This window comes from Egicoccus sp. AB-alg2 (assembly GCF_041821065.1).
Classification (GTDB): Bacteria; Actinomycetota; Nitriliruptoria; order Nitriliruptorales; family Nitriliruptoraceae; genus Egicoccus.
In genome coordinates, this window is record NZ_JBGUAX010000007.1 from 1 (window position 1) to 57671 (window position 57671).

Annotated in this window: 45 protein-coding genes and 3 tRNA genes (1 of these 48 running past the window's edge); 12 read left to right on the plus strand and 36 right to left on the minus strand. The window is 72.1% G+C overall.

Translation table 11 applies throughout. From position 1 onward, the window contains the following. Window positions 1-107: 107 nt before the first annotated feature. The 4 genes from ACERM0_RS14210 to nirK all read right to left on the minus strand — a co-directional run bounded on the left by ACERM0_RS14210 (window position 108) and on the right by nirK (window position 3761). A complete protein-coding gene (locus ACERM0_RS14210; RefSeq protein ID WP_373679272.1) occupies window positions 108-569 on the minus strand; it encodes an Rrf2 family transcriptional regulator in 462 nt (153 codons plus the stop codon). Window positions 570-630: 61 nt separating this feature from the next. Beyond that, entirely contained in the window at window positions 631-1902 is a 1272-nt protein-coding gene (locus tag ACERM0_RS14215) for a hypothetical protein (RefSeq protein ID WP_373679273.1), read from the minus strand. 195 nt (window positions 1903-2097) lie between these two features. Then, the gene (locus ACERM0_RS14220) at window positions 2098-2478 is read right to left on the minus strand and encodes a cupredoxin domain-containing protein (RefSeq protein ID WP_373679274.1); all 381 of its coding nucleotides are present in this window, start codon (window positions 2476-2478) and stop codon (window positions 2098-2100) included. A gap of 125 nt (window positions 2479-2603) precedes the next feature. Next, entirely contained in the window at window positions 2604-3761 is a 1158-nt protein-coding gene (nirK, locus tag ACERM0_RS14225; protein WP_373679275.1) for a copper-containing nitrite reductase, read from the minus strand. 224 nt (window positions 3762-3985) lie between these two features. Between nirK and ACERM0_RS14230 the strand changes: the two genes are divergently transcribed. Then, the gene (locus ACERM0_RS14230; protein WP_373679276.1) at window positions 3986-5188 is read left to right on the plus strand and encodes a cysteine desulfurase-like protein; all 1203 of its coding nucleotides are present in this window, start codon (window positions 3986-3988) and stop codon (window positions 5186-5188) included. On the opposite strand, the gene ACERM0_RS14235 is transcribed toward ACERM0_RS14230, so the two are convergent. Genes ACERM0_RS14235 through ACERM0_RS14245 form a run of 3 tightly spaced genes read right to left on the minus strand, consistent with a single transcriptional unit; the run spans window position 5178 to window position 8369 of the window. After that, window positions 5178-6380, minus strand: a complete 1203-nt coding sequence (locus tag ACERM0_RS14235; RefSeq protein WP_373679277.1) for a hypothetical protein — start codon at window positions 6378-6380, stop codon at window positions 5178-5180. The genes ACERM0_RS14230 and ACERM0_RS14235 overlap by 11 nt on opposite strands. Beyond that, complete coding sequence (locus ACERM0_RS14240; protein ID WP_373679278.1) at window positions 6377-7081, minus strand: hypothetical protein; 705 nt, start codon at window positions 7079-7081, stop codon at window positions 6377-6379. The genes ACERM0_RS14235 and ACERM0_RS14240 overlap by 4 nt, the downstream gene beginning before the upstream one ends. Window positions 7082-7106: 25 nt before the next feature. After that, window positions 7107-8369 carry a carboxylate--amine ligase gene (locus tag ACERM0_RS14245; RefSeq protein ID WP_373679279.1) on the minus strand — a complete coding sequence of 421 codons (1263 nt, stop codon included), beginning with the start codon at window positions 8367-8369 and terminating at the stop codon, window positions 7107-7109. Between the two features lie 310 nt (window positions 8370-8679). Here ACERM0_RS14245 and ACERM0_RS14250 point away from each other — a divergent pair, with 310 nt between their 5' ends. Further along, a complete protein-coding gene (locus ACERM0_RS14250; protein ID WP_373679280.1) occupies window positions 8680-9681 on the plus strand; it encodes a PAS domain-containing protein in 1002 nt (333 codons plus the stop codon). Window positions 9682-9707: 26 nt separating this feature from the next. Here ACERM0_RS14250 and ACERM0_RS14255 read toward each other — a convergent pair whose 3' ends face one another. From ACERM0_RS14255 to ACERM0_RS14290, 8 genes are all read right to left on the minus strand, one after another. After that, the gene (locus tag ACERM0_RS14255) at window positions 9708-13724 is read right to left on the minus strand and encodes a putative Ig domain-containing protein (RefSeq protein ID WP_373679281.1); all 4017 of its coding nucleotides are present in this window, start codon (window positions 13722-13724) and stop codon (window positions 9708-9710) included. A gap of 333 nt (window positions 13725-14057) precedes the next feature. Then, a complete protein-coding gene (gene mmsB / locus ACERM0_RS14260) occupies window positions 14058-15239 on the minus strand; it encodes a multiple monosaccharide ABC transporter permease (RefSeq protein ID WP_373679282.1) in 1182 nt (393 codons plus the stop codon). After that, window positions 15236-16774 carry a multiple monosaccharide ABC transporter ATP-binding protein gene (gene mmsA, locus ACERM0_RS14265; protein WP_373679283.1) on the minus strand — a complete coding sequence of 513 codons (1539 nt, stop codon included), beginning with the start codon at window positions 16772-16774 and terminating at the stop codon, window positions 15236-15238. Before mmsA ends, mmsB begins: the two co-directional genes overlap by 4 nt. A 76-nt stretch (window positions 16775-16850) precedes the next feature. Beyond that, a complete protein-coding gene (gene chvE / locus ACERM0_RS14270) occupies window positions 16851-18029 on the minus strand; it encodes a multiple monosaccharide ABC transporter substrate-binding protein (protein WP_373679284.1) in 1179 nt (392 codons plus the stop codon). Window positions 18030-18152: 123 nt separating this feature from the next. Continuing rightward, window positions 18153-19661, minus strand: coding sequence for an L-arabinose isomerase (gene araA, locus ACERM0_RS14275; protein WP_373679285.1), 1509 nt, complete (start codon window positions 19659-19661; stop codon window positions 18153-18155). Continuing rightward, a complete protein-coding gene (locus ACERM0_RS14280) occupies window positions 19658-20389 on the minus strand; it encodes an L-ribulose-5-phosphate 4-epimerase (RefSeq protein WP_373679286.1) in 732 nt (243 codons plus the stop codon). The genes araA and ACERM0_RS14280 overlap by 4 nt, the downstream gene beginning before the upstream one ends. Continuing rightward, entirely contained in the window at window positions 20386-22086 is a 1701-nt protein-coding gene (gene araB, locus ACERM0_RS14285) for a ribulokinase (RefSeq protein WP_373679287.1), read from the minus strand. Before araB ends, ACERM0_RS14280 begins: the two co-directional genes overlap by 4 nt. Window positions 22087-22270: 184 nt before the next feature. Then, a complete protein-coding gene (locus ACERM0_RS14290; protein ID WP_373679288.1) occupies window positions 22271-23302 on the minus strand; it encodes a LacI family DNA-binding transcriptional regulator in 1032 nt (343 codons plus the stop codon). Window positions 23303-23428: 126 nt separating this feature from the next. Between ACERM0_RS14290 and ACERM0_RS14295 the strand changes: the two genes are divergently transcribed. After that, a complete protein-coding gene (locus tag ACERM0_RS14295) occupies window positions 23429-24085 on the plus strand; it encodes an HAD-IA family hydrolase (protein ID WP_373679289.1) in 657 nt (218 codons plus the stop codon). Between the two features lie 104 nt (window positions 24086-24189). Here ACERM0_RS14295 and ACERM0_RS14300 read toward each other — a convergent pair whose 3' ends face one another. The 3 genes from ACERM0_RS14300 to ACERM0_RS14310 form a co-directional block, all read right to left on the minus strand. Beyond that, window positions 24190-25938, minus strand: a complete 1749-nt coding sequence (locus ACERM0_RS14300) for an LVIVD repeat-containing protein (RefSeq protein WP_373679290.1) — start codon at window positions 25936-25938, stop codon at window positions 24190-24192. Window positions 25939-26265: 327 nt separating this feature from the next. Next, window positions 26266-26340, minus strand: a tRNA-Arg gene (locus ACERM0_RS14305). A 1-nt stretch (window position 26341) separates the two neighbouring features. Beyond that, window positions 26342-26435 (minus strand) — tRNA-Ser (locus tag ACERM0_RS14310). Window positions 26436-26657: 222 nt separating this feature from the next. On the opposite strand from ACERM0_RS14310, the gene ACERM0_RS14315 reads away from it, so the two are divergent. After that, a complete protein-coding gene (locus ACERM0_RS14315) occupies window positions 26658-27734 on the plus strand; it encodes a YihY/virulence factor BrkB family protein (RefSeq protein WP_373679291.1) in 1077 nt (358 codons plus the stop codon). Window positions 27735-27788: 54 nt separating this feature from the next. Here ACERM0_RS14315 and ACERM0_RS14320 read toward each other — a convergent pair. Then, window positions 27789-27876, minus strand: a tRNA-Ser gene (locus tag ACERM0_RS14320). Window positions 27877-28080: 204 nt separating this feature from the next. Between ACERM0_RS14320 and ACERM0_RS14325 the strand changes: the two genes are divergently transcribed. Next, on the plus strand, window positions 28081-29292 hold the full coding sequence (locus ACERM0_RS14325; RefSeq protein WP_373679292.1) for an S-layer homology domain-containing protein: 1212 nt from the start codon (window positions 28081-28083) through the stop codon (window positions 29290-29292). A gap of 54 nt (window positions 29293-29346) precedes the next feature. On the opposite strand, the gene ACERM0_RS14330 is transcribed toward ACERM0_RS14325, so the two are convergent. The 11 genes from ACERM0_RS14330 to ACERM0_RS14380 all read right to left on the minus strand — a co-directional run bounded on the left by ACERM0_RS14330 (window position 29347) and on the right by ACERM0_RS14380 (window position 41811). Continuing rightward, the gene (locus ACERM0_RS14330) at window positions 29347-30399 is read right to left on the minus strand and encodes an LLM class flavin-dependent oxidoreductase (RefSeq protein ID WP_373679293.1); all 1053 of its coding nucleotides are present in this window, start codon (window positions 30397-30399) and stop codon (window positions 29347-29349) included. 66 nt (window positions 30400-30465) lie between these two features. Then, complete coding sequence (locus tag ACERM0_RS14335; RefSeq protein WP_373679294.1) at window positions 30466-31926, minus strand: cytosine permease; 1461 nt, start codon at window positions 31924-31926, stop codon at window positions 30466-30468. A 3-nt stretch (window positions 31927-31929) separates the two neighbouring features. After that, window positions 31930-32151 (minus strand): hypothetical protein, encoded by a 222-nt coding sequence (locus tag ACERM0_RS14340; RefSeq protein WP_373679295.1) that lies wholly within the window; start codon window positions 32149-32151, stop codon window positions 31930-31932. Between the two features lie 117 nt (window positions 32152-32268). Continuing rightward, the gene (locus ACERM0_RS14345; RefSeq protein ID WP_373679296.1) at window positions 32269-32562 is read right to left on the minus strand and encodes a hypothetical protein; all 294 of its coding nucleotides are present in this window, start codon (window positions 32560-32562) and stop codon (window positions 32269-32271) included. 14 nt (window positions 32563-32576) lie between these two features. Continuing rightward, window positions 32577-34112 (minus strand): FAD-binding oxidoreductase, encoded by a 1536-nt coding sequence (locus tag ACERM0_RS14350; RefSeq protein ID WP_373679297.1) that lies wholly within the window; start codon window positions 34110-34112, stop codon window positions 32577-32579. Beyond that, window positions 34109-35386, minus strand: coding sequence for a (Fe-S)-binding protein (locus tag ACERM0_RS14355; RefSeq protein WP_373679298.1), 1278 nt, complete (start codon window positions 35384-35386; stop codon window positions 34109-34111). The genes ACERM0_RS14350 and ACERM0_RS14355 overlap by 4 nt, the downstream gene beginning before the upstream one ends. Before the next feature lie 337 nt (window positions 35387-35723). Beyond that, window positions 35724-37568 (minus strand): S-layer homology domain-containing protein, encoded by a 1845-nt coding sequence (locus ACERM0_RS14360; RefSeq protein ID WP_373679299.1) that lies wholly within the window; start codon window positions 37566-37568, stop codon window positions 35724-35726. Between the two features lie 80 nt (window positions 37569-37648). Further along, window positions 37649-39004 carry a right-handed parallel beta-helix repeat-containing protein gene (locus ACERM0_RS14365; RefSeq protein WP_373679300.1) on the minus strand — a complete coding sequence of 452 codons (1356 nt, stop codon included), beginning with the start codon at window positions 39002-39004 and terminating at the stop codon, window positions 37649-37651. A gap of 468 nt (window positions 39005-39472) precedes the next feature. Then, window positions 39473-40675, minus strand: coding sequence for a right-handed parallel beta-helix repeat-containing protein (locus tag ACERM0_RS14370; RefSeq protein WP_373679301.1), 1203 nt, complete (start codon window positions 40673-40675; stop codon window positions 39473-39475). Window positions 40676-40701: 26 nt separating this feature from the next. Further along, window positions 40702-41373, minus strand: coding sequence for a phosphoribosyltransferase (locus tag ACERM0_RS14375; protein WP_373679302.1), 672 nt, complete (start codon window positions 41371-41373; stop codon window positions 40702-40704). A 75-nt stretch (window positions 41374-41448) separates the two neighbouring features. Further along, a complete protein-coding gene (locus tag ACERM0_RS14380) occupies window positions 41449-41811 on the minus strand; it encodes a hypothetical protein (RefSeq protein WP_373679303.1) in 363 nt (120 codons plus the stop codon). Window positions 41812-42006: 195 nt separating this feature from the next. Here ACERM0_RS14380 and ACERM0_RS14385 point away from each other — a divergent pair, with 195 nt between their 5' ends. Together ACERM0_RS14385 and ACERM0_RS14390 are read left to right on the plus strand one after the other, a co-directional pair. After that, the gene (locus tag ACERM0_RS14385) at window positions 42007-42762 is read left to right on the plus strand and encodes an ABC transporter ATP-binding protein (RefSeq protein WP_373679304.1); all 756 of its coding nucleotides are present in this window, start codon (window positions 42007-42009) and stop codon (window positions 42760-42762) included. Then, complete coding sequence (locus ACERM0_RS14390; protein ID WP_373679305.1) at window positions 42759-45620, plus strand: ABC transporter permease; 2862 nt, start codon at window positions 42759-42761, stop codon at window positions 45618-45620. The genes ACERM0_RS14385 and ACERM0_RS14390 overlap by 4 nt, the downstream gene beginning before the upstream one ends. Before the next feature lie 58 nt (window positions 45621-45678). Here the strand turns inward: ACERM0_RS14390 and ACERM0_RS14395 are convergent, their stop codons facing one another. The 6 genes from ACERM0_RS14395 to ACERM0_RS14420 form a co-directional block, all read right to left on the minus strand. After that, on the minus strand, window positions 45679-46944 hold the full coding sequence (locus ACERM0_RS14395; RefSeq protein ID WP_373679306.1) for a Gfo/Idh/MocA family protein: 1266 nt from the start codon (window positions 46942-46944) through the stop codon (window positions 45679-45681). 23 nt (window positions 46945-46967) lie between these two features. Further along, a complete protein-coding gene (locus tag ACERM0_RS14400; RefSeq protein WP_373679307.1) occupies window positions 46968-47957 on the minus strand; it encodes an ABC transporter permease in 990 nt (329 codons plus the stop codon). Next, the gene (locus ACERM0_RS14405) at window positions 47954-48970 is read right to left on the minus strand and encodes an ABC transporter permease (RefSeq protein WP_373679308.1); all 1017 of its coding nucleotides are present in this window, start codon (window positions 48968-48970) and stop codon (window positions 47954-47956) included. The genes ACERM0_RS14400 and ACERM0_RS14405 overlap by 4 nt, the downstream gene beginning before the upstream one ends. Continuing rightward, complete coding sequence (locus tag ACERM0_RS14410; RefSeq protein ID WP_373679309.1) at window positions 48967-50484, minus strand: sugar ABC transporter ATP-binding protein; 1518 nt, start codon at window positions 50482-50484, stop codon at window positions 48967-48969. The genes ACERM0_RS14405 and ACERM0_RS14410 overlap by 4 nt, the downstream gene beginning before the upstream one ends. Before the next feature lie 105 nt (window positions 50485-50589). After that, a complete protein-coding gene (locus ACERM0_RS14415; protein WP_373679310.1) occupies window positions 50590-51696 on the minus strand; it encodes a substrate-binding domain-containing protein in 1107 nt (368 codons plus the stop codon). Window positions 51697-51787: 91 nt separating this feature from the next. Beyond that, the gene (locus tag ACERM0_RS14420) at window positions 51788-52993 is read right to left on the minus strand and encodes an ROK family protein (RefSeq protein WP_373679311.1); all 1206 of its coding nucleotides are present in this window, start codon (window positions 52991-52993) and stop codon (window positions 51788-51790) included. Between the two features lie 340 nt (window positions 52994-53333). Between ACERM0_RS14420 and ACERM0_RS14425 the strand changes: the two genes are divergently transcribed. From ACERM0_RS14425 to ACERM0_RS14445, 5 genes are all read left to right on the plus strand, one after another. Further along, a complete protein-coding gene (locus tag ACERM0_RS14425) occupies window positions 53334-54281 on the plus strand; it encodes a sugar phosphate isomerase/epimerase family protein (protein ID WP_373679312.1) in 948 nt (315 codons plus the stop codon). A gap of 94 nt (window positions 54282-54375) precedes the next feature. After that, on the plus strand, window positions 54376-55515 hold the full coding sequence (locus ACERM0_RS14430) for an inositol-3-phosphate synthase (RefSeq protein ID WP_373679313.1): 1140 nt from the start codon (window positions 54376-54378) through the stop codon (window positions 55513-55515). Continuing rightward, on the plus strand, window positions 55512-56396 hold the full coding sequence (locus ACERM0_RS14435) for an SCO3242 family prenyltransferase (RefSeq protein ID WP_373679314.1): 885 nt from the start codon (window positions 55512-55514) through the stop codon (window positions 56394-56396). Before ACERM0_RS14430 ends, ACERM0_RS14435 begins: the two co-directional genes overlap by 4 nt. Before the next feature lie 5 nt (window positions 56397-56401). Next, entirely contained in the window at window positions 56402-57244 is an 843-nt protein-coding gene (locus ACERM0_RS14440) for a sugar phosphate isomerase/epimerase family protein (RefSeq protein ID WP_373679650.1), read from the plus strand. Then, window positions 57241-57671 carry the 5' portion of an EboA domain-containing protein gene (locus ACERM0_RS14445; RefSeq protein WP_373679315.1) on the plus strand. Its footprint extends 313 nt past the window's final position, so only the first 431 of its 744 coding nucleotides appear in the window; it begins with the start codon at window positions 57241-57243; its stop codon lies off the right edge, out of view. Before ACERM0_RS14440 ends, ACERM0_RS14445 begins: the two co-directional genes overlap by 4 nt.

A 57671-nucleotide genomic window follows, 5' to 3' on the forward strand; every position in this document is an offset into this window, starting at 1 on the left:
TTGCGCTGACCGTTCCACCGTCCACGTCGATCGGCCCCCGCTGCGGCGGGGGTCGATGCCTGTCCGTCGCACATCGAGTCCGCCGCACCGCCGAGGCGGCCCAACCGTCACGTGGCGTGGTGCTCGTGGTGCGGTCGGGCGGCGTCCGCGACCTCCAGCGCCGCGTCACGCGCCACCAACTGCGCGAAGTCGGTCATGGCGAGTGAGGCACGCAACGACTCGCGTGCGGTGGCCAGCGGCTCGTGGACGACGCAGGCGTCCTGCCAGCGGCAGGGGCCACCCCGCAGCACGCACTCGCGGGCCGGCTCCTCCTCGGCGGCCTCGATCACTTCGAGCAGCGAGATCTCTCCGGGGGCGCGGGCCAGTGCGTAGCCGCCGCTGCGGCCCGCCACCGACACGACCAGGCCGGCGCGGACCAGTTCGGCCAGCAGCGCGGGAAGGAAGTTGACCGGGATGGCCATCGCCTCGGCGATCGCCCGGGTCGTACGTCGCCCGTTGCCGTGATGACGCGCGAGGTCCAGCACGGCACGCACGCTGTAGTCGGCCCGCTTGCCGAGGGTCAGCTTCATCCGACCTCCGCGGTCTCGCCGGGGCAGCGTATCCGTCGGCCCGTCGGGGCCTCCGGCGTCGTCACGCGTCGTCGGGGTGGGGCACGGGCCACAGGGCCGTCAGCAACGTGACGAGCGATACGACCGCCAGCAGCGTCCAGCCAGCGGCGGCCAGCGGCAGTCCGTCGCCGAGACGCGCAGCCCCCAGCGTGCAGGCCAGCACACCGGCCAGGACGAGCCCCGCCCGCGTCCGCGCGCCGACCTCGAGCCGGGCGATCAGCCGGTCGCGGGCGGCCGTGGTCCGACCGCGCAGCATCGGTGCGAGGTAGACGAGCGTGGCGAGGATCGCCTGGGCGAGCACGCCCGTGAGGACGGCGATCCCCAGGGCGTCGAGCCACCGCCAGGCACCGGCGGCCACCACCACGACGTCGGCGGCGACGACCACGGGGAACAGTCCCACCACGCCGAGCACCAGTGGCTGGGCCGCCGTCCGGTGCGGTGCCGCGGCGACGGCACGCGCCACCGGCACGCACACGATCGTGGCCCCGACCGCGTAGACACCGAGCGCGGCGGCGGCGACGACCCGGGCCGAGGCACCGGCCGAGCCCGGCAGACCGGTGGCCAGCAACACGAGGACGGCCACACTCAGGCCGGTGGCCCCGCGGCGCAGCCAGCGGGCGGCGCGCGCGTCCGCGCCCGGCTCGATGCGGGTACGGGCCATGGTCGGTCCGAAGAACACGAGGGTGGCCAGCAGCGTCAGTCCGCCCCAGCCGAGGACGTTGGCGTGCAGGTGGGCGATGCGGGCGCCGCCGTACCAGCTTCCGGCCAGCACACCGCTGCCGAGGAGCGCGCCGAGCACCGCGCCGTGGATGAAGGCACCGTGGGCGCGCTCGTAGATGCGCGCGATCCACCCGAAGCGGGCACCGACGGCGGCCCGCCGCATGGCGCGGATACGCCGGTAGGCGAGGAACACCGAGGTGGTGACCACCGTCGCGCCGGCGACCAGCAACCATCGGTGGCCGCCCGGCAGCCCGATCAGCACGCCGAGGACGCCGGTATTGGTGACCAGCGGCCACCACGCGGACCGCTCCCCCGTCGTGCGCGTGACCGTCCGACCGAAGTGTTCGCTGAAGGTCAGCACGAGGTTGGTCAGCACGCCCAGGGTGAACAGGTGCACCGCGAACCAACGCCCACCCGGCAGTACCTCGCCGGCGGCCAGCCAGACCAACAGCGCGAGCAGGTAGGCGAGTGCGAACAGGATGCTGGGTGCGGCCAGCCCGAAAGGCGAGCGGCCGCGGGGTCGGCCGCCGTGGCCGGGGGGCACGGTGGGAAGCGGCGTCTGCGGGCGGTTCACGGGGTTGCTCCGACTGGGCGAGCGATGGCCCACGGGGTCACGTCGACGGACAGACTGGTCGGGCACGGCGACGCCCGTCGTCGGGCCGGCCGGTTGGCGACCGGCCCGGACGACGGGCCGCGCGAGGGCGGACGGCGGCTCCATGACGTCTCCTCGCGGGTCGTGACATCGACGGGTGGGCCCAGCCGAGCAGGCTCAGCCGACGTCCAGGACCCCCTCCATCGTGGTGCGGTGCCCGGGGATGCTGCAGTAGAAGGTGTAGGTGCCGGACTCGAGGGTCACGGTGCCGCTCGCCGTCTCGCCGGGTGCGGCGTGGACCACCTCGGCATCGTCGAGCTCCTCGATCACGAAGTCGTGCTCGGCGGCCCCCACGTTGTCCAGGACGACGGTGATCTCACCGGCGCTCGCGCTCAGTTGCTCGGGCGTGAAGTACAGGTCGCCGGCTTCCACCTCGAGGGTCGCGCCGGTCGCGCCGCTGGCCGCGGGCGCCGCCGCCGGGGAACCGTCGTCGCCGCTGCAGGCGACCGCCAGGAGGGCGGCCGCGGTCAGGGCGGTGAGGGTGGTCCGTCTGCGCATCGGGTCGTGCCTTTCGTGGTCGGGATCGGACGGGCGGGATCGGAGGAGCGCGTGCCGGCAGCGAGTACGGGGCGAACCGCGGTCCGGGGGCAGTGCCGCCCCCGGACCGGGTCGTCGCGAGGAACTCAGTGGCCGGAACCGGCGCCCTCGGGGGCGTCGAAGACGGCCGGATCGGCGTCGCCGGTCACGTGGAGGATCCCGACCGCCCCGCCGTCGAGGGCGCGGGTCAGGGCGTGGTCGACCAAGACGTAGTCACCCGGCACGTCGAGCTCGAACTCGACGTAGGTCGCCCCACCGGCCGGGACGAGGGTGGTCTGCACGTTCTCGTTGATCAGCGAGCCGCCCTCGATGCTGGCGCGGTCGAAGACCTCGCCGATCACGTGGAAGCTCGACGTCAGGTTGGGGCCGCCGTTGCCGATGTAGATCCGCACGGTCTCGCCGACCTCGGCCTGCATGGCGTTGTCGCCGGCGAGCGCGCCCACGGCCCCGTTGAACACCACGTGCGTGGGGGCCTCGGCCATCATCTTGTCGACGTCGTAGGACAGCAGCCCGGCGGTGCCACGCGCCTGGGCGGTGTAGATCTCGCCCTGCATGACGTAGAACTCACGGTCGACCGCCGGCAGACCGCCTTCGGGCTCGACGACGATCAGGCCGTACATGCCCATGGCGACGTGCGTGGGGATGTGCGGGGTGGCGCAGTGGTAGACGTACACGCCGGGGTTCAGGGCCTGGAAGGTGAACGTTCCCACCTCCCCGGGGGCGAGCTGGGTGGCGCCCGCGCCGCCGCCGGGACCGTTGACCGCGTGCAGGTCGATCGAGTGCGGGTTCTTGCTGCCGTCGTCGTTTCGAAGGGTGAACTCCACCGTGTCGCCTTCGCGGACGCGCACCAGCGGGCCCGGCACCGAGCCGTCGAAGGTCCAGTAGGTGGTGGTCGAGCCGTCGGCCAGTTGGCCTTCGACCTCGACGGTGGTCAGTTCGACCTCGAGGGTGGTCGCCGCGCGGTCGCGGACGGGCTCGGGGATCGTGATTCCGTCGTGCGAGATCCGGTCCGCCGTGCGCGGGCCGGGTTCGAGCGCTTCGACCTCGGCCGCACCGACGGCGCTCGCGTCGGCGACCACGACGCCACCGGAGCCGGTGTCGCCGATGGCCAGGGTGACGGCGATGGAGGCCAGCACGGCCGTCACGATCAGCAGGAGCGCCCGGCCGCTGCCGAGCGTGGGTCCGGAGGGCGGGATCGGGGGAGCTTGGGACGGCTTCTCGCGAACTGGAGCCTGGCCGGTCATGGCGGTCTCTCTTGGTTCCGGCGATGACGCCAACCGTCATCACTTAGTAATTCAGTAAACGTTTATCGCGAGGCAACTCGATAGGGCCCTCCGGCCCTTTTCGGGGGACCGAAGGCGTGGCGCCGACTGGTGCGCCGACGGGCCGGCGGGCATCTGCCCGGCGACCGCGCTGCCCGCATCGCGGATGGGCGTCGCCATCGCCCCGGCTGCTTGACTGCCCCGGCATGGGATACGACGTCGCCACCATCCGTGCCAGCTTCCCCTCGCTCGCCGAGGGCGCCGCCCACTTCGACGGCCCCGGTGGGTCGCAGGTGCCCCGGCAGGTCGGGGAAGCGGTCGCCGGCACGCTGGTCGCCGCGATCGCCAACCGCGGCCGGCTCACCCCGGCGGAGCGGCGCGCCGACGGGGTGGTCGTCGAGGCACGCCGCGCCGTCGCGGACCTCGTCGGCGGGGAGTCCCGCGGGGTGGTCTTCGGCCGCTCGATGACCGCGCTGGCGTTCCAGTTCGCGCGCACGCTCGCGCAGGACTGGGGACCCGGCGACGAGGTCCTCGTCACCCGCCTCGACCACGACGCCAACATCCGGCCGTGGGTGCTGGCCGCTGAGGCGGCCGGGGCCACCGTCCGGTGGGCCGCGTTCGACCGCGACACCGCCGCACTGCCGGTGGAGGCCGTCACCTCGCTGCTGTCCGAGCGCACCCGCCTGGTGGCCGTGACGGGTGCGTCCAACCTCCTCGGCACCCGCCCAGACGTGGCGACCATGGCCGCCGCCGCGCACGAGGTGGGCGCGCTGGTGCACGTCGACGGCGTCCACCTGACGCCCCACGCGCCCGTCGACATGGTGGCGATGGGCGCCGACCTGTTCAGCTGCTCGCCCTACAAGTTCCTCGGCCCGCACCTGGGGGCCATGATCGGGGCGCCGGAGCTGCTGGAGACGCTGCGGCCGGAGAAGCTGTTGCCGTCCACGGACGCCGTGCCGGAGCGCTTCGAGCTGGGCACGCTGCCGTACGAACTGCTGGCCGGGACCACCGCGGCGGTCGACTTCCTCGCCGCGATCGCGGGCGAGAGCGGGCAGCGGCGCACCCGCCTGCTGGCCGCGATGGAGCTGCTGGAGGCCCACGAGACCGCGCTGGCGGAGCGGCTGGAGGCCGGCCTGGGCGCGCTCGAGCGGGTGCGGCTGCTCGGCCGTGCGCCCCGGCGCACGCCCACGGTGGCCTTCCTCGTCGACGGGATGGAACCCGGTGACGTGGCGCAGCACCTCGCGGACGCCGGGGTCAACGCGCCGGCGAGCCACTTCTACGCCATCGAGGCATCACGCTGGCTGGGGCTCGGCGACACCGGAGCCGTGCGCGCCGGGATCGCGCCGTACACCGACGACAGCGACGTCGACCGGCTGCTCGAGGCGATGCAGGACCTCGTCAGCCGCTGACGCGGCCGACGCCGTCGGCAGACGACCCCGACACGTACGGCGCGATCGCGGCGTACAGCACGTCGAGCGATCCGCCGTACGGGTGGCGCACCCGGTAGGCCGGGGTGCCGGCCATCGCCGCCGCCATCGGCGGACCGAGCCGTGCCTCCAGGTCGTCGAGCAGCGCGTTGCGGCGGTCGGGGTGGGCGAACCGGAATGCCCGGTAACGGTCGAGCAGTGGCCGCCACTCGTAGGCGTTGGCGTGAACCATTCGGCGCGCGAGCCGTGCGGGCGGCTCGCGCTCCACCCGGACGTCCGGCGCGGCGTGGCCCTCGACGAGGAACAGCACGTCGACCGGTGCCGTGACCGGACCGATCCGGTCCGGGAACCACGCCGCCGGCGGGCGGCTCACCCGGAGCTGGCGGCGCAGGGTCGGGAGCGCCTTGTGCAGCAGCGTGACCGGCTCACTGCGTGCCAGGCGACCTCTTGCCGTCGCCCTCGCGACCCACTCCAGGCCTGCGACGGCGCGGAAGAGTCGCCGCTTGCCGCCCGGCAGCGTGGCAGGGGCGATGCCGAGGTAGGGCAGCTGCCACGCGGAGACGCTCAATGACAGCGGGAGCCCCAGTACGGCGCTCCCGTCCGGGCTGAGCAGCACCCATTCGTCCCCCACGAAGCGGGCCCCGTGACCGACGAAGCCGAGCAGCGCCCCGGTCTTGCCACCCTTCGGCCAGCCCATGAACACGACGCCGCGCCCCTCGTGGACGACGGCGGAGCCGTGCAGCGGCACGTAGCCGCGCGCGAGGAAGGCGAGGCAGATCGCCTCGACCAGGAACGGCACCGCGGTCACGTCGCGGCGGCATCGGATCTCGGCCGTGCTGCCGAACTCGTCCAACGGCAGCCGGGCGAGCGCCCTGCCGTCCACCTCGTCGAGCACGAACAAGCCGGACTCGTCGACCGCGCACCAGCGTTGTCCGACGAAGCTCGGTGACGGCGGCGCGACGTCCGCGAACCGGACGACCAGGTCCGGATCGGCACCCGCGGCCGGCAGCAGGTAGCGCTGCCACCGTGTCGTGAAGCGATCCGCGAACCGCCACGGGGCGTCGACGAACCGGAGTGTGACGACGCCGTGGACCGACACGTCGAAGGTGCGCGTCCCCGGGACGGCGGCCGCCGTCTCGTCGTCGACCACGACGCCGGACACGGCCGGCGTCACGCCCGCGCCCCTGCCGGCACCGCCGAGGCCCGGCCGCCCACCGCGGCGACGTGGGTGCGCACCTCGGCGACGACCTCCTCCAGTGGCCGGGTGGCGTCGACGGTCACCACCCGAGCGAACTTGGGGGCTTCGGTCCGCAGCAACGTGCGCGCTCGTCGCAGCGAGTCCAGCGTGCCTTCGCCCTTGCGGGCGAGCAGCACCTCGGGCGGGGCGTCCAGGACGACGACGAGGTCGGGCGCCGGGAAGAGCGTCGCCAGGACCCAGTGGTAGATGCGGTCGGTCAGGCGCCGGTGCCGTCGGCCGGACGACGTCAGCGACTCCAGGAGGAAGTGCCGGTCGTAGAGGACGACGACCCCGCGCCGCTGGTGGACGGTCGCCACGGCCTGACGGAACGAGGCCTCCAACAGACGGTTCACCATGCGCAGGGTGGCTCCGAGCCGACCACGTCGGACCTTGCGGTGGGCGTTGTGGTGCGTGGAGACGAAGCCAGGGTCGGTGATCCCCTCGCGCTTCGCGACCTGGCGGTACGTGTGCAGTTTGAGGCGTAGGAAGAGGCGCGACCACGGCAGCGCCACGTTGCTGGACTCGATGTTGGGGCCCATGTAGAGATAGGCCATGGGGATCGGCGACGTGGCCACCAGTCGCCGAGCCACCGTGGTCTTGCCGGAGCCGTCCGCACCCGCCAACGCGATCGTCACCATGCCGTCTCCTTCGTCCTGCAGCGGCTTATCCGGGCCCGGCAGCCGGCGTCGCGACCGGCGGGACCGGCGGGACCGGCGGGACCGGCGGTTCCGGCGGGACCGCGCCGGTTGCCGGCGCGTCGCGCACCGCACCGCGCTCCCGCAGGGCGGTGAGGACCGCGCGCAGGAACGGACGCGGGTCGTCACGCGACGCGATGGCATGGGCCCGCGGGCCCTGGACGGAACGCCACCAGTCCATGACGTCGAGCTCCCCACGGCGCCAGTGATGGGCGGCAGCCTGCAGGTCCCGGACCGTGTGCACCCAGATCGTCGGCCCGAACCGCTGCACGCGTCCCGACGGCAGCGGGAGGCCGACGGCGTCGCAGTACATTGTGTAGAGCAGCGGTACGCCGGCTGCCTCCGCAGACGCCGAGCGGCCCGTCGGCCGGCCGACGTTCGCCTCGATGATCGCGTACTCGCCGGTCACCTCGTCGCGCTTGGTCTCGAGGTACGCCAGGCCGTGGTAGCCGATGCCGCCGAACACCCGCATGGTGAGGTCGACGGCGGCGTCGTCGCGCACTTCCTCGCTGGCGCAGGCCTGCCCGGTCCGCGGCGGCCACTGGCGGACCTTGCGCGTGGTGAAGACCACGGCGGCCTCGCCGTCACGGTCGAAGTAGGCGTTGCAGGTGACGTGGTTGCGGTCGCCTCCACGGATCAGCTGCTGGGCGAGCAGCACCTCCGCCCACGGCGCGAAGCGGTCGTAGTGGGCCAGCAGCTCGTCCGGACCGTCCGCGATCAGCGCCTTCGTCCTGGTGTGCCTCGACCATTCGCGCAGACGTACGGACGGCTTCAGGATGGCCGGATAGGTCAGCGCCTGCGCCGCGGCCTCCGCGTCGGCACGGTCGCCGAGCACGTGCGTGTCCGGGACCGGGAGTCCGGCCGCGAGGGCATACGCATGGAACGAAGCCTTGTCCAGCAGCGTCTCGACGGTCTCGTGCGGGGCGAGCGCGAGGCGGTACCAACGCGCGAGACGCTCGCGCTCGCGCGACACGATCAGCACGTTCTTGTCCTGGCACGGGAGCAGCACCGGTGGGTCGGCGAAGCCGGGCCCGAGCTCCTCCAGGCGGTCCACCAGCCCGGGACCGCCCGTGTCCGCGACGACGATCCGATGGCACACGCGCGTCGCGGCCGCGTAATGAGCGGCGTCCTTCATGATGCCGACGACGGCCAGGCCCGCCGCGGCGAGGACGCGCGCGGACTGCAGGCCCTGGAGACAGTCCAGCCCGACGACGACGACAGCCGGGCGCATGACCGCCTGGTTCGGATTCTCGGGTCCCACCGGTCACCAACCCCGTCCGAGGGCCCGACGCGGCCGGGCCCGTCCACCCCCGTGGACCGAACGGCGGTCGCGGCAGCCGGTGCTCCGTACGGCCGCGGTCGTCGATCATCGCGAAGTCAACGACCGGCCACCGGGAGCTGGAAGGGACGTGTGTCCCGACCCGAGAGGGGGGCGCGCCGAGGTGGCCCACGGGCCTTCGGAGGCGGGCACGGACGCGGCTCGCGAACGCGCCCGACGGCGGGCGGCCGTCAACTACCGTCGCCGCCGTACAGGAGGGGTGATGGTGAACGCGACCCCGCAGTGGTGGGTGGCCGCCTTCGAGCGGCTGGCCGACATCACCCCGGCCCGCATCGTCGTGCTCCGTGCGCCCGCGGGCGCGGCTCCGACGATCGAGTGGGCGAACCCCTCGGCGGCGCGGGTGCTGCACCGCGACCCGCGTGAACTGCCCGGTCTGACCGTCGTCGAGGCCTACGGTGAGCAACTCGGTGGTGACCTGGCCGCCCGCCTCGAACAGGCCCGCGCCGGCGGTGTGGACTTCGAGGCGGTCCGCGACCTGCCAGCGGGGCGACAGTCGGTACGCGCGTCGCTGCGCGCACTGCCCGAGGACCGGTTCGTGCTGTTCGCCCTGGACGTCTCCGCCGAACGCGAGGCCACCCGCCGTCTCGACAACGTCACGCGCGTCGCCGGCATCGGCGTCTACCACTGGAACACGGTGGAGAACACGGTGTGGTGGTCACCGGAGCTGTACCGACTGTTCGGCTACGACCCTGGCGAGGTCGAGGCGACCTTCGAGCGCTACCTCGCCGCCATCCACCCCGACGACGCCGACGCCGTCCTGGGCGCCCTCGACGCCGCCCGCGCCGGTCGGCAGATCACCCAGACGCACTACCGGATCCGGCGCCCGGACGGTGACGTCCGCAACATCGAGGACCGCGCCGAGTACACCTACGACGACGACGGCCGTCCGCTGTACGTGCTCGGCACCGTCCAGGACGTCACCGACCGGCTGGAGCTCGAGCGGCAGGCCGCCGCCCTGCGACGTGCCACCGAACGGCAACGCACGGCGCTGCAGGTGCACGACGAGATCGTGCAGGGCCTGACCTCGGCCTGGCTCGCCCTGCACCTCGGGGACACCGACGGTGCGCTGGAGGCGATCCAGCGCACGACCATCAGCGCCCAGGGCGTCGTGTCGTCGCTGCTCGCGGACGTCGCCGACGCGCGCGGCACCATCCGCCCCGGCGACCTCGTCCGCGAGGTCGAGACGGGACGCGACACCCACTGACTTGCGCAGGCCTGCCGCGGTGCGGGTCAGGAGCCGGCCGGCCGCAGCGCGATCAGCTGTCCGATGTTGACCCCCGGCCGGTTCGTCGCCGTCGCGCTGCGCGTCCCGGACGCCCCCGCCGCGGGCAGGATCTGGTCCGCGACTTCCAGGGCCAGCTTGTCGCGACCCTGGCCTTGTACGACGTCCGCACGCTCGACCATCTCCTCGGGCGGCTCCAGTCCGTTCGAGGCGTTGCTGGCCACGCTGAACGCCCCGACCAGCAGCCGGTCGGCCGCGGTGGTGGTCACGCTCGGCGCCGTGATGGTGGTCGACGAGGGGTTCGCCCGGCCGGCGTCGACCTCGACGGGCGCCGTCGCGTCGACCCCGCGGTAAGCGACGACGACCCCCGTCGCGCTCGCCGCCGCCGCGAACGCGAACGGATACACCGACGGTTCGTCGTCACCGGCGACCCGGTGGTAGGTGGCCTGTCGCAGCCCGCCGCTCGCGGCGTCCTCGCGGATCAGCGTCCACCCGGGTGCGGCGTTGACGGCCGCGCCGCTGACCGCGATCGTGGCCACCAGCACGTCGTCGGCTGCGACGCCTGTGGGACGGTCGACACGGATCTCGCGGGCGTCACGTGCGGTGGCTTCACTCACCGACCGCAGCACGATCCGGTCCTGCACGGACGTCTCGGCCGGTGGGGATTCGTTCCCGGCCGCGTCGACGGCCGTCACCCGGTAGTACGACGTCCCCGGTGGCGCGGAGACGTCGGTGAACGTCGTGTCCGTCACCGGCGAGTTCGTCAGCGCGTCGAAGGGACCCGCGGGCGCCTCTCCGCGGAGGACGTGGTAGCCGACCGCCCCGGCGGCGGCGTCCCACGACAGCAGTACCTCGGTGGAGGTGGACGTCGTGGCCAGTCCGGTCGGTGCGTCCGGCGGCGCCGCGTCGGTCGTGACCGTCCACCGGAACGTCGCCTCGGCGGCGTCGTCGCCGTCGCTGACCGTCACGGTGACGTCGTGGTCGCCGGCGCTGCCGACGGCGAGGGTTCCGGCGACCTCGCCCGTCGCCGGGTCGATCGACACGCCGCCCGGCAACCCCGCCGCGGCGTAGGTCAGCTCGTCCTCGTCGGGGTCGCTGGCCGTGGTCGCGAACGAAACGTCGTCGCCCTCACGGTCGGTGCGGTCCTGCGGCCCCGGGTCGAACGCGGGCGGCGAGTTGACGACCGTCACCTCCGCCGATCGCACCGGCTCGCTGGACGTCGTGCCGTCGGACGCCACCACCTCGACGGCGATGCGGTCACCCTTGTCTCCGTTGCCCGGTCGCGACAGGTCGAGCGTGTGGCCGGTCTCGTCATCCAGTGGGCTGTCGTTGCGCAGCCACCGGTAGGTATAGGTCAGCGGGCCGTCGCCGGTGGTCGAGACCGCCGTCGACAGGGTGTCGTCGGTGCGCGGCGCCGCGGGGGCCACGGTCACGTCGTCGATCACGGGGCCGGTCGGCGGTGTGGTGGTGGTCACGGTCCAGGTGAACGTCTGGGTCGTCTCGGCCGGCGGCGGCGCCTCCGAGGCGGTCGCGCCCCGGAACGTCAGCAACGAGCCGACCGCGATCCCGACGGTCCGATCGGACCACGACTCGGAGGTCTGGAACGACCCCGTCGTCGTCACGATCCGCTCGGCCACGGTCTGGCGACGCTCGCTGGTCAGGCGGCGGAAACCGTCGGTCCACGCGTCGTCGAAGCTGCGGGTGCCGTTGAGGCCGACCGACGCCAACAGGAGCTGGTCGTCCTGTCGGGTCGGCTGGGTGAGCCCGGTCGTCACGGTGCTCACGTCGTTGGCGACGTTGAAGGCGACCCGGTCGAGGACCTCGGACTGCACCGGATGGAGCCCGGCGTACTCGAAGATCGACAGGCTCATGAACAACGGCGCGCCGCTGGCGCCGAGCTCGACCTCGGTCGGTTCGTCGACGCCGGCGACCCGGTAGAAGACGACGGTCTCCGCGCCCTGGTTGGTCTCCAGGGCAAGCGTCCAGCCGGGCGGGATCGTCGGGGTGCGATTGGCGCCGTAGTGACCGAAGGCGACCAGGAGGTTGCCGGGCTGCGGGGTCCGCTCGAAGCTCACGGCGAGGGTGTTCACCCCGCTGAGGTCGTCGGCGGCCGACTGCACGCGCGAGATCGCCGCCGGCGGCGCCGGGCCGTCGGCCTCACCGTCGCTGACGGTGACCGCGACCTCGTACGGGCTGTCGGCTGCCGCCCCGGTCGCGAGCGTGCCGGTGATCGCCCCGGTGTCGGGGTCGATGGCGATTCCGGGCGGCAGTCCCTCGGCGCGGTAGGTCAGCAGGTCACCGTCGGGATCGCTCGCCGACGCCGACAGGCTGACCGTCGCCCCCTCGGGGTCGGTCCGGTCCGGGAGTTGCTCGTCGAACGCCGGCGGCGTGTTCACGATCGTGACGGCTGCGGAGGACACCGGCGCGCTTTCGAGTTGTCCGTCGGACGCGACCACCTCGACCGAGATGGCATCGCCCTTGTCGCCGTTGCCGGGCCGTGACAGGTCCAGGCTCGCGCCGGTCTCGCCGACGAGTTGCTCGCCGTTCCTCGACCAGCGGTGCTGGTAGGTGAGCTCGTCCCCGTCGGGGTCGGAGGCCACCACCGTCACCGTGAGGGTGTCGTCGGTTCCCGGCGCGTCCTGGTCGATCGTGACGGACTCGACGACCGGTGGCCGGTTCGGCGTGCCCGGGGGCGCGCCGCCGCCGCTCGAGCTCACCACCTGGCGGCGCAGGTTCAGCGCGTCGCCGCGGTCGTCGATGAGGATCGGCAGGTTCGACTGCGACGTGACCGGGAAGCGGGGCAGCGGCATCCGGGTGGTGTAGATGTTCTCGCTCGCCGGGTCGGTGACCTGGAAGACGCGCAGCGTCTCCCAGGCCTCGTCGCGCCCCTGGAGCGCGTCGATCGGCGCGTACCACAGATCGGCGTGGGTGCGCTGGGTGGTGCCGCCGGAAACGATGAGCAGTCGGGCGGAGGCGTCCACGGTGATGACCGGCCGCTTGGCGTCGTTGATGCCACGGTCGTAGCGCAGGATCACGTGCTTCAACCACCCGCCGCCGGCCTCGCGCTCGTACACGATCAGCTGTGGCCGCCGTGCCGAGCGTGCGTCGCCCAGCGGTTCGGTCTCGATCGTGATGAAGACCCGGTCCTCGAAGACGACCGCGGACAGTTCGTCGTCGGCGCGTTCGTCACCTTCCCAGTCCGGTAGCGACGCGGTCTCGTCGGTCCAGCTCGCAGGGTCCGCCCACTGGGACTCGTCCTCGTCGAGGTGCAGGAAGTGCACCCGCGCGTCCGGCGCCACGCCGTCCTCGGTCGCGGCGAATCCGACCCGCGTGCGGCCGTCCTGGGTGAACGTCACCCAGTGGCCCTCACCGCCGATGGCCGTGTCCTTGATGCGCACCGGCTCGGGCCAGGTGTCGCCGCCGTCGGTCGACCGCGAGATGAGGATCTCGCGGGTCTCGACGCTGTTCACCCCGGCCCACAGGTGGCCGTTGGGGGACTTGATGATCGTGACGCGCTTGCCGCCGCGCAGGCGGGTGGGGGCGTTCGCGCCGCCCGGTCGCCGCTGCTCGACGTAGCGGTCGGTGGTGGGGTCGTACGCGAACCGACGGAAGTTGGACGTCCCCGAGTTGCCGCGGGAGAAGAACACGTAGAGCAGCCGCTCATCGGCATCCCAGTAGGCGTCCGGCGTCCGCGCCGGCGCGTCCTCGACCTCGGTGACCGGCTCCGGTGTCTCGGCCTCCAGGCCGTACCACAGCCACCACGCGGACGAGCGGCTGGCGGGTGGTGACGCGGTGGGCAGGATCCCGTCCCAGCGCTGCTGGTACTCGTTCCACCACACGTTGCGCTGGTTGTTCTGGTGGTACTGCTGCCCACCGAGACTGCTGATGTCGGTCCCCACGACCGGCACGCCGTCACCGAGGGTGTTCTGCAGCACCGGGACGCTCTCGCCCGGTTCCGCCCACGCCGCGGCCGGTGCCGCCAGCAACGTCAACGTCACGACCAGCGTCGTGGCTCGGCACGTCAAGGCCCGCATACCCCGCATGGCTCCCCCTTCCGTGCGCCCACGCACGGATCGCTCCCGGACGGCATCGTCGACGAGAGGTCGGGCGCCGGATCGTCGGTGCGTGCGCTGATCACGCCCACGGGAACCGGGGCAGGGCCGACCTCGAATACGTCGAGGCGAGCTCAGCCGGCGGGCGGGTCGCTGTGGAACGGTGTGCCACCGAGCTTGCGACCTACCACGCCCGTCTCCCCCTCGCCCCGGACGATGCGTCCGACGACCCTACGGGAGCGGCAGGGACGCCACCCAGGACACGTGTCCCCATAGAAGGAGGAATCGCCGTTCTACAGCTTTTCGTCAGAGACCGCTGTTGGCGCGCCGCTTGTTGTAGACGTCGAAGGCCACGGCGAGCAGCAGCACCAGGCCGCGCACGACCGCCTGCATCGACTGGTTGACCCCCATGAGCTGCATGCCGTTGGCCATGGTGCCCATGATCAGGCCGCCGACGATCGCGCCGACCACCGTGCCGACGCCGCCCGTCACCGCGGCGCCACCGATGAAGGCGGCCGCGATCGCGTCGAGCTCGAACATGTTGCCCGCGGCGGGCTGGGCGCCGTTGGAGCGCGACGAATAGACGATGCCGGCGACGGCCGCGAGGAAGCCCATGTTGACGAAGTTCCAGAAGTTGACCTTCCGGACCTTCACGCCGGACAGCCGGGCGGCCGCGAGGTTGCCACCGATGGCGTACACGTGGCGTCCGAACACCGACTTCTTCGTCAGGGCGCTGTACGACAGGATCAGGATCGCGAGCAGGATCAGGACGATCGGCAGGCCGCGGCTGCGTGCGAGCTGGTAGGCGAAGGCCATCACGACCGCGCCCACCGCCAGGATCTGCAGGCAGAACAGCAGGAGCGTCGGCACGGGCTGGTTGTACTCGACGCGGCGCAGACGCGTCCGGTACGCGTTGACGGCGTAGCCGATCACCGCGATCGCGGCGATGACCAGCGTGAACACGTCGACCCCGTGCCCGCCGAGCAGACCGTTGAGAAACCCGCTGGCGACCTGCTGGTACTCGCGCGGGAACGGCGAGAGCGAGATGTTGTTGAGGACCTGCAGGGTCAGCCCGCGGAAGATCAGCATGCCGGCCAGCGTGACGATGAAGGCCGGGATACCGACGTAGGCGACCCAGAACCCCTGCCAGACACCGACCAGCAACCCGGTCGCGAGCGCGCCGAGGATGCCGACCCACCACGGATAGCCCTGCTGGATCACCAGCACGGCCGACACCGCGCCCGTCAGGGCGACCACGGAGCCGACCGACAGGTCGATGTGGCCGCCGATGATGATGATCACCATCCCGATCGCGAGGATCAGGATGTAGGAGTACTGCAGGACGATGTTGGTGAGGTTGCCGGGGCTCAGCAACACGCCGCTGGTCAGCACCGCGAAGAACCCGACGATCGCCACGAACGCGACGTAGATCCCGCTCTGACGCAGGTTCCCCGTCACGAGCTCCTTCAGGTTGAGTAGTGCCGTCATGGGGTCGCGTCCTTTACCCGCGTCATCAGTTCCATGAGCCGTTCCTGCGTCGCTTCGGCGGCGGGCACCTCGCCCGTGATCCGACCGGCGGACAGGGTGTAGATCCGGTCGCAGATGCCGAGCAGCTCGGGAAGCTCCGACGAGATGACCAGTACGGCCTTCCCGAGTTCGGCCAACCGGTTCATGATCGTGTAGATCTCGTACTTGGCGCCGACGTCGATGCCGCGGGTCGGCTCGTCGAGGATCAGCACCTCGGGGTCGGTGTAGAGCCACTTGCTCAGCACGACCTTTTGCTGGTTGCCGCCGGACAGCTGCCCGACGACCGACAGCACGGACGGGGCGCGGATGTCGAGGTCGCGGCGGTAGCGCTCGGCGACCGCGATCTCCTCGTTGCCGTTCACCCAGCCGTTGGTCGACAACTTTCCCAGCGCCGACGCGCTGATGTTGCGCCGGATGTCCTCGATGAGGTTGAGGCCGTAGACCTTGCGGTCCTCGGTGGCGTAGGCGAGACCGCTGTCGATGGCGGCCCGGACCGTACTGGTGTCGACCTCACGGCCGTGCATGTACACCGTGCCGGTGACGGCGCGCCCGTAGGTACGCCCGAACACACTCATCGCCAGCTCGGTCCGCCCGGCCCCCATCAGCCCGGCCAGCCCGACGATCTCGCCGGCACGCACGACGAGGTTGGCGTCCTGCACGATGACCCGGCCGGCCTGGGTCGGGTGCATGACCGACCAGTCCTCGATGCGGAAGACCTCCTCGCCGGGCGTCGAGGTGCGTTCCGGGTAGAGGTGCTCGAGGTCGCGGCCGACCATGCCGCGGATCATGCGGGCCTGGGTGGAGCCCGGATCGGACATGTCGAGGGTCTCGATCGTCCGACCGTCGCGGATGATGGTCGTGTGGTCGGCGATGGCCTCGAGCTCGTTGAGCTTGTGCGAGATCATGATCGAGGTGATGCCCTCGGCCCTGAGCTGGCGCAGCAGCCCGAGCAGGTGGGCCGAGTCCTGGTCGTTGAGCGCCGCGGTCGGCTCGTCGAGGATCAGCAGCCGGACGTTCTTCGACAGCGCCTTGGCGATCTCCACCAGCTGCTGCTTGCCGACGCCGAGCTGGGCGACCGGCGTGGTGGGGTTCTCGTCCAGGCCGACCCGGGCCAGCAGCTCGCCGGCGGCGCGGTTGGTCTCGTGCCAGTCGATGAAGCCACGGCTGGCCTGCTCGTTGCCCAGGAAGATGTTCTCGGCCACCGACAGGTAGGGCACCAGGGCGAGCTCCTGGTGGATGATCACGATCCCCTTGGCCTCGGAGTCGTTGATCGAGCTCGGGTGCAGCGGCGTCCCGTCGAAGACGATCTCGCCCTCGTAGCTGCCGGCCGGGTAGACGCCCGACAGGACCTTCATGAGCGTGGACTTGCCGGCCCCGTTCTCGCCGCAGATCGCGTGGATCTCGCCGCGCTCGACGTCGAGGTTGACGTCCTCGAGCGCCACGACGCCCGGGAACGTCTTCGTGATCGAGCGCATCTCGAGGATGTGGTCGCTCATGCCCGCCTCCTGGACCGGGGCTCCGGCTGGTGACGCGTGGGGGCGGGCGTGCGCACCGCCCCCACGCGCCCGTCGATCAGGACTGTCCCGACTCGACCTGGTCCTCGGTGTAGTAGCCCGAGTCGACGAGGAGGGGCTGGATGCCGTCGGCGTACACGATGTCCGACTCCAGCAGGTAGGACGGCACGACCTTGACCCCGTTCTCGTAGGTCTCGGTGTCGTTGGCCTCCGGCTCCTCACCTGCCAGGTAGGACTGCGCCGCCGTCACGGCCTGGGCCGCGAGCTTGCGGGTGTCCTTGAAGATCGTGGAGTGCTGGACGTCGTCGGCGATCAGCTTGACCGAGGCGATCTCGGCGTCCTGGCCGCTGACGATGGGCATGCCGTCCGCGATGGTCGGGCCGTAGCCGGCGTTCTGCAGGGCGGTGATGATGCCCCGCGAGATGCCGTCGAACGGCGAGAGCACGCCGTGCAGCTCGGTGTCGCCCGAGTACGCGGCGGTCAGCAGGTCCTCCATGCGCCGCTGGGCCGTCTCCTGGCTCCAGCGCAGCGTGGCGGCCTGCTCGATGTCCATCTGCCCCGACGGGACGGTCAGCGTGCCGTCGTCGAAGTAGGGCTGGAGGGTGTCGATCGCGCCCTGCCAGAAGAAGTGGGCGTTGTTGTCGTCGAGCGAGCCGGCGAACAGCTCCACGTTGAAGGGCCCTTGGGCATCGGCCTCGGTGCCGTCCTCGTTCAACACGCCGAGACCGACGAGCAGCGCGGTCGCCTGCTGGACGCCGACCTGGTAGTTGTCGAAGGTGACGTAGAAGTCGACGTGCTCGCTGTCGCGGATCAGGCGGTCGTAGGAGATGACCGGAATCCCGTTGTCCGCGGCGTTCTGCAACTGCCCGGCCAGGGCGGTGCCGTCGATGGCGGCGATGATCAGCAGGTCCACGCCCTGCGTGATCATCTGGTCGATCTGCTGCGACTGGACCGGGATGTCGTCGCCCGCGTACTGCAGCGACACCTCGTAGCCGGCTTCCTCGAGGCCCTGCTTGACGGCGTTGCCGTCGGCGATCCAGCGCTCGGAGGTCTCGGTCGGCATGGCGACGCCGATCAGGCCGCCCTCGCCACCGCCCTCGGCCTCGCCGCTGGCGGTCTCGCCTTCCACCGTGGCTCCGGTCCCGCCCCCGCCCGCGCCTTCGCCGCCGCAGGCGACGAGGCCGAGCACGAGGGCGAGCCCCACCGCCGTCGTGCGTAGTGTCTTCTTGCGGTTCATCGTCCTGTGCTCCTTGTGGTGCCTGCACGGTCAACCCTCGCGGGCTGGCGCTCCCCTCGACCTGCAGGCGCCGGGCGAGGGCGTCGATCTGGCCGGCGAACGGCCGGAACGGTGTTCGTCGTCTCACATCCCCTGTGCGAGTCGGTGGTAGGCCTGGTTCCAACGCAGCTCGCGGGTGAAGCCGCGCGTGGTCGTGTCCTGGTCGATGACCGCCAACTCCATGCCGGCGATCTCGGCGAGGTCGTCGAAGACGTCCACCCCCAGCGCCGTCGTGAGCACGGTGTGGTGCGCCGCCCCGGCGGTGAGCCAGCACTCCGCGGACGTGGCGAGGTCCGGCCGCGGCTGCCACACGGCGCGGGCCACCGGCAGGTTCGGAAGCTCCGCGTCGGGCGGCACGACGTCCACGACGTTCGCCGTCAGGCGGAACCGTTCGCGCAGGTCGCTCATCGCCACCACGACCCCCGTCCCCGGGTCGGTGTCGAACACCAGCCGCACGGGGTCCTCGCGGCCGCCGATGCCCAGCGGGTGGATCTCCAGGCGTGGCGTGGACGTGGTCAGTGACGGGCAGATCTCGAGCATGTGGGCGCCGAGGATCTTCTCCCGTCCCGGCGTGAGCTCGTAGGTGTAGTCCTCCATCAGCGAGGCACCGCCGGGCAGGCCGTAACCCATCACCTTGGCGGCCCGGACCAGCAGCGCGGTCTTCCAGTCGCCCTCGGCGCCGAATCCGTAGCCGTCGGCCATGAGCCGCTGGACCGCCAGGCCGGGCAGTTGCCGCAGGCCGCCGAGATCCTCGAAGTTGGTGGTGAACGCCCCGAATCCGCCGTCGTCGAGGAAGGCGCGGAGTCCGAGTTCGATGCGGGCGCCGTAGCGCAGCGAGTCGTGACGCTCCCCGTCGGAACGCAGTTCCTTGGCGACCTCGTAGCGTTGCTCGTAGTCCGCGACCAGCGCGTCCACCTCGGCGTCGGTGGCGGCTTCGACCGCCGCCACCAGGTCGTTGACGCCCCAGGTGTTGACCGAGACGCCCAGCTGCAGCTCGGCCTCGGTCTTGTCGCCCTCGGTCACGGCGACGTTGCGCATGTTGTCGCCGAAGCGGGCCAAGCGGAGCTGCTGCAGGGCGTCCCAGCCGGCGGTCGCGCGGGCCCACGAACCCACCTTCGCGCGCACGGCGGCGTGGGTGGCGTGCCCCACCACGGTCTTGCGTCGAACCGACAGGCGCGACGCGACGTACCCGAACTCGCGGTCGCCGTGTGCGGCCTGGTTCAGGTTCATGAAGTCCATGTCGATGGTGGCCCACGGCAACGCCTCGTTGGCCTGCGTGTGCAGGTGCAACAGCGGCTTGCGCAGCGCGTCGAGCCCGACGATCCACATCTTCGCGGGCGAGAAGGTGTGCATCCAGACGATGACGCCGAGGCAGCGGTCGTCGGCGTTGGCGTCCAGCGCCGCACGCCGGATCGCGTCACGATCCTTCAGCACCGGCTTCCAGACGATGCGGACCGGCACCTGCGGCGCGTCGTCGAGGGCGGCGGCGACCTGCTGGGACTGCTCGGCGACCTGCCGGAGCGTCTCCTCGCCGTACAGGTCCTGGCTCCCGGTCAGGAACCAGATCTCGCGGCCCGCGAACGGGTCCTTCATACGTGTGACTCCTCGGCACGCTCGTCGCGCTGGCCGTAGACGTTCTGGTAGCGGTCGTGGAGCCGGTCGATGTCCGGCCCCGCGATCGGCACGGGGGTGCCCAGCTGCCGGGACAGGTGCACGGTGCGGGCGACGTCCTCGCACATCACGGCGGCTTTCACCGCGGACCTGGCGTCCTTGCCGACGGTGAACGGCCCGTGGTTCTGCATCAGCACCGCCGGCGAGCGCGAGCCCCGCAGCGTCTCGACGATGCCGCGGCCGATCGAGTCGTCACCGATCAGCGCGAACGGCCCGATCGGGATGTCGCCGCCGAACTCGTCGGCCATGGCGGTCAGCACGCACGGCACGGGCTCGGCACGGGCCGCCCAGGCCACCGCGTACGGCGAATGGGTGTGGACCACGCCGCCGACCTCGGGCATGTGCCGGTAGACGTAGGCGTGCGCGGCGGTGTCCGACGAGGGCTGCAGACGGTCGGCCGTGCCGTCCTCGATCTTTCCGCCGTCGAGGTCGCAGACGACCATGCTGGCGGCGTCGAGTTCGTCGTACGAGACCCCCGACGGCTTGATGACGAACAGGTCGGCGCCGGCCACCCGCTCGGACACGTTGCCGGCGGTCCACACGACCAGTCCGTTGCGCGGCAGCTCGGCGTGCAGGGCGGCGACCCGCTCGCGGGTGTCGGCGACGCTGCGCTGCACCTCGCGGTCGAGGTCGGCCAGTCGCAGGGTCATGCCGGCACCTCCGCGGTCGTGGCCGTCGCGGCGGCACGGGCCTCACGACGGATCGTCTTCAGCCGGCGCATGACGTCGTTCTCGCCGCGGCCGAAATAGTCGTGCAGGCGGCTGTACTCGGCGTAGAGCGCGTCGTAGCGCAGCGCGGCGTCCTCGTCGGGCGTGTAGGCGGCCACGACCCGGCGACCCATGACCCGGGCCGCGTCGCGCACGTCGGTGTAGGCGCCGGCGGCGACGGCGGCGTGGATCGCCGACCCGAGCGCCGGCCCCTGCTCCGAGACGATCGTCGACAGCGGCAGGCGGGTGACGTCGGCGTACAGCTGCATCAGGAACCGGTTCTTGAGCAGGCCACCGGCCACGATCAGCTCGGTCACCGGCACACCCGCGTCGGCGAAGGTCTCCACGATCTTGCGGGTGCCGAAGGCGGTCGCCTCGAGCAGTGCCCGATAGACGTCCTCGGGCTTGGTGGTCAGCGTGAGGCCGACGACCAGGCCGGACAGCTCGTGGTCGACGAGGACCGAACGGTTGCCGGAGTGCCAGTCGAGGGCGACCAGTCCGTGGGCGCCGACCGGCTGGGCGGCCGCCTTCTCCGTCAGCAGGTCGTGCAGCGAGCAGCCGCGTGCCTCGGCCTCCGCCGCGTAGGCGGCCGGGACCTGGTGGTCGACGTACCAGGCGAAGACGTCGCCGACGCCGGACTGACCGGCCTCGTAGCCCCAGTAGCCCTCGAGGATGCCGCCGTCGACGACGCCGCAGATGCCCGGTACCGCCGCGAGGCGGTCACCGTTCATGACGTGGCAGGTCGAGGTGCCCATGATGGCGACCATCTGCCCCGGTTCGAGCGCGTTGGCCGCGGCCGCGGTGACGTGGGCGTCGACGTTGCCGACCGCGACCGCGATCCCCTCGGGCAACCCGGTCCAGGCCGCCGCCTCGGCGCACAGCTTCCCGGCGGCGTGGCCGAGCTGGCCGATCTCGTGATCGAGCTTGGTGTCGGCGAAGTCGGCGAAGTCGGGGTTCAGTGCGGCGAGGTAGTCGCGCGAGGGGTAGCGGCCGTCCTGGCGGATGCCCTTGTAGCCCGCCGTGCAGGCGTTTCGCACGTAGTGGCCGGTCAGCTGCCAGACGATCCAGTCGGCGGCCTCCACCCAGTGGACCGTCGCGTCGTAGACCTCCGGGTCCTCCTCGAGCAGTTGCAGGCCCTTGGCGAACTCCCACTCCGAGGAGATGGCTCCGCCGTAGCGGTCGATCCAGGACTCGCCGCGCGCGTGGGCGAGCGCCGTGATCCGGTCGGCCTGGCCCTGGGCCGCGTGGTGCTTCCAGAGCTTGACGTAGGCGTGCGGCCGGTCGCGGTAGCCGTCGACCTCGTTGAGCGGCGTGCCGTCTGCCGTGGTGGGCACCATCGTGCAGGCGGTGAAGTCCGTGCCGATGCCGATGACGTCGGCCGGATCGATGCCAGCGGCGGCGACCGCGCCGGGAACGGCGTGGCGAAGCACCTCGACGTAGTCGCCGGGCACCTGCAGGGCCCAGTCCGGCGGCAGGAAGCGGCCGTCACCCGCGTCGAGGCGCTCGTCCATGACCCCGTGGGGGTACGCGTGGACGGCGCTGCCGAGTTCCGCCCCGTCGCGCACGCGCACGACGACCGCGCGGCCGGACAGCGTGCCGAAGTCGACACCGATCACGAACGCATCGCCGCGGTGGGCCACGTGGCGCCCTTCTCTCCCGGGTCGCGACCGGCTCCGCCAGGCCGTCGGTCGCGCCGTTCCACCGGGCAGTTCCCGTTGCCCTGCCCGGATGTTCGCGTTCACATGTTAACGCTAACATTCAGTTCCTGGCAAGGGCCCGGCGAAGTTCCGCACGGGGCCACCCACGGGGCGGCGCCGTCGTGGGTCAGCGTGGCGGGCCGCAGGAGCCGCGCACCACCAGTTCCGGGGCGATCAGGGTCCGCGACGACGGGGCGCCCTCGAGCGCGGCCAGCAGCACCTCGATCGCCCGCTGTCCCACGGCCGCGAACGGTTGGCGCACCGTGGTCATCGGCGGCTCCCAGTACCCCGCGCCGTCGATGTCGTCGAAGCCGACCACCGACACGTCGCCGGGGACGTGCACGCCCGCCTCGTGGAAGGCGCGCACGAGCCCGAGCGCGAGCAGGTCGTTGGCCGCGAAGATCGCCGAGGGCAGCCGTCGCTCGGCGACCAGCCTCCTGCCGATCTCGTAGCCGTCCTCCGGAGCCCACGAGCCGGTGATGATCGGTGGCGCCTCCAGGCCCGCCTCGAGCAGTTCGTCCCGCCAGCCCACGATGCGCGATCTGGCGTCGAACCAGTCGTTCGGGCCGGCGACGTGCAGGATGTCGCGGTGCCCGAGGTCGATCAGATGACGCGTCGCCGTCCGGGCGCCGACCTCCTGGTCGACCGCGACGACGTAGAGGGAGCTGTTCTCCCGCAGGCCGGCGGCGACCATCACCACGGGCAGCGTGGTCGCCAACTCCTTGGCGGCCAGCGCGATCTGTGTCACCGGGGCGACCACGACGATGCCTTCGACGTCGAGTTCGCGGAACGACTCGAGCACACCCTGGATGCTGCCGGTGTCGACGTCGGGCATCATGGCCAGCGTGGTGGCGTAGCCCGCCAGCCGGGCGGCCTGTTCGATCGCCATCGTGGTGCTCGCCGGCCCGAACAGTGCCTCGCCGGGACTGACGACGCCGATGAGCCGCGTGCGGCGGGTGACCAGCGCCCGGGCCGCCGTGTTGCGCACGTAGCCGAGTTGCCGGATCGCCGACTCGACGCGTCGTCGGGTCTCCGGCCGAACCGCCTCGGGCGAGTTCAGCACCCGCGAGACCGTCTGATGGGACACGCCGGCGACCGCGGCGACGTCGGCCATGGAGGGCCGTCGCTCCGGCGGGGTCCCGGCCGACGCACGCACCATGGAAGCTCTCCTGACACCCGGCGAACGAGCCTACTTCGCGTCGACGCACGCAGGCACCACACACCGACTGGGTAGCGTCCGCGGCGCCTCCCGCCGGAAAGTGCCTCCGTGGACCCTCGCTGCACCGTGACGGCCGACGCCGTGCTCTTCGACCTCGACGGCGTGCTCGTGGACTCCACCGCCGCGGTGGAAGGCCACTGGCGCGCCTTCGCGGCCCGCAATCGGCTGGACCCGGTCGCGTTGCTCGAGGACCTCCACGGTCGTCGGATGGTCGACATCATCGCCCGGGCGCTGCCGGAGTTCTCGCCCGGCGAACTGGCCCGCGAGGCCGCCTGGATGGAGGACACCGAGGCCCGCGGCGCCCGCACCGGAACGCGGCCGCAACCGGGTGCGCTGGCGCTCACCCGCGCGCTCGCCGGGCGGCCGTGGGCCGTCGTGACCTCGGGCACCGCGCCGGTGGCGACGGCACGCATGAACGCGGTGGGCCTACCGGCGCCGCCGGTGCTGGTCACCGGTGAGCAGGTCGAGCACGGCAAACCGCATCCCGCGCCCTACCTCCTGGCGGCCGAGCGTCTGGGCGTCGCCGCCCAGGACTGCCTCGTCGTCGAGGACGCCCCCGCCGGGCTCGCCGCCGGCCGGGCGGCCGGCAGCATCACGCTCGCCTTCACGACGTCGCACGCCCCTGCCGAGCTCCATGCCGACCACGTCGCCGCGACCCCCGCCGACGTGGTCGTGGTTCCGGGCGAGCCGCTGACGCTGGCCCTCGACTGCCGCCCGCACTGAATGCCGACCCCTTCGATCCGATCGCAGGAGCCGAGTGTGCGGGAGGGGGCGCCCGTAGGCGCCCCCTCCGCGTGTCGCTCCTCAGGCGATCATCCGCCAGCCGGTCAGTCGAGCGTGTCCAGCAGTTCGCGCAGGGCCTGCGCCACCTGCTCGGCACCCTCGGTCCGCTCCAGCTGACCGGCGAGCCCGGTCAGGGTCGCGACCGCGGCACGCCGCTGCGGACCGGACGAGAACCGCTCCGCCCGCTCCACGAACCGGTCGACCTGCTCCCAGGTCTTCTGGTCGAGCACGCCGGCCCGCAGCGCCTGGTCGTTGTAGGCGCGGGTCACGTTGAAGCTCGGCTGCCATGTGATCGTGGTCTGCATCATGGGCATGTGCTGGTCGTACACCACCTCGTTGGCCGCGGCGATCTCGTTCGCGGTCAACTCGTCGGTCGGCGTCAGGTCGAACACGTCGAAGCCGCGGGCGATCTCCGAACCGTAGATCTGGCCGTTGTACCAGTACCCGGACCAGAAGCCGCCCAGCGTCAGCTGGTTGGCGAAGATCGGCCCACGGTCGAAGTAGCCGATCTCGCGCGGGTTCGCGGTGTCGGTCCAGTCGAACATCGACAGCCCGCCCTGGTACCACGCCTGGATCATGATGTCGCGACCCGGGACGGGCACGATGTTGGCCTGGTGGGCGACGCAGTTCTCGGTGCTCGTCTGCACGGCCGGCATCTTGTAGTAGCTCGCGAACTCGAGCCGCTTGCCCTCCGCCGTGTCGACGATGTCGTAGATCGCATTGGCGCCCCACTCGAGCCGGTCGGTGTCACGGCACCGAGCGCCGCTGCCGCCGCCCCACTCGTCGGTGAACAGCACGGCCGAACCGTCGTTCTTGAAGTTCGCCGAGTGCCAGAACGAGAAGTTGTCGTCCTGGACGTAGGTGATGCGCTCCGGGTTGGCCGGGTCCGAGATGTCGATCAGCAGCCCGTTGCCCATGCAGGCACCGGCGGCCAGGCCGATCTCCGGGTACGCGGTGATGTCGTGGCAGCCGTTGGTGTTGCGGTTCAGCCCGGTGTTCGACGGATGCTGGTTCGGCTCGTTCAGCAGGCCGTTGAGCGCGCCGGTCTCCTCGTCCATGAACAGGCGCGCCTCGTTGATGACCTCGGCCTCCTCCGGCGCGTCGAGGGGCACCTCGATGACCTCGATCTGGTAGCGGCCGGACTCGAAGATCGGCTCCGCGCTCGGACCCGTGTCCACGCAGCCGATCCGGGTCTGGATCGGCGAGTTGTAGCCCGAGTTGTAGACGTACACCGTCGACGGGTCGTTCAGGTCCTCGACGACCCGGTGGGTGTGCGAGCCGCGGCAGGTGCGGACGGCCGCGACCTGTTCCGGTGCGGTGATGTCGGAGATGTCGAAGATGCGCACGCCGACGAACATCTCGGGATCGTTGTTGCCCGTGGTGCCCTGCGTGCCACAGTCGTAGCGGGCACGGGTCTGCTCGACCGAGAAGAACAACAGGTCGCCGTGGACGCTCGGGTCACCCTGCCCGCCAGGACACAGCACCTCGGTCACCAGCTCCGGCGACGAGGGGTCCGAGAGGTCGAAGATCTGGAACCCGGAGAAGTTGCCCTGCACGGCGTAGTGGTCGAAGAACGTGAGGTCCGAGTTCGCCCAGCTGAACGACCCGACGCTGTCCGGATCGAAGAAGCCACCGTCGGGCTTCTGGAACTGCCCGACCAGGTCCATGCCCAGCGACGTCTCCTCGGCGTCGAGGAACCCCGCGTCGAGGCCGACCCGGGGGTCGTCGGTGGTCGGCTCGCCGGTCCCCGGCACGTCGGCCAGTGCGGCGGCCGGCAGCAGGCTCGCGATCATCGCGGCGGACGCGGCGACGCCGAGTATGCGCCTGACCCGCGTCCTGCGGGTCGAGCGAAGTGAACGGTCTCCCATGCGTGATGCTCCCTCCCTGATCCCGATGACCGCGCGACCTGCAGGGCCGGACCTCCGGCGGCGACCCCTGGCGGCCAGGACGCATCTAGTCCGAAGCGCCCAGGTCGAACGTTAGTGGCCGTGGGGTCCGCAGGCCATGCCTTCGTAGCTCGGTCGGGCCATACGCCCGCGGACCGCACGAAAACCCGCCATGCCCCGGGAACGCGAGAAACGGCCCGCCACTGGTGCGTGGCGGGCCGTTCCTGGGTCTCGCGCGCGGGGAGGGATTCGAACCCCCGGCCGCCTGATCCGTAGTCAGGTGCTCTATCCGGACTGAGCTACCCGCGCGTGGCGGAGGCTGAGGGATTCGAACCCTCGAGGGCCGTGAACGACCCAACGGGATTAGCAATCCCGCGCCATAGACCAGACTAGGCGAAGCCTCCAGGCGCCCGCGAACCGGGGTGGCCCGGCGCGCGGCTCGCGCAGGGTAGCAACGGATGCCGGGTACTGCGATCCGAGGGCGGTCGAGCCTCGCCGACGGCCGGCACCTTTCGAGACACGCGGCCGGGGAGATCGGCGCGAAGGGTCGTCGTCGGGCGGGAAACCGGGCATCTACGCTCGGGGCGTCCGACGCTCGGGTTCTCGTGCATGCCGTCACCCGCCGTGTGATCGACCGCACGCCCCGCCGCCTGCGGCCGGGAGTGCACCTCGTGGTGTCCACGGCGGACCGCGCGGTCGGCGAACGCCTGCCCGGCCTGGCGGCCGAGGTCGCGTTCTGGACGGTCCTGTCGCTTCCGGCGCTGCTGCTGACCGTGCTGGCCGCCGGGACCGTGTTCGGCGGCGCGGTGGCCGACGACTGGCGGATGACGCTCATCGACCGGCTCACCGAGGTGGCGACCGTCGCGCTCACCAGCCAGACGATCGACACCGTCGTCCGCCCGGTGCTGGAACAACTCGTCCAGGAGGGCGGCGTCGGGCTGGCCTCCACCGCCTTCGTCGCCACGCTGTGGGTGGCGTCGCGCGCCGTGAAGGTCGTCGTGACCGCGCTGACGATCGTCTACGACCGCCCCGGCCAGCGGGCGGCCTGGCAGACCCGGCTGCTCGGTCTCGGCCTGACGCTCGGCGCCCTGGTCGTGGGAACGGTGCTGCTGCCGCTGCTGCTGGCGGGCCCGAACTTCGGCGAGCAACTGTCGACCTGGCTCGGCGGGGAGATCCCGGGCGTCGCGCAGATCTGGCGCCTGGCGTACTGGCCGGCCACGGTCGTCGCGGCGGCGCTCGCCCTCACGGTCCTCTACCACCTCGCCGTGCCGGGCTCCACGCCGTGGCGGCGCGACCTGCCCGGCGCCGCCCTGGCGACCCTCGTGTGGCTGCTGGGCAGCGGCGCCCTGCGCCTGTACGGAACCTGGGTCATGGACGGTGACACCGTCTACGGCCCGCTGGCCGGCCCGATCGTCGGGTTGCTGTGGTTGTGGCTCACCGGCTTCGCCGTCCTGCTCGGCGGCGCACTCAACGCCCAGATCGAGCACCTGTGGCCCGTCGACGGCGGCCAACCCATCCGGCTGCGTACGGCCGACGTCCCGGCCGCCGCGCCCGTACCCGTCGCGTCCGGCACCGACGAGTCATCCGGAGTCGGCCCCGGTGAGCGTGACGGGCCGACGCCACCCGCAGCCCCGTCGGCGTCCGATGGCGACGACGAACCCGCGCTGCCGGCCGTGCGCCCGCGCCGCCGTCCCACCCGGTGAGCCCACCGGGCTGCATGCCGGCGGCGGGCCGCGGGTCGTGACCAGTGGGAACGGCGGAGGGTGGGGGATTCGAACCCCCGGGACGCGCGAGGCGCCCGCCGGTTTTCAAGACCGGTGCATTCGTCCGCTCTGCCAACCCTCCAGTGGCCCAGAACGCTACCGCACGCCTCGCCGAGCCCGCCCGAGCAGGACGGTCGGCAGCAAGGACCCGCGGACCTTCGGGTGGCCCCCGCGAACCGTCACGAGATCTCGCCGGTCCACGTGACCCGGCGACCTCGAAACCTCTTCGTGGGGGGTGGTGGGCGACCACGGCCGTCCCCACGTCTGTCGAGAGGAGGAGAGCCCGATGAGTCCATCCCTGCCACCGTTGCGCGCCCGCGTGGCCGGCCGCACCGCCCTGATCGTGCTGATGCTGGGAGCCCTGCTCGCCGCGCTGTCGGCGACACCAGCGAGCGCCCAGACCGCAGAACTCCCCGACGTCTTCACCGAGGCCGTCGACAGCCCGACGTCCGACGACGTGGCCGAGGTCGTGGTCGTCCACGGTGTTCCCGGGCTGGTCGTCGACGTCCTCGTCGACGGTGACGCCGCCATCGAGGACTTCCGGTACGGCGACACCGTCGTGACCGAGCTGCCCGCCGGGACCTACGACCTCGGCGTCGCCGCCGCCGGCACCACCACCCCGATCCTCACCCTCGACGACGTCGAGGTGGCCGCCGGCACGAGCTACTCCGTGGTCGCCCACCTCGACGCGGACGGCGACCCGGTCCTGACCCCGTTCACCAACGAGACGGCCGACAGCGGGATCCAGGCCTTCCACGTGGCGGCCTTCCCCGAGGTCGTGCTCCTCAGTGGCCAGAGCGTCCTCGCCGACGACGTCGCCAACGGTGACACCGCCAAGTTCGACCTCCCCGGCGGCGCAGTCGTCGACGACGTCGGCATCGGACTCGCGGGCACCACGGACGCGGCCATCTCGCTCGGCGACGTGACCGTCCCCGACGACACCGTGCTGCTGGTCTACGCGGTGGGCCCCGGCCTCGACTTCCCCGACGTCAGCGCCGACAACGTCCACCGTGACAACATCCTCCTGCTCGCCAACCGGGGCGTGCTGCTGGGATCCGAGGACGGGACGTTCCGTCCCGCGAGGTCGGTGACCCGCGGGCAGCTCGCCTCGATCATGGCGCGCACCGCCGGGCTCGAGCCGGCCACCGGCCCCTACGACTTCGAGGACATCGCTGACAGCGTCCATGCCGGCAACATCCAGGTGCTCGCGGACGCCGGCATCGTCGCCGGGTTCGCGGACGGCACCTTCCGTCCGTCGCAGCCCGTCACCCGTGCCCAGGCCGCATCGCTGATCGGCCGCTGGCTCGAGGTCGACGAGGTGGCCGACGGACCCTTCACCGACGTGCCGGCCGGCGCCGAGCACAGCGGCTACATCAACGCGCTGGCCGCGGCCGGGATCGTCAACGGCCGCACCGACACGACCTTCGAACCGAAGGCGTCGTTGCGACGCGACCAGACCGCCTCGATCATCGGCCGCAGCCTCGACCAGCTGCCCTGACGGGTTGGTGGGTCGGCCGCCGGCGCGGGGGAACCGGCGGCCGACCCGGCCTGGTCAGCTCAGGGCCGGCATCACGCGCTCCGCGATCAGCCGCAGCTGGTCCTGCACGACGGGGACACCCTCGATGCTCTTGCCCGAGAACGTCTCCACGAGCTTCGCGTCGGTGACGGCCGCGATCACGTGGTTGACACCGGTCGGCAGGATGTCGCGCTTGAGTTGCTCGATGCACTCCTCGGGCGTGCCGGCGACCGACAGCTTGGCGGCGATCTCCGGCGAGGTCAGCTCGATCGCGCGGTCGATCTCGCCCTGCCCGAGCGCGTCGAGGATCGGTTGCATCCCCTCACGGCTCAGGCCGTGCCGCTGCAGCTGGCTCTCCGGCATCGACGAGATGTAGAACGCGACCATGATGCGCGCGGCCTGCTTGGCCACCTCGCCGTCCTCGGCGACCGACCAGCACAGCCAGGCGCCGAGGTCGAGCTCCTCGGGGTTGCGGCCGGCCTTCTCCGCCCCGATGCGGAAGTGCTCGGCCACGTAGTCGTAGTTCTCGCGCGAGTACCCGAGCGCATGGTGCAGCCCGTCGGAGATCTCGCCGGCCAGCTCGAACGACTTGGGGCCACCCATGCCGCCGAGCTTGATCGGCACGTGCTCCTGCACCGGCCGTGCGAAGGTGAACAGGCCCGTGTAGTTGAAGAACTCGCCCTCGTGATTGATCACGCCCTCGTCGAGGAAGGTGCGCATGACGTCGTGACCCTCCCGCAGCCGGGCCAGCGGACGCTGCTTCGACCAGTCGATGTGGTACTGCTCGAGCATCCCGAGGTTGCCGAAGCTGACCACCGCCTCGGCGCGACCGTTCGTGAGCTCGTCCAGCGTCGCGAGCTGCTGGGCGAGGATCGTCGGCTCCTTGAGGATCACGTGCGTGACGTTGGGACCCATGCGGATGTTGCGGGTCTTGTCCGCGGCGGCCGCGAACAGCAGCCACATGTCCTTGTGCCACGTCTCGTCGACGCTGTAGGCGGCGTAGAAGCCGAGTTCGTCGGCGGTCTTGATCATGTCGATGCAGTCGTCGAGCGGGTAGTCGGGCAACTGCACGTAGCTGAAGCGGACCATGGCGTGTTCCTTCTCCCTCGGTGGTTCGCCGGCGCCTCGACTCCCGTCCGGGCCGGCGGACGCGGCTCACGCGGGCGTGAGCCGGTCGTCGCTCGCCGGCGGCCGTTCCGTCGGCACATCGCCACGCCGCTCGTCCAGCCGCGGCAGCACCCAGGCGCGCATCAGCGCGGCGTAGACGACGAACGCCACGAAGAACGACGGCAGGCCCGCGGTGATGTAGGGGAACAGCCCGTTGCCGCTGGTCCAGGACAGCGGGTCGAGCGTCCACAGGTAGAACAGCGCACCGGCCCCGGTGGCGACGAGCGCCGCCGGGTTCACCCCGGCCCAGTACCAGTAGCGGCTCTTCGGTCCGGTGACGTACAGGTCGCGCAGGTACCAGGCGTGCCGGCCGCGGCTGACCAGGTAGTAGTCGGCCATCATGATGCCGCCGTACGTACCGGTCAGCAGCGCGATGTAGGCGAGGTAGGTCCCGAACGACTCGAAGACGGTCGGGTTCTCCAACGCAAGCGCCGGGACCGAGCAGATCAGGACCGCCACGCCCCACTTGAGGTTCGGGAAGCGGGTCCGCAGGGTGATCGACATCGGGTAGACCAGCGCCGTCACCGACGACACGTTGGCGACCGCGAACAGCAGCAGGCCGAGCGCCGCCAGGCCGCCGCCGAGGGTCACGATCCACTCGGTGGGGTCGTACAGGTCCAGGGTCAGCGCCAGGAACGCGGAGAAGATGCCGGCGGTGGCGGCCAGCACGCCCCAGCCCCACAGACAGCCGTGGAACGCGCCGGACTCCGAGCGCGACAGGCGCGTCCACTGGCCGTACCAGAACGCCCACGAGAACCCGAGTCCGACGTTGAACTCGATCGCCGACGCGCGGCTCCACGCCACGGTCTCGAACGGTTCGGCCGGCTCGGCGGCGAAGATCTCCGGCAGCCCGAAGCGCGTCAGCACCGACCAGGTGAAGTAGCCCAGCACGAGCAGCAGGAACACCGCCGAGGTGCGGGTGAACCACTTCAGCACCTGCGGGCCGAGGAACGCCACGAACGCGCCGACCGCGGTGGCCAGCATGGCGAACGTGATCGCGCCCGGCGTGCCGGTGACCGCTTCGGGGGCGCCGAAGACCTGCAGGAAGCGGACCGCGCTCTGCCCGAACAGGAACGAGGCGTAGGCGATCCAGCCGAAGCTGGAGCTGATGTAGATCAGCAGCCACACGTCCTTCAGGCGATGCCCGAAGACGGCCGACGAACCCTGCCACTGCTCGACGCCGTAGCGCGCGAACATCACGGCCATGGGCGCGATCAGGACCAGCGGCACCGAGTTGCCGAACAGGATGATCGGCAGCGCCTCACGGGCCGGCACCGTCAGACCGGTGAGGCTGCCGGTCAGGAAGAACCACGCCGCGATGCCGAAGCAGATCTGCACGGCGAGGAAGTCCCAGCCGCCGTAGATGCGCTCGCCGCGTCGCAGCGGCAGCAGGTTGACGTACATCTCCTCGCGGATCGCCTTCGCGCGACCCTCGGTTGCGTGCGCCATCGCTCAGTCTCCCGTGAACGCGATGATCAGCCACAGCACGAACAGCAGGTTCACGCCGAACGCGATCGCGTAGTCGATGCCCCGGATGCGCGGCACCCAGCCGGGGCCGTCCCTGAGCACGTCCGCCTGGTGCTGGAGCTCGAACTGGGCGACGCGTTCCTCGATGTCCTGGCGCAGGTCCTCGGCGATGCCGGGCAGGTTGACCTCGGCGATGTCGTCCGCCATGACGACGACCTCCTCCCGCCTCGATCGGCGGTGGGATCGAGCACGAACGTCGGCGCCGCCCGCCGGCGTCGTGCGGGTTGGTCCGGTGACGTCGGCGCCGCCCGCCGACGCGTCGACTCAGTGCCCGGGGCCGGCGCCGTGCTCGTCGGCGTCGTCACCGAGCAGTTCCGCCGGCAGACCGAGTTCTGCAGCGGACACGACCCGATCGGCGAAGTGCTGGTGCATCCAGGCGAGGTGGTCCCACCTGCTGTCGACGATGCGGTGGGTGTCCCAGGCCGGGATGTGCTGCTGCGGATAGATCTCCATCAGCGCGGGGTCGACCTCGTAGACGTGGTCGAACCGCATGATGACGTCGTGCTTGATGCGCCGGGCCGCGGGCGGCACCTGGGCCGAGAGCCGGAACCCCAACATCGTCGCGCTCCCTCCTAGGGCCGCTGCTCGCCCACGTCGGGGACGTCCTCGCCGTAGGCCTGGTCGAACAGGTACTTGCCCGGGTTCATCACGTGATTGGGATCGAGCATGCGCTTGATCGACTTCATCACCTCGAAGGTGGCGCCGAGCTCGAGCGGGACGAGGTCGACCTCGCCGGCGCGGGTGGCGCCGTGGCAGGCCGTGATGGAGCCGCCGTGGTCGATGGCGACCTGCGCGATCTCCTTCTTGCACTCGCTCCAGGCGGTCCAGGTCTCGTCGTCGAGCTTCTGCTCCCAGATGCCGATGTCGATCTCCACGAGGTAGTCGCCGTACGGCTGGTGCGAGCCGTTGGTGTAGGCGAACATCCCCCAGTCGTCGAAGATGCCGTACTTCTCGATGTAGCGGTCGGCGATGGCGTGCCACTTCTCGCGGACCGCCGGCAGCTCGCTGTAGTTGATCGCCGCGTCCTCGCAGTGCCACGACATCGGCACGACCTGGCCCGTGTCGCGCAGGCGGCCGTGCAGCGGGATCGCGTAGCGGTCGTGGCGCGCCGCCCAGTCGCCCTGCGACACCTCGTCGCCGAGGTAGCGCCCGCCCGTCTCGTGGCCGATCTCCAGGATCCGCCGCGCGGCCGGCACGACCTCGGCCTCCGTGCCGTAGAGCGCGACGGCGTTGACGGCGACGACGTCGTGGGGCTGCTCGATGTAGGCCTCGTCGTCACGCCGCAGGTACTCGAGCTTCTTCTCGTCGAACAGCACGACCCCGGCCAGCGTGGCCAGTCCGGACTTCGACAGCGCCCCGCACGAGCGGTAGGCGGTGTCGTAGTCGGGATAGGCGAAGAACGCGGCGAACTCGGCCTCGGGCCGCGGGACCAGTCCCAGCGTCGCCTCGGTCGTGATCCCGAGCGTGCCCTGGTGGCCGAAGAACAGCTCCTTCAGCGTCAGTGCCGTGGACGCCTTGCGCAGCTTGCGGCCACCGCCGGAGCCGACCTCGATCACGTCGCCGGTCGGCAGCACGACCTCCATGGACAGCACGAGGTCCTTCGTGTGGCCGTACCGGGCCCCGATCAGCGACCAGCCGCTCGTGCCGATCCGACCGCCCACCATCGAGCAGGGGTAGGACGCCGGGTCGTCGGGGTAGAACACGCCGTGCGGCTGCAGCTCCTGGTTGAGCTTGAGCATGTTGATGCCCGGCTGCACCGTGACGGTGTAGTTGTCCAGGTCGAGGTCGCGGATGCGGTTCATCCGCTTGACGTCCAGCAGGATGCCGTGGCGCAGCGGCACCGCGCCGTCCGACAACCCGGTGCCCGCCGCCCGCGGCACGATCGGCGTGCGGGTCCGGTTGGCGAGCTTGACGATCTCCACCACCTCGGCGGTGGTCGACGGCAGCACGACGATGTCCGGGACGTGGTCCGCCCACCGATGCACCGGGAAGGGCGCCGGCACCCGCGTGCGGTTGGTGCGGGCCGAGACCTCCGGGAGCACGTGCTCCTCACCGAGGATGTCGACCAGCTCGTCGTAGAGGGCGTCTCCGACCGAGGTCCGGCTCATGCCTGCGCCCCCTCCGCCGCGGTGCTGCCGTGCGTCGTGGCGGCGTGCCCGTCGACCCGGTCGACCTGCAGGCCGGCCGACTCGGCCACCAGCTCCATGATGTCGCGGACCTCGATCTGCGGGTCGCGGGCGTAGCCGGCGTTGGTCAGCGGGCGCTCGGACCACACGCACGCGCTGACGAGGAGGTCGACGTCCAGCTCGGCGGCACGTGCCAGGCGCTGGTCGCTGATGGCGGCCGTGATGTGCGGTTTCTCGATCATCAGGCCACCGCCGGCGCCCGAACAGTACGACCACTGGGTGACGTGGTCGACGTCACGGAACTCCAGGCCCGGGATCGCGCGCAGGATCTCGCGCGGGGCCTGGTGGATCCCCTTGCGCTTGTTGAGCCGGCACGGGTCGTGGTAGGTCGCGACCCGCGGGATCGGGACGGTCAGCTCCAGGCGGCCTTCGCGGATCGCCTCGGCGACCACGTCCAGGACGTGCACCACCTCGAGGTCGAAGTCATCCCCGAAGTAGCGCGGGTAGTCCTCGGTGAAGTGCACGTAGTCGTGCGGCTCGAGCGTGATCAGCCGCTTCGTGCCGGTGGCGCGCCAGTCGGCGAGGTTGTGCTCGGCGAGGAAGCGGGACTGGTCGACGTAGCCCATCTCCAGCGCCGGGCCGCCACAGCACCACTGCTCACCCATCAGGCCGAACTCGACGCCGGCGAGCTGCAGGACCTGGGCCACGGCCCGCGGCAGCGAGGTCCGGTAGAACGCCGCCTCGCAGTCGACGAACAGCACGGTCTCGCCGCCGATCGGCAGGTCGAGGTCCTTGGCCCAGGTGCGCACGTTCTCCTGGGCGACCGGGACGTCGAGCACCGGCTCGTTCTTGTGCTCGAGGGTGGCCTCGACCCAGCGCTTCCAGTTGGGCCGGTCGGCGCCCTGCTCGACGGCGAACGCCCGCATGGACTTCACGACGTCGACGGTGCGGGTCCGCGCCCGGTAGAACTCGCCGGCCATGAGCGTGTTGGGGCACCGCAGCTCGCACGCGCCGCACTGGGTGCAGTGGACGTAGTCGTCGGCGACGTCGTCGATCTTCAGCAGGCCCTGCTCCATCGCCACCACGTTGGCGTGGAACGCCGTCGGCGAGTGGTTCTCGTTCTGCGTGACCTGCATGACCGGGCACACGTTGCGGCAGAACTTGTGCCCGGAGCTGAAGCAGCCGTACGCGAGATCCCGCAGCTTGCCGGCCTGCTCCGCGTGGGCTGGGTCGACCTGACCGTTGCCTGGCTCCATACGGGACCTCCCGATACCCGTGATGCGCCGTTCACTGGCCGTCGCACGTGCGCCCCTGCCGCAAGGCGGCGGCACCCCTCGCGGGGCACGCGAGCATCCGACCGTCGGCCGGACCCTGCCAGGGACACCCGCCCTCCGTGGGTGGCGGCACTCCCGAGCCGTCACCGGAGGGCCACGACGTTAAGGGCCGTCCAGCGGGGCGTCGTTGTCCGCTTGTCCCAAGCTGGCCGGCGTCGCCTGGACAGCTGGAACAGACAGACGGGCCGGGCGCGCCCGGAGGCGCGACGGCACCGGCCGGGTCGAGCCCGGCCGGTGCCGATCATGGACGTGCGGAGCGCTAGCTGGCGGTGTTGTTGGTGACGGTGGCGCTCACGCCCGAGCGCAGCCGGATCGGCTCGCCCCCGATACGCGCCAGCCGGTTGCCCACGATCCGGTTGTCCGTCCCGGCCGCGTTGCCCAGGCTGATGCCCTCGTCACCGGTGCGCTCGATCCGGTTGTCCAACACGTGCGTGGAACGCGGGAAGTCCGGCGTCTCCGGGTTCGTGCGCGACTGGTTGCCCTCACGCACGTTGATCCCGACCTCGCCCGAGTCCAACACCGTGTTGCGCGCGATCACCTGCCCGTGCAGGCCCTGGTCGTAGATGCCCGACCGCGGCGAACGCTCCACCCGGTTGCCGACGACGTCGCACGCCGCACCCCGGTTGACGATGATCCCGAACTCGTGCGAGCTCTCGCCGTTGCGGCCCGTGTCACGCACCACGTTGTCCGCGATCCGGCAGTTCCACGGCGCCGAGCCGACCTGGATCCCGTCCCGCCCGGTGCGCACCACCAGGTTGCGGGTGATCTCCACCCCGTCCAACAGCGGCGCCTCACCCGCGGTGTACTTCGACGAGCCGTGGTAGTGGCCCTCCGTACCGATGTCGTGCACGTACAGGTCCCGGAACGCCACGTTGCGCTGCACCCACGAACGCGACTGGGTCTTGTCGTGCACCCCCAGCCCCGACGACGAGACGTTGCCGACCTCCACGTGATCCACGACCAGATGCTCGGTCCGCACCTTGCCCGTCAACCCGTTGCCCGACTCCGAGATCCGGATCCCACACCGCTGCTCGGACTCGCCGACCCCCGCACCACACTGCGAGACCACCCCGGTCCCCGTGATCCGCAGATGCGACGAATCCCGAATCTCGATCCCCGCATACGCACCACGCGCCCGGATGTCGACCACCCCACCATCGTTCACGATCGTGATCGGCGCCGCCGCCGTGCCCTGCAACCCGAACAGACGCAACTCACCACGCGTCCCCGGCTCCAGACACAACACCTCACCCGCCGCCGCACGCGACACCTCACGCTGCCCACGCGGCACCACCCGATCACACGCCAGCGAGGTGCCCGGCGGCGGGGTGCGCTGCGGGAGCGTGACCTCGGGCGGGTCGAACGCGCCGTGCCAGGCGTCCTGCTCGTGCTGGACACCGGCCCCGCCGACGACGAACTGGGACAGTTGCTGGCGGGTGACCGGGTTGCCGGGACGGAACGTGCCGTCGCCGTAGCCCCGCAGGACGCCGGCTTCCGCCAGCGCCCGTACGTTGCGGGTGTGGTCGGTCCCGGACTCGAGGTCGGAGAACCGCGCCGACCCCGCGGCGAGCGTCGCACCGGCCTCGCGCATCGCGCGGGCGATGAACGACGCCATCTGCTGGCGGGTGACCACGGCGTTGGGCCGGTAGGTCCCGTCAGCCCGCCCGGTCACGACGCCACGCGCGGTGAGGTAGTCGATGGCGGCCCGTGCCTCGACGGTTGCCGTGCCCCGGTCGGGGTAGTCGGCCCGCGGGGCGGCCGGCACGTCCAGCGTCCCGTCCTCGGCCTGGGTGAGGAAGCGGGCGACGAACAGCGCCATCTGCTGGCGGGTCACGGACCGCCCGGGCCGGAAGGACCCGTCGGGGTGGCCGACCGTGATCCCGTACGCCGCCATGCAGGCGACGGTGGTGCGGAAGGCCGGGTCGATGCGGTCGCTGTCGGCGAACGTCACCGTCGGCGCGTCGGCACAGACCGCTTCCGGGCTCGCGCCCGCGGCACCAGCGGCCGAGTCGGCACTGGCGACGGTGGCGGGCACGAGGGTCGCGAGCAGCGCGGCACCCCCGACGGCGGCGCGGACCCGGGGTCTGCGGTTTCGGAAGGACATGGCAGGCTCCTCACGGTCGCCGGCCGACGAGCTCGAGGCGTGCTTTCGAGAACCCGTCGACCGCGACCTCGGTCGGTGAATCAGTCGACGGTGTTGTTGGTGACGGTGGCGCTCACGCCCGAGCGCAGCCGGATCGGCTCGCCCCCGATACGCGCCAGCCGGTTGCCCACGATCCGGTTGTCCGTCCCGGCCGCGTTGCCCAGGCTGATGCCCTCGTCACCGGTGCGCTCGATCCGGTTGTCCAACACGTGCGTGGAACGCGGGAAGTCCGGCGTCTCCGGGTTCGTGCGCGACTGGTTGCCCTCACGCACGTTGATCCCGACCTCGCCCGAGTCCAACACCGTGTTGCGCGCGATCACCTGCCCGTGCAGGCCCTGGTCGTAGATGCCCGACCGCGGCGAACGCTCCACCCGGTTGCCGACGACGTCGCACGCCGCACCCCGGTTGACGATGATCCCGAACTCGTGCGAGCTCTCGCCGTTGCGGCCCGTGTCACGCACCACGTTGTCCGCGATCCGGCAGTTCCACGGCGCCGAGCCGACCTGGATCCCGTCCCGCCCGGTGCGCACCACCAGGTTGCGGGTGATCTCCACCCCGTCCAACAGCGGCGCCTCACCCGCGGTGTACTTCGACGAGCCGTGGTAGTGGCCCTCCGTACCGATGTCGTGCACGTACAGGTCCCGGAACGCCACGTTGCGCTGCACCCACGAACGCGACTGGGTCTTGTCGTGCACCCCCAGCCCCGACGACGAGACGTTGCCGACCTCCACGTGATCCACGACCAGATGCTCGGTCCGCACCTTGCCCGTCAACCCGTTGCCCGACTCCGAGATCCGGATCCCACACCGCTGCTCGGACTCGCCGACCCCCGCACCACACTGCGAGACCACCCCGGTCCCCGTGATCCGCAGATGCGACGAATCCCGAATCTCGATCCCCGCATACGCACCACGCGCCCGGATGTCGACCACCCCACCATCGTTCACGATCGTGATCGGCGCCGCCGCCGTGCCCTGCAACCCGAACAGACGCAACTCACCACGCGTCCCCGGCTCCAGACACAACACCTCACCCGCCGCCGCACGCGACACCTCACGCTGCCCACGCGGCACCACCCGATCACACGCCAGCGGTGCCTCGGGCTCGGGCTCCGGGTCGGGCGTCGGCTCCGGGCCGGGGTCGGGCGTCGGCTCCGGATCCGGGTCCGGGTCGGGCGTCGGGTCCGGGTCCGGGTCCGGTGCCGGGTCCGGTGCCGGGTCCGGTGCCGGGTCCGGGTCGGGCGTCGGGTCCGGGTCCGGCGTCGGATCGTCCGGTGTACACCGGCCCTGCTTCTCGAGTCCCGGGGGACAGTGCCCCTCGGGGCGGGCCGAGGCCGCCGGTGCGAGGGCCACGACGGCCAGGACGGTGACGAGCAGGAAGGACCACAGGCGTCGCATGGGTTCGAGGACTTCCGGTCGGGGGCATGACTGACGACACGACCGTGTGCGGTCGCGTGCGCGTCGCCGAGCACGGCGAGGTACCGCGCGGTCGGGTGGACCCGACCGGCGCGGGGCCGCGGTGCTGGCGGCGGGGGGTCCGCCGGCCACCCAACGGGGGAGGTGGCCGTCGGCGACGCCGGCACTACCAACGTTTCGGAGGCCTCCGACTGCGCTGCGTAGCCGGAATCGGCCGCGGAACGGGACCGGGTGTCCGCCCGGGCGCACGGATCTCGCCAGATCCGCGCTGCCGGGAACCTCGCGACCGGCGGCCGGATGGCCGTCGACGTGCGCTGTCAAGGCTGATGCGTGCCGGGCGCGCTACGCACCACGGCGCGGCGGGGGGACGCGGCGGCGAGACCGGCGACGGGACGCGGCGGCGAGACCGGCGACGGGACGCGGCGAACGGGACGCGGTTCCGCCCCGCGGTCACTGCTCGCGGTTGTCGCCGACCTCGGCGCGCACGCCGTCGTCGAGCTCGACCGCCGCACCGGACACGTCGGCGAGCCGGTTGCCGGTGACGCGGTTGTCCGTGCCCGCCGTGTTGCCGAGCCGGATGCCGCCCGCCGCCCCCTGGATGCGGTTGTCGACGACGTGCGTGGAGCGCGGGAAGTCCGGCGTCTGGGGGTCGTCGGCCGCCTGGTCGCCCTCGGTCACCTGGATGCCGAGCTCACCCGAGTCGAGCACCGTGTTCCGGGCGATCACCTGTCCGTGCAGGCCCTGGTCGTAGATGCCCGACCGCGGCGAACGCTCGACGCGGTTGCCGATGACGTCGCAGGAGGAGCCGCGGTTCACGATGATCCCGAACTCGTGCTTGCTCTCGCCGTTGCGCCCCGTGTCCCGCACCACGTTCTGCGCGATCCGGCAGTTCCGGGGCGCCGAGCCGACCTGGATGCCGTCACGCCCGGTCCGAACGACGAGGTTGCGGGTGATCTCGACCCCGTCGAGCAGGTGTTGGTCACCGGAGGTGTAGTCGGAGGACCCGTGGTAGTGCCCCTCGGTCCCGATGTCGTGCACGTACAGGTCCCGGAAGGCGACGTCTCGCTGGAGCCACTCGTCCCGGTCGAGTTCCTTGTCATGGGTCCCGAGTCCGGCGCTCTCCACGTCGCCGACCTCGACGTGATCGACGGTGAGGTTCGTCGTGCGCGTCTTGCCGGCGATGCCGTTGAACGATCCGGTGACCCGGATCCCGCACCGTTGTTCGTCCTCGCCGAAGTGCGCACCGCAGCGGCCCGTCGTCCCGGTCCCGGTGACGTGCACGTGTGCGACGTCACGCAGTTCGAGACCGGCGTAGGCACCGGGCGCGTCGATCTCCACGACGCCACCGTGGTTCACGACCGTGATCGGTCGGCTGGCCGTGCCCTGCAGCCCGGTCAGTCGCAGCGCGCCGCGACGGCCGGCGGCGAGGCAGATCACCTCACCGGGGGCGGCCTGGTCGACCTCTGCCTGCGTCACCGGCACGACCTGGTCGCAGGCCAGCAGTCGCGCGGCGACGCCCTCGGGCCGTACCTGCCCGCCGAGGCCGTCGGGCGCGGCCCCGGCGTCCGGCGGCGTCCGGTCGCTCGAGCGTGCCGCGGGCAGGGAGAACGCGACGAGCACGACGACAGCCAGCGACAGGAGCGTGCGCAGCACCGGAGCGGATCGGTCGGCCCGCCCCCTCACAGCGGCACGTTCCCGGTGGGGTTGCCGTCGCCGACGGGTGGCCGGGCGGCGGCCAACGCGGCCGCCACCTCCTCGTCGGTCGTCTGCGAGAAGTCGGCGTAGAACTGTCCGACGGACCCGAAGTCCTCGGTGCTCAGCAGGCACACGGCGGCGTCCACCAACGTCTGCACCCTCGCCAGCGTCCGCGGCGGGGCGACCGGCACCGCCAGCAGCAGGTGGCGCGGCATCCAGGTCCGCACGACGTCCAGCGCGGCGCGCATGGTGGAGCCGGTGGCGATGCCGTCGTCGACGACCACGGCGGTGCGTCCGTGCACCTGCGCGTGCGTGCGACCGGCCCGGTAGCGCTCGACGCGACGCCGCAGTTCGGCCTGCTCCTGTTCGGCGACCTGCTCCAGCTCGTCGGGCCGGATGCCCAACTGGCGGATCAGGCGGCGATCCAGCACCCGGATGCCGTCCTCGCCGATCGCGCCGACCCCCAGTTCCGGCTGCCAGGGGCAGCCGAGCTTGCGGACGACGACGACGTCCAGGGGCGCGTCCAGCACGGACGCCACCTCGGCCGCGACGGGCACGCCACCTCGGGGCAGCCCGAACACCACCGGCGCGTGCAGGTGCTTGCGCCGCAGTCGCTCGCCGAGCAGGCGCCCGGCCTCGCGACGGTCCCGGAACATGGCGACGTCTCCGCTCGTCGCCGACGTCGAGTGGCGCCAGCGTTCCGCGCCGGGCCGTTCGTGACCAGGGACGAACTACCCGCCGACCTCGGGCGGCGACGGTGGTGCGGGAACGTCCGGTGGGATGTCGGGCACGGGCGGCTCGCCCGGCCGGCGCGGCACCTCGGGCGGCAGCTCCGGCACGGGCGGTGGCGGCGTCGGTGGCGTCTCCGGCGGCGGCGCGGGGACGGGGACCTCCGGGATCCAGGGCGGCTGCTCGGGAGCGGGCTCCGGCTGTGGTGGCGGCACCTCGTCGGGTGGGACCGGCGGCAGTTCCTCGGGCCGTGCCGGCGGCTCCGGCTCGACCGGTAGCGGTAGCTCGTCGGGTCGCGCCGGCGGCTCGACGTCGGGTGCGGGCGGCGGCACCTCGTCCGGCCGCTCGGGCTCCGGCTCGGGCACGGGTCGGCTACCTCCGCGGCGGTCGCGACCGACGGTACGCCCGGACTCGGGGTCCGTCACCCGGGAGTTCCCCGGGTGACACCGGGGTGCGGGTCAGGGTCCGGTCGGGGTGCGGTTCCGGGTCGGTCCCCGAGGGCAGCGGCCACGCCCGTCCTTAGCGTCCGCCGCAGTCCCCTCCACCACGAAGGACCGCACATGCACTCGGAGAACGAACCACCCCTGCTCTCCGCGACGGGCGTCGTCAAGACGTACCGGAGCGGCCACCTCGAGGTCCCGGCGCTGCGCGGCGTGGACCTCCGGATCGGCGCCGGCGAACTGGTCATGGTGATGGGCCCGTCCGGCAACGGCAAGACGACGCTGCTCAACTGCCTCTCCGGCCTGGACGAGATCGACGGCGGCACGGTGCACGTCGGCGGTCGCGACCTGTTCGCGATGTCGGACGCCGACCGGACCCGCCACCGTGCCACGACCATGGGCTTCGTCTTCCAGGCCTTCAACCTGATCCCGGTCCTGTCGGCCGTGGAGAACGTCGAGTTGCCGCTGCTGGTCACCGGGGTGGCGCCCAAGGTCGCGCGTGAGCGGGCACGTGACTTGCTCGCCCGCGTCGGGCTCGCCGACCGCGCCGGCCACCGGCCGGGCGAGCTGTCCGGGGGCGAGCAGCAGCGGGTGACCGTCGCCCGGGCGCTGGTGGCGGAGCCGGCGATCGTGTGGGCCGACGAACCGACCGGTGCCCTCGACAGCCGCACCGCCGGCGAGATCGTCGAGCTGCTCCACGAGGTGCACGCCGGCGGGCAGACGCTGGTGGTCGTCACCCACGACGACCAGCTCGGCCGCTCCGGGCAGCGGCTCGTGCAGGTCCGCGACGGACGTGTCGTCCACGACGGCCCGCCGCACACCGCACCCGACGCCCGCGCCCTCGAGGCCGCCGCGAGCGTGGAGGCCGTCCGATGACCGCGGTCCTCGTACTGGCGGCCGTCGCCGCCGGGCTCCTGCTGCCGCTGGGCGTCTCGGCGGTCCGGCACCGCGAGGTCGCCCGCCTCGCGGCCCGCAACGTCACCCGCCGCCGGACGGAGGCGGCGCTGGTCGTCGCCGGCTCGCTGCTCGGCACCGCGATCATCACGTCCGCGTTCGTGGTCGGCGACGTCGTCGACGGTTCGATCGCCGACGTCGCCCGCACCCAGCTCGGCCCCGTCGACGTCACCGTCACCCCCGCGGACGGGGACCTCGATGCCGTCGCGGCCGCCGTTGCCGCAGCTGCGCCCGCGGACGTCGACGGGACGCTGCCCGTCCGCCGCACGACCGCGGCGCTCGAGCTGCCGGCCGGCGGCGGGCAGGCCGCACGCGCCGTGCCACGGGCCGGCATCGTGGAGCTCGACCTCGCGGCCGCACGCGCGTTCGGGGACGACCCGGCCAGCACGGGCCTCGACCTGGTGGCCGGCGACCTCGGACACAACGAGGTGGTGCTGAACGAGCGCACCGCCGAACGCCTGGCGGCGCGGCCCGGGGACCGCATCCGCCTGCACGCCTACGGCACGGCGACCGAGCTCACCCTCACGCAGGTGGTCCCGGAGGTCGGCCTGGCCGGGTACGGGGGCGCGCTCGTCGCCGCCGGCACGCTGGAGGCCCTGGCGGGCGCCGGCGACCTGGACGCCGCGCCACCACAGGCGCAGCTGCTGGTCTCGCTGGCCGGCGGTGTCTTCGACACCCGGGACGCGTCACCGGCGGCGGTCGCCGCCCTGCGCGACGCCACTGCCGGACTCGAGGGCGTGGAGGTCGACGCCGTGAAGGCGACCCTGCTCGACGACGCGGAGCGCCAGGGGGCGAGCCTCGCCGAGCTGTTCACCACCATCGGCTCGTTCAGCGTCATGGCGGGGATCCTGCTGCTGGTGAACCTGTTCGTGATGCTGGCCGAGGAACGCAAGACGGAGCTCGGCATGCTGCGTGCGCTGGGCTTCACCCGGCGGCGGCTCTCGGGCGCGTTCGCGTTCGAGGGTGCGCTGTACGCCGTCACGGCCGCGGCCGCCGGCACGGTGCTGGGCGTCGGCATCGGCTGGGTGGTCGCCCGGACCGCGGGGGCCATCTTCGGCATCGGCGACCAGGGGATCGTGTTCCGGCTGGTCGTGGAGCCGACCAGCCTGGCGCTGGGCGGACTCCTCGGCCTGACCATGTCGCTGATCACGATCTGGCTGACCAGCCTGCGTATCGGCCGCCTGAACGTGATCCGCGCCATCCGTGACCTGCCCGAACCGAGCCGGTCGACGGTGTCGCTGCGCCGGCTGATCGGCGCTGGCCTTGGCGTGCTCGCCGGCATCGCCGTCAGCGTCGTCGGGGTGGGCCAGGAGCAGCCGATCCCGTTGCTCGTCGGTGTCCCCGTGGCGGCGTTCGCCGCCGGGCCGTTGCTGCGGCGCGTGCTGCCCGAGCGGCCCGCACGGCTGCTGAGCGCCGGCACCGCACTCGCCTGGGGTGTGGGCGCCTTCCCGCTGTTCGGCGACGTCATGAGCGTGGCCGAACTGCCGGTCTTCGTCGTCCAGGGCGTCGTGCTGACGGCGGCGGCCGTCTCGCTCGTGGCGACGCTGGACGCGGTGTGGGCGAGGGTGCTCGGTCGGGTCGCACCGCGCGGCGGGCGCCTGGCCGTGCGGCTGGGCATGGCCTACCCGCTCGCGCGGCGCGTGCGGACCTCGCTGCTGCTCGGCATGTTCTCGCTGGTGATCTTCACCATGACCTTCATCGCGTCGTTGTCGGCCGCCTTCGACGGGCAGCGCACCGACCTGACCGCGGCGGCCCGCGGCGGCTTCGACGTCGTGCTGGACGCCAACCCGGCCAACCCGGCGACGACCGAGGCGCTGCTGGCACGCGACGACGTCGCGGACGCGGCCGCGCTGCGGCGCGGCCACGCGATGTTCGAGGCCGCCGGCCTCGACGGGCCGCGTCCGTGGACGATCACGGGGTTCGACGAGGACCTCGTGACGGGCGGCGCCCCGGAGCTCGCGTCGCGGGCCGACGGGTACGCCGACGACCGGGCGGTCTGGGACGCCGTGGCGTCCGATCCGTCGCTGGCGATCGTGCCCGACGGCTTCCTCGGCGACGGCGGGCCACAGGCCTCACGGGTCGGCGTCGGCGACACCTTCGAGGTGCTCGACCCGGCCGGCGGCGCGCCGCGCACCCTCACCGTCGCCGCGGTGGGCAGTCCGGACTTCGCCTGGAACGGGGCCCTGGTTTCGTCACAGGTCACCGGCGCGCTGTTCGGCGCGCAGGACGTGCCCTCGCGCCACTATCTCGTCGCCGCCGACGGCACGGGCTCGGAGACCCTGGCATCGCGCCTGGGCGCCGACCTGTTGGCCAATGGCGCCGAGGCGACCAGCTTCACCACGATGGTCGACGAGGCGATGCGGCAGGAGAACGCGTTCCTCACCCTGCTGCAGGGCTTCCTCGGCCTGGGCCTGCTGGTCGGAATCGCCGGCCTCGGCGTGGTGATGATCCGGGCCGTGCGCGAACGCCGGCAGCAGGTCGGCATGCTGCGGGCGCTGGGCTTCTCCACGACGCTGGTGCGCCGGGCGTTCCTGACCGAGGCGGGCCTGATCGCCACGCAGGGCACGGCGATCGGCGCGGCGCTCGGGCTCGTCACGGTGCGGCAGGTCCTGACCAGCTCGCAGGCCTTCGGCGACGGCACCATCGGGTTCACGGTGCCGTGGGCGGGCCTGGCCGTGGTGGCGGCGCTGCCTCTGGCCGCCTCGCTGGTGGCGACGGCCTGGCCCGCGATCCGGGCGGCACGGATCACCCCGGCCGTCGCGCTGCGGGTGGGTGACTGACGCCGTGGAAGCGGCTGCGGCGGCACGGGATCCCGCGCCGCCGCAGTCGTGGTGGAGGTCAGCGGATCCGGCGGCCCGCCGAGCGCGGGTCCCAGGTGCCCTTGGCCACCTGCGGCACGAAGTCGGACAGGTCGAGACCGTCGAGCTCGACGGTCTCGCCCGTCTCGGCGGACAGGTAGGCGGCCATCATCAGCTCGGTGACGACCAGGCCCTCGCGCACCGACTCGCGGGGCGTGGTGCCCGCCCGGAACGCGCCGACCATGTGGCGGTTCTCGTCGGTGTAGCCGTAGGTCATGGCCTCGTCCTCGAGCAGCGGCATGAGGCCGTTCTCCGCGTTCTGCTTCTCCACGAGGTCCTCGCCCTGGTCGCCCTGCAGCTCGCGGCTGAGGAAGATGCGGGCGGGCGTGTCCAGCGTGTTGACCTGCATGGAGTACTCGGGGCCGAGCAGCTCGAACGACAGCCGCAGACCGGCGCCGACGTAGCTCCAGGAGGTCGTCGCCTCGATGACGACGATCTCGCCGTCGCCGTTCTCCAGGTGCACGGTGGCGCGGGCGTAGTCCTCGGCGGGGTGGTTGCGGTAGTCGACCTGCTGGTCGTACTCCGCGGCCAGCCGGTCGGCGTAGGCCGGCCGGCTCCACTTCAGCCCGGCGATGGAGGCGTTGACCGAGATCGGCTTCAGCCACGTGGAGGCGTTCACGTCCGGCGGCGAGAGCAGGAAGCGTCCCGCCTCGACCGAGTGGCACATCATGTCGCTGAGCACGCCGCCGCCCTGCTCCTGGCCGTTCCAGAACCACGAGCGGTGGGGGCCGGAGTGCTCCTCCGCGGCGCGGGCCAGGTACGGCGAGCCGGCCAGCGCGGCGCCGCGGGCCCAGATGATCTCCTTGGACCGCGTCAGGCCCGGCGCGAACACCTGGTTCTCCAGGTAGCCGCCGAGGATGCCGGCGCCCTCGATGGCGTCGACCACCCGCTTGGCCTCGGCGACGGTGCGCGCGAGCGGCTTCTCCACCGCGATGCCGATCAGCTCGGCCCGGCCGGAGGCGACCTCCTCGCAGATGGTCTCGATCATCTCGACGCGGACGTGGTTCGGCGCGGTCACCCAGATCGCCTGGACGCGCGGGTCGCGGACCAGGGCCACGAGGTCGTCGGTGACGGTGGGGTCGCCGACACCGAGGCGGCGGCAGCGTTCCGCGAGCTGCTTGGCGGTGGCCTCGTTGCGGCTCTGCACCGCGACGATGTCCGCACCGCGGACGCCGACCCAGCTCTGCACGTGGAAATTGCCGATGAAGCCGCTGCCGACGATGCCGACTCCGAGCGGTTGGTTCACACCTGTCTCCGTTTCCTCGAGTTTCATTGCCTGAGGCGACGCTGCCGGCCGTACGCCGACAGCAGCGCGATGAGGATCAGGCCGTTGACCACCTGCCGGCCGGCGGCGCCGATGTTGAGCGCCACGAGCAGGCTGGTGAGGGTTTGCAGGACGACGGCACCGATGACGGTGCCCAGGTAGCCGCCGACGCCGCCCGCCAGGGTCGTGCCGCCGATGACCACCGCCGCGATGGAGATCAGCTGGTACTGGTCGGCGAGGCTGATGGACGCCGCGCCGCTGTAGCCGATCAGCATGACGCCGCCGAGCGCGGCGAACAGGCTGGACGCGACGTAGACCAGCACGAGGTTGCGCTGGACGTTGATGCCGGACAGGAAGGCGGTCTCGCGGTTGGCGCCCAGCGCGTAGACGCGGCGGCCGAAGGTGGTCCGGCGCAGCAGCAGGATCACGAACACGGCGATGACCAGCCACACCCACACTGAGCCGCGGATGCCGAAGACCGTGCGGGCATTGATGAGCTGCGAGAGCGCGGCCGGGGCCCGGCCCTCGGGCTGCCCGCCCGAGTACACCCGCACGATGCCCTGCACGACCGCGACCATGCCCAGCGTCATGACCAGCGGCGGGATGCGCAGGTAGGCGACGCCGATCCCGTTGACGGCCCCGACCAGCCCGCAGTACAGCAGCGCGGTGGCGACGGCGATCAGCAGCCGGTCGTCGGCGCCGCCGCTCACCTGCGCGACGATGATGGCCGAGAAGGTGGCGACCTTGCCGACGGAGAGGTCGATGCCCTCGCCGCCGGCCAGGATGACGATGGTCTGTCCGGCCGCGATGACGCCGAGGAACGCCGCGACGCGCAGCACGTTCATGATCGTGCCGTAGGCCCCGAAGCCGGGAACCAGCAGGTTGCCGACGACGAACAGCAGGACGGCCACGACGCCGGCGAGCACCACCGGGTTGCGCACGAGTTCCTGAACGCTGGGCATCCCGCCGGTGTCGGTGACGGTGGTCGTGCTCATCGGCCGCCCTTTCGCTGGGACCACAGACCGGCCAGGGCCAGGGCCGCGATGACCAGCAGTCCGTCGATCAGTTGGCGCATCTCCGTCGGCGGGCGCAGTGCCACCACGACGTTGCTGAGCAACTGCAGGACCAGCACGCCGACCACGGTGCCGCCCGCGCCGCCGGCCCCGCCGGACAGGCGGGTACCGCCGATGACCAGCGCCGCGATGGAGATCAGGGTCAGCCCGCCACCGGCCAGTGCGTCGCCGGACCCGCTGTTGGCCAGCATCGCGAACGACGCGAGTCCGGCGAAGGCGCCGCCGACGACGTAGGTCAGGACCTGGATCCGTACGACCCGGACCCCGGTCGCGTAGGCGGCCAGCTCGTCGCCGCCGACGGCGTACACGTGGCGCATGAAGCGGGTCCGCTTGAGGACCAGCCACACGCCGACGAGCGCGAGCAGCAGCCAGGCGACGTTGGGCAGGCCCAGCGTGGACTCGCGGAAGCCCTGCACGAACCCCTCGGGCATGCGCGGCGCGGCCTCGCCGCCCCCGGCCGGCGGGAGCACGTACAGCGCCAGGCCGGCCCACACGAAGCTGGTGGCGAAGGTGGCCACGATCGGTTGCAGGCGAAGGATGCCGACCAGCAGCCCGTTCGCGAGCCCGCACGCCGCGCCGACGCCCAGGCCGACGAGCATGGCGGGCAGCATGCCGAGCGGCTCGACCAGCGTGACCGTCACGACGCTGGACAGCGCCGCGATGATGCCGATGGACAGGTCGATCCCACGGCCGAGGACGATGATGGTCTGCCCGACGGCCACCGCCGCCAGGGGCAGCGCGTTGGCGAGGATCGAGCGCAGGTTGAACGCGGTCAGGAACCGGTCGTTGATGGCGAGGTTCACGACGAACGCGATCGCGAGCAGCACGAACGCGGTCGCGGTCGGCAGGCGGCCGGCCAGCAGCCAGTCACCCGCACCGCGGAGACGCTCGCCGAGGTCGGGGTCGGTGCGGGACTCGGTACGGGTGTCGCTCATCGGTCCACCACCTGCAGGGACGAGGCGACGAGGCGGTCACGGCTGAGGTCCTCACGCTGGAGCTCGTCCACGACCTGGCCCTCGTAGAAGACCAGCACGCGGTGGCTCAGCCCGAGCAGCTCCTCGTCGTCGCTGGAGTTGAGGATGACGGCCACGCCCTCGTCGGTGAGGCGGGCGATGACCTCGTAGAGCTCTTCCTTGGCGGCCACGTCGATGCCCTTGGTCGGGTCGTCGAGCAGCACGACCCGGGGCGATTCCAGCAGCCACTTGCCGACGACGACCTTCTGCTGGTTGCCGCCGGAGAGCGTGCTGACGGGGTCACGCACCGAGCCGAGCTTGATGCGCAGCTGTTCGACCGCCGCCTGCGCGGCCGCGATCTCACGCCGCTGCCTGAGCAGGCCGACACCGACGGCGCGACCGCGCATGCTGGCGATCGTCAGGTTCTCCAGGATGGGCCGCACCGGCAGCAGGCCCTCGCGGGCACGGTTGCCGGGCACGAAGGCGATGCCGGCCTTCACGGCGTGGCTCGGACGCCGGACGCGGATCTCGCGCCCGTCGAGCAGCAGGCGCCCGCCGCGGTGCCGCTCGGCACCGAAGATGGCGGCGAGCAGGTCGGACTGGCCCTGCCCGGCCAGACCCCCGAGGCCCAGCACCTCGCCGGCACGGACCTCCAGCGAGATGCCCTGGAGTCGGCTGGTGGTGAAGTCCTCGACGGTGAGCACGACCGGCTGCTCGCCGACGGTGTGGCTCTCCACGACCTCACCGGCCGCCTCGGCGGCGCCGGCGAACTGGCCGACCATGAGTTCGACGAGCTGCTGCTCGGAGGTCTCCGCGAGATCGACCGCGCCGACGAGCTCGCCGTTGCGCAGGATCGTCGCCCGGTCGCAGACCGCGTAGATCTCTCCCATGCGGTGCGACGTGAAGATGACGAGGGTTCCGGCGTCGCGCAGCTCCCGGACGACGTCGAACAGGACCTCGACCTGGGCCGCGTGCAGCGAGGCGGTGGCCTCGTCGAGCACCAGCACCTGCGGATGCCGCGCGATGGCCTTGCAGATCTCCACGATCTGCTGTTCACCCGGGGAGAGCTGGGCGACCGGGACGTCCACCGGCAGCCGGCCCCGGAAGGCGGCGGCGAACCGCTGCAGCACCGCCTCGGCGCGTTCCCGGATCGAGCCCGGACGGAGGAAGCCGGCCCTGGTCTCCTCGAACGCCAGGGCGATGTTCGCCGCGACGGTCAGGTCGGGGATCAGACTCAGTTCCTGGTAGACGGCCGCGATGCCGTGCTCGTGGGCGTCCTGCGGGCGCGCGACGCGCAGCGGCTCGCCGTCGAGCGAGATCTCGGCCCGGTCGGGCGCCGCGACGCCGGTGAGGATCTTGTTGAGGGTGCTCTTGCCGGAGCCGTTGGCGCCGAGCAGCGCGTGGACCTCGCCGCGCTCGGCGGACAGGCTCGCGCCACGGAGGGCGACGACGCCCCCGTAGCGCTTGTGCACGTCGTGCATCTCGAGGAAGGACACGGCTCGCTCCGTCGGACGGCCACGCGTGACGGCCGGTGGCAGGTGGTGAGGGGCGCCGGTGCGCGGTGGACTCACGATGAGTGTCCGGCGCCCCTCGTGCGTCGGCTACTGCAGGTAGCCGCGCACCTCCTCCTCGGAGAGGATGACGTCGACGGAGTAGCCGTCGGGCTGGCCTTCGACGTCGGCCAGCCACTCGTCGAGCTCGTCGCTGGTCACGTCGTCGGGCAGGGGCAGGAACAGCGTGTTGCCGTTCTCGAGGTTGTCCTCGGCGATGGCCTCGCCCTGGAGCTCCAGCAGCGCGAAGCGCAGCGCGGTGGCGCCGACGCCCGGCGGGTTCACGACCCCGATGGTGTCGATGCCGGCCTCGTCCCACAGCCGCAGGTAGCCGGCGCGGGCCTCACCCGTGGTGGTCAGGTCGAGCCGGTCCTCGTCGATGAGCGCCCGCAGCACGCCCTCGGCGACGCCGTCCTGGGCCCAGACACCGTCGATGGTGTCACCGTGCTGACCCAGCAGCTCCTGCATGACGGTCTGGCCCTCGGCCTGGCTCCAGTTGGCGTTGCCCTGGGCCACGACCTCGATGCCGGCCTCCTCGAAGACCTCCTGCGCACCGCCCCATCGGGCCTCGTTGGCCGGGTGGCCGGCGATGCCGTTGACGCCCACGATCTGGGCGCCCTCGCCGAGCTGCTCGGCGAGCCAGCGGGCGCTGATCTTGGCCCATTCGGCCTGGTCGATGACGACGTTGGTGACGGCCTCGCTGGTCACCGCCTGGTCGACGGCGTAGATGCGCACGCCCTCGGCCGCGGCCTCCTCGAACGCGGCGTTCAGCGCGTCCGGCGAGTTCGGGTTGATGATGATGGCGTCGACGCCCTGGTTGACGAGGTTGCGGATCTGCTCGATCTGCCCGGCTTCGTCGACGTCGTCGCTCTCGATGATGAGGTCGTCGACGAGCCCCTGCTCCTCGTACTCCGCGAACACCTCCTGGATGTTGTCGAGCATCTGGGTGCGCCACTCGCTGCCGGTGAAGCCGTTGCTCACCCCGATGGTGAAGGGACCGGCGGCTGCCTCGCCGCCGTCACCCGCTTCCTCGCCGGCCTCCTCGCCGGTGCCGGCGGCGGTGCCGTCGTCCCCGTTGCCGCCGCATGCCGTCAGGACCAGCGCCACAGCGGTGCTGATGCCCAGCAGCAGTCGGCCTCTCGAACGCGTCGAGCGCATGCCGTTCCTCCCTGTTCTTCTCCCGCGTCTCACGCGGGTTGTCTGCCACGACCGCCGATGCCGGGACGTGTCCCCGACGCGGTCGTGGTGATCACGTCACCCCGTTCACGAGGCGATCCACCGCCCCCGGTGCCAGCACCTCGGCGAGCACCATCGCGCTGGCGCCGGTGATGCCGGCGCGATCGCCCAGCTGCGCGGGCACCACCCGGAGGTGGCGCGTCGCCAGCGGCAACGACCGTCGGTAGACGACCTCGCGGACGCCCGCGAGCAGTTGCTCGTGCGCGTTCGCCATGTCACCCCCGATGACGATCACGGCGGGGTTGAAGAAGTTCACGGCCGCGGCCAGGACGGCACCGAGCTCGCGGCCCGCCTCGCGCACCGCGCGGGTGGCCTCGCGGTCCCCCGCCAGGACCAGGTTCACCACGTCGCGGGCGTCACGGGCGGAGGAGCCGAGCGAGCGCAGCCGTTCGGCGATCGCCTGGCCGCCGGCGACGGCCTCCACGCAGCCGGTGTTGCCGCAACGGCACAGCGCGTCGTCGGCACCGGGCACCCGGACGTGCCCGAGGTCGCCGGCGGCGCCCTGCGCGCCGCGGTGGACCCGCCCGGAGGCGATCACGCCGCAGCCGATGCCCGTGCCGACCTTGATGAACAGCAGGTCGTCCACCTCGTGGCGCCAGGCCGCCCAGTACTCGCCCAACGCCATGATGTTCACGTCGTTGTCGACCAGGACCGGGACGTCGTAGTCGGCGAAGTGGGCCGGCACGGGATAGCCGTCCCACCCCGGCATGATCGGCGGTGAGACCGCCCGTCCCGAGCCGTGCTCGACCGGGCCGGGCAGCCCGATGCCGATGCCCCGCACGTCGGCGCGCCCACGGCCCAGTTCGTCGAGCAGCTGCTCGAAGCCGGCACGAACCCAGTCGAGCACGGGGCCGGGACCTTCGGCGATCGCCCGGTCCTCGGCCCGCTCGACGAGCAACTCGCCGGCCAGGTCGGTCACGGCGAGGCGGGCGTGGGTCGCCCCGAGGTCCGCGACGAGCACCAGACCGTGGTCGTGGTTGAACCGCAGCCGCACCGCCGGACGTCCGCCCGTCGAGGCGCCGGCCCCGTCCTGGACCACCAGGCCGGCCGCCAGCAGCGCGTCGACGCGCTGGGAGACCGCCGTCCGGGAGATCCCGCTGAGCTCGACCAGCTGCGGACGGGTCGAGGCGGCGCCCTCCCGCAGCAACTGCAGCAGGTGCCCCGGTGAGCCCGGCGCGGTCGTCGGCCACCCGTTGGTGGTGGTCAGCAGTTCTCCCATGGCGGTAGTGATAACCGACCCGACTTCCGTCTGTCAACATCAAAAGCCCGAGGTAGTAGGGACGCAAGTCCCGCAGATCCCACCGAAGCCTTCCGCCAGGACCGCTTCGCGCATCAGCATGGCTCGGAGTGCCTACGGAAACCCGGCGCGCTCATGACCTTTTCGGGCCACCGGCATTGACCTTGCGTCGGTTGTATGGCTTAACTTCGTGTGTCAACCGACAGAAGCAGCCCGTGGCGGTAGTCGGTCCCGGCGTGAGGGAGCGAGCCACGCCGCCACCCCGAGGGAGAGGAACGGGAATGCCGCACCGCACCACCACCCCCGACCGGACGGTGACGCGATGACGAACGCGAACACGGGCGTCCTGCGCCGCGTCTGGCTGAGCCTGGCCGCCGTCGGCCTCGCCGTGGCGATGGCCATGGCCGGCACCACCTCGGCCGAAGCCGCCGCCGAGCGGGCGACGCCGAACAAGCCCGACCACGCCAAGTGCAGCACCGGCCGCAACATCCCGCTGAACCACGTCTCGATCCAGCTGTGGACGTTCAACTCGGCCATCAACCAGCACGGCATCGAGCACGTGCTGACCGAGCTGGCCGACATGGGCTATCGCAACATCGAGCCCTTCAGCTACCACGGACTGTCCGCCCAGGAGTTCAAGGACCTCGCCGACGACCTCGGCCTGCGGATCCGCAGCCGTCACGGCAGCACCAACGAGGCCAACTGGGACAGCCACCTGGCGGACGCCAAACTGTTCAACCAGCGCTGGACCGGCTCGGGCGGCTTCGCCTCGCCGGGCATCAACAGCTACGAGAACGTCCTGGCCACCGCCGAGACCCTCAACCGGCTCGGTGAGCGCTCGGTGAAGAACGGCACCGGCAAGATCTTCGGCCACAACCACGCCGTCGAGTTCGAGACGCAGTACGTGGACGTCGAGGGTGACGGCGAGCTCAAGAGCGCCTGGCAGATCCTGGTCGAGAACACCGACCCGCGTTGGGTGACCTTCCAGCTCGACGTCGGCTGGGCCGACCGCGCGGGCGAGGACAGCGTCGCGCTGCTCGAGGAGTTCGGCGACCGCATCGAGCTCCTGCACGTGAAGGACTTCGTCACGGACGAGGACGGCAACTGGGTCTCGTGGGTCCCCGTCGGTGACGGCGAGATCGACTGGCCGGCCGTCTTCCGCGCCGCCCAGGGCAACGTGAAGCTGTACGTCGTCGAGCAGGACTTCCCCGCCGACGCGTTCGAGACCGCCCAGCGCAGCATCGACTACCTCGACTGCCTGAGCTTCTGATCCATCCCGACGGCCCCGTCCCCGGTCATCCCGGAGGGCGGGGCCGTCCCTGTCCCCGCACCACCGCCGCACCACCATCGAGAAAGGACGCACCGTGACACGCACCGGGGTCTGGCTGGTCGGCGGACGCGGCTCGGTCGCCACCACGGCCATGGTCGGCGCGGCCGCGGTCGCCGCTGGCGCCGCGCGGCCCGAAGGCATGGTCACGGCCTCGGCAGGCTTCGACCAGGCGCGGCTGGCACCCGTCGACGACCTGGTCTTCGGCGGGCAGGACGTCGTCTCCACGCCACTGGTCAAGCGCGCCGAACAGCTCGCGCAGGGTGGCGTGTTCCCGGCCCCGCTGGTCGGTGTCGTCGAGGACCGGCTGTCCGTGCTCGACGAGCGCGTGCGCACCTGCCCCGCCGCGGGCGACACCTCGCCACGCACCGCCGTCGACGCCATGCGCCACGACCTCCACGCCTTCCGCGCCGCCGAGGACGTCGAGCGCCTCGTCGTCGTCAACCTCGCCTCGACCGAGGCACCGGCGGCGTGGGAACAGCCGCCGCTGCGCACCGAGGACCTCGACCGCAGCTTCGACGCCGGTTGGGACGCGGCCACGCCCAGCCTGGTCGCGGCGATCGCCGCCCTGGAGGCCGGCGCCGCGTTCGTCGACTTCACCCCCGGCGCCGCTCTGACGGCGCCGGCCGTACTGGCGCTCGCCGAGGAGCGGGGCCTGCCCGTCGCCGGTCGCGACGGCAAGACCGGCGAGACGCTGCTGAAGTCCGTGCTGGCCCCCATGTTCGCCCACCGCCACCTGCCGGTGCACTCCTGGGCCGGGACCAACCTGCTCGGCGGCGGTGACGGCGCCCGGCTGGCCGACCCGGCCCACGCCTCCAGCAAGCTGGCCAGCAAGGGCCGCACGCTGGAGACCATCCTCGGCCCCGACGTCACCCAGCCCGTCCACATCGACTGCGTGCCGGACCTCGGCGAGTGGAAGACGGCCTGGAACCACGTCCACTTCACCGGCTTCCTGGGCACCGGGATGCAACTGCAGCTGACGTGGCAGGGCTGCGACTCGGCCCTGGCCGCGCCGCTCGTGCTCGACCTCGCCCGCCTGCTCGACCTCGCGCTGCAGCGGGGTGATCGCGGCGCACAGGCCGGGCTCGGCTACTTCTTCAAGGACCCCGTAGGCACCGACGACCACGGGTTCTGGTCGCAGCTGTCCACGCTGGAGCGCTGGGTGGCCGGCGCATGACCGCCCGCCACCCCGCCCCCGCCGACCTCGCCGACCTCGTCCGCCTGCCCGCGGTGCTCAGTGTGCCCGGCGACGTGCTCGCCGGCGCCTCGCTGGCCGTCGACGACCGGCGCCTGCCGGCCCGGGCCGCGGCCCTGGCCAGCGCGTCGTGCCTGCTCTACCTCGGCGGCATGGCGCTCAACGACGTCGCCGACCACCGGATCGACCAGGACGAACGGCCCCACCGGCCGATCCCGTCGGGGCGGGTCCCGCTGGCGACCGCCACCCGTCTCGGCCACGGGCTGATGGCGGCCGGGCTCGGGCTGTCGGCGCTCGCGGGCCGTCGCTCGCTGGCGGTCGCGCTGCCGCTGGCCGGCGCCGTCTACGCCTACGACTTCGCGCTCAAGGACACCGCGGCGGGGCCGGCGGCGATGGCGGCCTGCCGGGTGCTCGACGTGCTGCTGGGCGCCAGCATCGGTCACACGCGGCGGGCGGCCCCCGCTGCCGCGGCCGTGGGACTGCACACCTACGCGCTCACCACGGTGAGCCGCCACGAGACGACCGGCGACCGGCCCGACGTCGTCCGCGGCGCCGCCCTGGCCGGCCTGGCCGCTGCCGCCCTCACCGGCGGGACCGTCCGGCGCCGTGGCCGCAGCGGCGGCCGCCTGCTCGCCGCGGCACCGTTGCTGGCGCACGGGGCCCTGCAGGCCCGCGCCGCCCAGCGGGCGGTGCGGACGCCCACGCCGGCCGCGACTCAGCAGCTCGTCGGCACGAGCGTGCTCGGGTTCGTCCCCTTGCAGAGCGCCGTCTCGATCGCCTGCGGTCGACGCGTCCTGGGTGCGGGACTGTTGTCGTTGTGGCCGGTCGCACACCGCCTCGCCCGGCGCCGGGCCGTGACGTGAGCCGCCTGCGCTTCGCCTACGGCACCAACGGGCTGGCGGACCACCGGCTCGGCGACGCGCTGGCCCTGCTCGCCCACCACGGCTACGACGGCGTCGCGCTCACGCTCGACCACCACCACCTCGACCCGCACGCGCCCGACCTGCGCGCGCGGGTCCGGGCCGTGCGCCGCGACCTCGAACGCCACGGGCTGACGGCGGTCGTGGAGACCGGCGGAAGGTTCGTCCTGGATCCATTCCGCAAGCACGAGCCGACGCTGCTGTCCGACGACGGCCGCGAGCAGCGCCTGGCATTGCTGATGACCGCCGTCGAGGTGGCCGCCGACCTGGGCAGCGAGGTCGTGCACCTGTGGTCGGGTCGGCGCCCCGACGAGGTGTCTCCCGCGGTCGCCTGGGACCGGCTGGTGGCCGGCTGCGCGCAGCTGCTGGCCGCAGCCGAGGACCACGGGATCCGGCTGGCCTTCGAGCCCGAGCCCGGCATGCTCGTCGACCGCCTCGACGCCTGGGAGCGCCTGCGCGACGTGCTGGACCGGCATCCGCGCTTCGGCGTCACGCTCGACCTCGGCCACTGCGTGTGCCTGGAGGACGATCCCGTCGCCACCTGCGTGCGCCGCGCCGGCGACGCGCTGTTCCACGTCCAGGTCGAGGACATGCGCCGCGGAGTCCACGAGCACCTGCCCTTCGGCACGGGTGAGCTGGACCTGCCCGCCGCCCTGGCCGCCCTGCACGACCTCGACTACCGCGGGCTCGTGTCCGTGGAGCTGCCGCGTCACAGCCACACGGCGCACACGCTGGTGCCCACGTCCCTGTCCGCGTTGCACGCCGCCGACCGGGAGGTCGCCCACCGATGACCACCACCTCCGACACGCCCGTACCCGACGCGGCCGCGCTGCTGGCGATGCTCGACCGGCGCCTCGAACCCGACGGCCGCGCCTGGTACGAAGCCGCCGTCGCCGCGGTCCGCGCCGACCCCACGGCCGTCCGTGCCCGCTTCCCCGCCGTCGGCCGTGAGCTGGGCCGCCGCCCGCTGGCCCCCGACGCCGACCCGCAGGACCTGCACATCTGGTGGGTGGAGGACGCCGGGCGCGCGGGCCTGCTGCTCGCGCTCGGGCCGGCCGTCGAGGCAGAGCTGGCCGACCTGTACCGCTTCGGCGACGCGGCCGAGCGGCGCGGGATCCTGCGGGCACTGCCGTACCTCGACCTCGCCGACCACGGTGTCGGGCTGGTCGAGGACGCGCTGCGGACCAACGACCTGCGCCTGATCGCCGCCGCGCTGGG

Coding starts and splice junctions, on each gene's coding strand:
- ACERM0_RS14210 (WP_373679272.1), bottom strand. CDS start 569: ATGAAGCTGACCCTCGGCAAGCGGGCCGACTACAGCGTGCGTGCCGTG.
- ACERM0_RS14220 (WP_373679274.1), bottom strand. CDS start 2,478: ATGCGCAGACGGACCACCCTCACCGCCCTGACCGCGGCCGCCCTCCTG.
- nirK (WP_373679275.1), bottom strand. CDS start 3,761: ATGACCGGCCAGGCTCCAGTTCGCGAGAAGCCGTCCCAAGCTCCCCCG.
- ACERM0_RS14230 (WP_373679276.1), top strand. CDS start 3,986: ATGGGATACGACGTCGCCACCATCCGTGCCAGCTTCCCCTCGCTCGCC.
- ACERM0_RS14240 (WP_373679278.1), bottom strand. CDS start 7,081: ATGGTGACGATCGCGTTGGCGGGTGCGGACGGCTCCGGCAAGACCACG.
- ACERM0_RS14245 (WP_373679279.1), bottom strand. CDS start 8,369: ATGCGCCCGGCTGTCGTCGTCGTCGGGCTGGACTGTCTCCAGGGCCTG.
- ACERM0_RS14250 (WP_373679280.1), top strand. CDS start 8,680: ATGGTGAACGCGACCCCGCAGTGGTGGGTGGCCGCCTTCGAGCGGCTG.
- mmsB (WP_373679282.1), bottom strand. CDS start 15,239: ATGACGGCACTACTCAACCTGAAGGAGCTCGTGACGGGGAACCTGCGT.
- mmsA (WP_373679283.1), bottom strand. CDS start 16,774: ATGAGCGACCACATCCTCGAGATGCGCTCGATCACGAAGACGTTCCCG.
- chvE (WP_373679284.1), bottom strand. CDS start 18,029: ATGAACCGCAAGAAGACACTACGCACGACGGCGGTGGGGCTCGCCCTC.
- araA (WP_373679285.1), bottom strand. CDS start 19,661: ATGAAGGACCCGTTCGCGGGCCGCGAGATCTGGTTCCTGACCGGGAGC.
- ACERM0_RS14280 (WP_373679286.1), bottom strand. CDS start 20,389: ATGACCCTGCGACTGGCCGACCTCGACCGCGAGGTGCAGCGCAGCGTC.
- ACERM0_RS14290 (WP_373679288.1), bottom strand. CDS start 23,302: ATGGTGCGTGCGTCGGCCGGGACCCCGCCGGAGCGACGGCCCTCCATG.
- ACERM0_RS14300 (WP_373679290.1), bottom strand. CDS start 25,938: ATGATCGCGAGCCTGCTGCCGGCCGCCGCACTGGCCGACGTGCCGGGG.
- ACERM0_RS14325 (WP_373679292.1), top strand. CDS start 28,081: ATGAGTCCATCCCTGCCACCGTTGCGCGCCCGCGTGGCCGGCCGCACC.
- ACERM0_RS14330 (WP_373679293.1), bottom strand. CDS start 30,399: ATGGTCCGCTTCAGCTACGTGCAGTTGCCCGACTACCCGCTCGACGAC.
- ACERM0_RS14335 (WP_373679294.1), bottom strand. CDS start 31,926: ATGGCGCACGCAACCGAGGGTCGCGCGAAGGCGATCCGCGAGGAGATG.
- ACERM0_RS14340 (WP_373679295.1), bottom strand. CDS start 32,151: ATGGCGGACGACATCGCCGAGGTCAACCTGCCCGGCATCGCCGAGGAC.
- ACERM0_RS14345 (WP_373679296.1), bottom strand. CDS start 32,562: ATGTTGGGGTTCCGGCTCTCGGCCCAGGTGCCGCCCGCGGCCCGGCGC.
- ACERM0_RS14350 (WP_373679297.1), bottom strand. CDS start 34,112: ATGAGCCGGACCTCGGTCGGAGACGCCCTCTACGACGAGCTGGTCGAC.
- ACERM0_RS14355 (WP_373679298.1), bottom strand. CDS start 35,386: ATGGAGCCAGGCAACGGTCAGGTCGACCCAGCCCACGCGGAGCAGGCC.
- ACERM0_RS14360 (WP_373679299.1), bottom strand. CDS start 37,568: ATGTCCTTCCGAAACCGCAGACCCCGGGTCCGCGCCGCCGTCGGGGGT.
- ACERM0_RS14365 (WP_373679300.1), bottom strand. CDS start 39,004: ATGCGACGCCTGTGGTCCTTCCTGCTCGTCACCGTCCTGGCCGTCGTG.
- ACERM0_RS14375 (WP_373679302.1), bottom strand. CDS start 41,373: ATGTTCCGGGACCGTCGCGAGGCCGGGCGCCTGCTCGGCGAGCGACTG.
- ACERM0_RS14385 (WP_373679304.1), top strand. CDS start 42,007: ATGCACTCGGAGAACGAACCACCCCTGCTCTCCGCGACGGGCGTCGTC.
- ACERM0_RS14390 (WP_373679305.1), top strand. CDS start 42,759: ATGACCGCGGTCCTCGTACTGGCGGCCGTCGCCGCCGGGCTCCTGCTG.
- ACERM0_RS14400 (WP_373679307.1), bottom strand. CDS start 47,957: ATGAGCACGACCACCGTCACCGACACCGGCGGGATGCCCAGCGTTCAG.
- ACERM0_RS14405 (WP_373679308.1), bottom strand. CDS start 48,970: ATGAGCGACACCCGTACCGAGTCCCGCACCGACCCCGACCTCGGCGAG.
- ACERM0_RS14415 (WP_373679310.1), bottom strand. CDS start 51,696: ATGCGCTCGACGCGTTCGAGAGGCCGACTGCTGCTGGGCATCAGCACC.
- ACERM0_RS14420 (WP_373679311.1), bottom strand. CDS start 52,993: ATGGGAGAACTGCTGACCACCACCAACGGGTGGCCGACGACCGCGCCG.
- ACERM0_RS14425 (WP_373679312.1), top strand. CDS start 53,334: ATGACGAACGCGAACACGGGCGTCCTGCGCCGCGTCTGGCTGAGCCTG.
- ACERM0_RS14435 (WP_373679314.1), top strand. CDS start 55,512: ATGACCGCCCGCCACCCCGCCCCCGCCGACCTCGCCGACCTCGTCCGC.